General features: G+C 60.6%; 55 protein-coding genes, 6 tRNA genes and 1 pseudogene (1 of these 62 running past the window's edge). 35 read left to right on the top strand and 27 right to left on the bottom strand.

Annotation, left to right across the window (positions count from 1 at the left end):
* Positions 1-227: 227 nt before the first annotated feature.
* Positions 228-497: a hypothetical protein gene (locus EJD88_RS07060; RefSeq protein WP_158877410.1), complete on the bottom strand. Its 270-nt coding sequence runs from the start codon at positions 495-497 to the stop codon at positions 228-230.
* Positions 498-896: 399 nt separating this feature from the next.
* Between EJD88_RS07060 and msuE the strand changes: the two genes are divergently transcribed.
* The 4 genes from msuE to EJD88_RS07040 are packed head-to-tail and all read left to right on the top strand — an operon-like array spanning position 897 to position 4,969.
* Positions 897-1,460: an FMN reductase gene (gene msuE, locus EJD88_RS07055; RefSeq protein ID WP_099584481.1), complete on the top strand. Its 564-nt coding sequence runs from the start codon at positions 897-899 to the stop codon at positions 1,458-1,460.
* 9 nt (positions 1,461-1,469) lie between these two features.
* Entirely contained in the window at positions 1,470-2,609 is a 1,140-nt protein-coding gene (gene ssuD / locus EJD88_RS07050; protein ID WP_112194407.1) for an FMNH2-dependent alkanesulfonate monooxygenase, read from the top strand.
* A 55-nt stretch (positions 2,610-2,664) separates the two neighbouring features.
* The gene (locus EJD88_RS07045) at positions 2,665-3,852 is read left to right on the top strand and encodes an acyl-CoA dehydrogenase family protein (protein ID WP_099584472.1); all 1,188 of its coding nucleotides are present in this window, start codon (positions 2,665-2,667) and stop codon (positions 3,850-3,852) included.
* Positions 3,853-3,865: 13 nt separating this feature from the next.
* Positions 3,866-4,969, top strand: a complete 1,104-nt coding sequence (locus EJD88_RS07040) for a sigma-54-dependent Fis family transcriptional regulator (protein WP_158877408.1) — start codon at positions 3,866-3,868, stop codon at positions 4,967-4,969.
* Here the strand turns inward: EJD88_RS07040 and EJD88_RS07035 are convergent.
* Positions 4,958-5,323, bottom strand: coding sequence for an antibiotic biosynthesis monooxygenase (locus tag EJD88_RS07035; protein ID WP_099584470.1), 366 nt, complete (start codon positions 5,321-5,323; stop codon positions 4,958-4,960). The genes EJD88_RS07040 and EJD88_RS07035 overlap by 12 nt on opposite strands.
* Before the next feature lie 100 nt (positions 5,324-5,423).
* Here EJD88_RS07035 and soxR point away from each other — a divergent pair, with 100 nt between their 5' ends.
* From soxR to EJD88_RS06990, 9 genes are all read left to right on the top strand, one after another.
* Entirely contained in the window at positions 5,424-5,864 is a 441-nt protein-coding gene (gene soxR / locus EJD88_RS07030) for a redox-sensitive transcriptional activator SoxR (RefSeq protein WP_158877406.1), read from the top strand.
* 193 nt (positions 5,865-6,057) lie between these two features.
* Positions 6,058-7,257, top strand: coding sequence for a PepSY domain-containing protein (locus EJD88_RS07025; protein ID WP_099584468.1), 1,200 nt, complete (start codon positions 6,058-6,060; stop codon positions 7,255-7,257).
* Positions 7,257-7,793, top strand: a complete 537-nt coding sequence (locus tag EJD88_RS07020; RefSeq protein WP_099584467.1) for a thiamine pyrophosphate-binding protein — start codon at positions 7,257-7,259, stop codon at positions 7,791-7,793. Before EJD88_RS07025 ends, EJD88_RS07020 begins: the two co-directional genes overlap by 1 nt.
* Entirely contained in the window at positions 7,790-8,113 is a 324-nt protein-coding gene (locus EJD88_RS07015) for a hypothetical protein (RefSeq protein WP_099584466.1), read from the top strand. Before EJD88_RS07020 ends, EJD88_RS07015 begins: the two co-directional genes overlap by 4 nt.
* On the top strand, positions 8,110-8,670 hold the full coding sequence (locus EJD88_RS07010) for a DUF6162 family protein (protein WP_158877404.1): 561 nt from the start codon (positions 8,110-8,112) through the stop codon (positions 8,668-8,670). The genes EJD88_RS07015 and EJD88_RS07010 overlap by 4 nt, the downstream gene beginning before the upstream one ends.
* A gap of 19 nt (positions 8,671-8,689) precedes the next feature.
* On the top strand, positions 8,690-9,610 hold the full coding sequence (locus EJD88_RS07005; protein WP_158877402.1) for a metal ABC transporter substrate-binding protein: 921 nt from the start codon (positions 8,690-8,692) through the stop codon (positions 9,608-9,610).
* Entirely contained in the window at positions 9,607-10,353 is a 747-nt protein-coding gene (locus EJD88_RS07000; protein WP_158877400.1) for a metal ABC transporter ATP-binding protein, read from the top strand. Before EJD88_RS07005 ends, EJD88_RS07000 begins: the two co-directional genes overlap by 4 nt.
* On the top strand, positions 10,350-11,249 hold the full coding sequence (locus tag EJD88_RS06995; protein WP_099584462.1) for a metal ABC transporter permease: 900 nt from the start codon (positions 10,350-10,352) through the stop codon (positions 11,247-11,249). The genes EJD88_RS07000 and EJD88_RS06995 overlap by 4 nt, the downstream gene beginning before the upstream one ends.
* Positions 11,249-12,163, top strand: coding sequence for a metal ABC transporter solute-binding protein, Zn/Mn family (locus EJD88_RS06990; RefSeq protein ID WP_158877398.1), 915 nt, complete (start codon positions 11,249-11,251; stop codon positions 12,161-12,163). The genes EJD88_RS06995 and EJD88_RS06990 overlap by 1 nt, the downstream gene beginning before the upstream one ends.
* On the opposite strand, the gene EJD88_RS06985 is transcribed toward EJD88_RS06990, so the two are convergent.
* A complete protein-coding gene (locus EJD88_RS06985; RefSeq protein ID WP_099584460.1) occupies positions 12,144-12,869 on the bottom strand; it encodes a UTRA domain-containing protein in 726 nt (241 codons plus the stop codon). The two genes, EJD88_RS06990 and EJD88_RS06985, sit on opposite strands and share 20 nt — an antisense overlap.
* A gap of 352 nt (positions 12,870-13,221) precedes the next feature.
* On the opposite strand from EJD88_RS06985, the gene EJD88_RS06980 reads away from it, so the two are divergent.
* The 6 genes from EJD88_RS06980 to EJD88_RS06955 all read left to right on the top strand — a co-directional run bounded on the left by EJD88_RS06980 (position 13,222) and on the right by EJD88_RS06955 (position 18,519).
* A complete protein-coding gene (locus EJD88_RS06980) occupies positions 13,222-14,298 on the top strand; it encodes an ABC transporter substrate-binding protein (protein ID WP_032886007.1) in 1,077 nt (358 codons plus the stop codon).
* Positions 14,299-14,423: 125 nt separating this feature from the next.
* Positions 14,424-15,230, top strand: coding sequence for an alkaline phosphatase family protein (locus EJD88_RS06975; RefSeq protein WP_112194394.1), 807 nt, complete (start codon positions 14,424-14,426; stop codon positions 15,228-15,230).
* Positions 15,227-16,063, top strand: a complete 837-nt coding sequence (locus EJD88_RS06970) for an ABC transporter permease subunit (RefSeq protein WP_099584458.1) — start codon at positions 15,227-15,229, stop codon at positions 16,061-16,063. Before EJD88_RS06975 ends, EJD88_RS06970 begins: the two co-directional genes overlap by 4 nt.
* Positions 16,050-16,850 carry an ABC transporter permease gene (locus EJD88_RS06965; protein WP_158877396.1) on the top strand — a complete coding sequence of 267 codons (801 nt, stop codon included), beginning with the start codon at positions 16,050-16,052 and terminating at the stop codon, positions 16,848-16,850. Before EJD88_RS06970 ends, EJD88_RS06965 begins: the two co-directional genes overlap by 14 nt.
* Entirely contained in the window at positions 16,847-17,836 is a 990-nt protein-coding gene (locus tag EJD88_RS06960; RefSeq protein ID WP_158877394.1) for an ABC transporter ATP-binding protein, read from the top strand. Before EJD88_RS06965 ends, EJD88_RS06960 begins: the two co-directional genes overlap by 4 nt.
* 29 nt (positions 17,837-17,865) lie before the next feature.
* Positions 17,866-18,519 carry an HAD family phosphatase gene (locus EJD88_RS06955; protein WP_158877392.1) on the top strand — a complete coding sequence of 218 codons (654 nt, stop codon included), beginning with the start codon at positions 17,866-17,868 and terminating at the stop codon, positions 18,517-18,519.
* A gap of 128 nt (positions 18,520-18,647) precedes the next feature.
* Here the strand turns inward: EJD88_RS06955 and EJD88_RS06950 are convergent, their stop codons facing one another.
* Positions 18,648-19,610, bottom strand: coding sequence for a zinc-binding dehydrogenase (locus EJD88_RS06950; protein WP_099584454.1), 963 nt, complete (start codon positions 19,608-19,610; stop codon positions 18,648-18,650).
* Between the two features lie 138 nt (positions 19,611-19,748).
* On the opposite strand from EJD88_RS06950, the gene EJD88_RS06945 reads away from it, so the two are divergent.
* Together EJD88_RS06945 and EJD88_RS06940 are read left to right on the top strand one after the other, a co-directional pair.
* Positions 19,749-21,830 (top strand): carboxy terminal-processing peptidase, encoded by a 2,082-nt coding sequence (locus EJD88_RS06945; protein WP_178075349.1) that lies wholly within the window; start codon positions 19,749-19,751, stop codon positions 21,828-21,830.
* 118 nt (positions 21,831-21,948) lie between these two features.
* Positions 21,949-23,718 (top strand): bifunctional diguanylate cyclase/phosphodiesterase, encoded by a 1,770-nt coding sequence (locus EJD88_RS06940; protein ID WP_099584480.1) that lies wholly within the window; start codon positions 21,949-21,951, stop codon positions 23,716-23,718.
* Here EJD88_RS06940 and EJD88_RS06935 read toward each other — a convergent pair.
* The 4 genes from EJD88_RS06935 to EJD88_RS06920 all read right to left on the bottom strand — a co-directional run bounded on the left by EJD88_RS06935 (position 23,715) and on the right by EJD88_RS06920 (position 26,015).
* On the bottom strand, positions 23,715-24,086 hold the full coding sequence (locus EJD88_RS06935) for a hypothetical protein (protein WP_005786715.1): 372 nt from the start codon (positions 24,084-24,086) through the stop codon (positions 23,715-23,717). The genes EJD88_RS06940 and EJD88_RS06935 overlap by 4 nt on opposite strands.
* On the bottom strand, positions 24,083-24,421 hold the full coding sequence (locus EJD88_RS06930) for a helix-turn-helix transcriptional regulator (RefSeq protein ID WP_158877391.1): 339 nt from the start codon (positions 24,419-24,421) through the stop codon (positions 24,083-24,085). Before EJD88_RS06930 ends, EJD88_RS06935 begins: the two co-directional genes overlap by 4 nt.
* Positions 24,422-24,513: 92 nt before the next feature.
* Complete coding sequence (locus EJD88_RS06925) at positions 24,514-24,972, bottom strand: YkvA family protein (RefSeq protein WP_112194383.1); 459 nt, start codon at positions 24,970-24,972, stop codon at positions 24,514-24,516.
* 311 nt (positions 24,973-25,283) lie between these two features.
* Positions 25,284-26,015 (bottom strand): FKBP-type peptidyl-prolyl cis-trans isomerase, encoded by a 732-nt coding sequence (locus EJD88_RS06920; RefSeq protein WP_099584450.1) that lies wholly within the window; start codon positions 26,013-26,015, stop codon positions 25,284-25,286.
* Between the two features lie 247 nt (positions 26,016-26,262).
* Between EJD88_RS06920 and EJD88_RS06915 the strand changes: the two genes are divergently transcribed.
* The 3 genes from EJD88_RS06915 to EJD88_RS27165 all read left to right on the top strand — a co-directional run bounded on the left by EJD88_RS06915 (position 26,263) and on the right by EJD88_RS27165 (position 29,465).
* Entirely contained in the window at positions 26,263-28,071 is a 1,809-nt protein-coding gene (locus EJD88_RS06915; protein ID WP_158877389.1) for a di-heme-cytochrome C peroxidase, read from the top strand.
* The gene (locus tag EJD88_RS06910; RefSeq protein WP_158877387.1) at positions 28,068-29,234 is read left to right on the top strand and encodes a catalase family protein; all 1,167 of its coding nucleotides are present in this window, start codon (positions 28,068-28,070) and stop codon (positions 29,232-29,234) included. Before EJD88_RS06915 ends, EJD88_RS06910 begins: the two co-directional genes overlap by 4 nt.
* 108 nt (positions 29,235-29,342) lie before the next feature.
* Positions 29,343-29,465 (top strand): hypothetical protein, encoded by a 123-nt coding sequence (locus tag EJD88_RS27165; RefSeq protein WP_256592825.1) that lies wholly within the window; start codon positions 29,343-29,345, stop codon positions 29,463-29,465.
* Between the two features lie 79 nt (positions 29,466-29,544).
* On the opposite strand, the gene EJD88_RS06905 is transcribed toward EJD88_RS27165, so the two are convergent.
* A tRNA-Asp gene (locus tag EJD88_RS06905) sits at positions 29,545-29,621 on the bottom strand.
* Between the two features lie 19 nt (positions 29,622-29,640).
* Positions 29,641-29,716, bottom strand: a tRNA-Val gene (locus EJD88_RS06900).
* Positions 29,717-29,875: 159 nt separating this feature from the next.
* Here EJD88_RS06900 and rdgC point away from each other — a divergent pair.
* The 3 genes from rdgC to sugE all read left to right on the top strand — a co-directional run bounded on the left by rdgC (position 29,876) and on the right by sugE (position 32,275).
* Entirely contained in the window at positions 29,876-30,796 is a 921-nt protein-coding gene (rdgC, locus tag EJD88_RS06895) for a recombination-associated protein RdgC (RefSeq protein WP_150675788.1), read from the top strand.
* Positions 30,797-30,889: 93 nt separating this feature from the next.
* Entirely contained in the window at positions 30,890-31,855 is a 966-nt protein-coding gene (locus EJD88_RS06890; RefSeq protein WP_158877385.1) for a bile acid:sodium symporter family protein, read from the top strand.
* A gap of 105 nt (positions 31,856-31,960) precedes the next feature.
* Entirely contained in the window at positions 31,961-32,275 is a 315-nt protein-coding gene (gene sugE, locus EJD88_RS06885) for a quaternary ammonium compound efflux SMR transporter SugE (RefSeq protein WP_016970241.1), read from the top strand.
* A gap of 117 nt (positions 32,276-32,392) precedes the next feature.
* On the opposite strand, the gene EJD88_RS06880 is transcribed toward sugE, so the two are convergent.
* The 3 genes from EJD88_RS06880 to EJD88_RS06870 form a co-directional block, all read right to left on the bottom strand.
* Entirely contained in the window at positions 32,393-34,267 is a 1,875-nt protein-coding gene (locus EJD88_RS06880) for an MFS transporter (protein ID WP_099582813.1), read from the bottom strand.
* A gap of 56 nt (positions 34,268-34,323) precedes the next feature.
* Complete coding sequence (locus tag EJD88_RS06875) at positions 34,324-35,472, bottom strand: TDT family transporter (RefSeq protein WP_158877383.1); 1,149 nt, start codon at positions 35,470-35,472, stop codon at positions 34,324-34,326.
* 77 nt (positions 35,473-35,549) lie between these two features.
* A complete protein-coding gene (locus EJD88_RS06870; protein ID WP_158877381.1) occupies positions 35,550-36,752 on the bottom strand; it encodes an MFS transporter in 1,203 nt (400 codons plus the stop codon).
* A gap of 91 nt (positions 36,753-36,843) precedes the next feature.
* Here EJD88_RS06870 and EJD88_RS06865 point away from each other — a divergent pair, with 91 nt between their 5' ends.
* Positions 36,844-37,383 carry a TetR/AcrR family transcriptional regulator gene (locus EJD88_RS06865; protein ID WP_158877379.1) on the top strand — a complete coding sequence of 180 codons (540 nt, stop codon included), beginning with the start codon at positions 36,844-36,846 and terminating at the stop codon, positions 37,381-37,383.
* 70 nt (positions 37,384-37,453) lie between these two features.
* Here EJD88_RS06865 and EJD88_RS06860 read toward each other — a convergent pair whose 3' ends face one another.
* The 4 genes from EJD88_RS06860 to EJD88_RS06845 form a co-directional block, all read right to left on the bottom strand.
* Entirely contained in the window at positions 37,454-38,233 is a 780-nt protein-coding gene (locus EJD88_RS06860; RefSeq protein ID WP_099582809.1) for an ABC transporter permease, read from the bottom strand.
* Positions 38,230-39,162, bottom strand: coding sequence for an ABC transporter ATP-binding protein (locus tag EJD88_RS06855; protein ID WP_158877377.1), 933 nt, complete (start codon positions 39,160-39,162; stop codon positions 38,230-38,232). Before EJD88_RS06855 ends, EJD88_RS06860 begins: the two co-directional genes overlap by 4 nt.
* Before the next feature lie 134 nt (positions 39,163-39,296).
* Complete coding sequence (locus EJD88_RS06850) at positions 39,297-39,914, bottom strand: glutathione S-transferase family protein (RefSeq protein ID WP_158877375.1); 618 nt, start codon at positions 39,912-39,914, stop codon at positions 39,297-39,299.
* 56 nt (positions 39,915-39,970) lie between these two features.
* Positions 39,971-40,630: a transglutaminase family protein gene (locus tag EJD88_RS06845; RefSeq protein ID WP_158877373.1), complete on the bottom strand. Its 660-nt coding sequence runs from the start codon at positions 40,628-40,630 to the stop codon at positions 39,971-39,973.
* A 158-nt stretch (positions 40,631-40,788) separates the two neighbouring features.
* Between EJD88_RS06845 and EJD88_RS06840 the strand changes: the two genes are divergently transcribed.
* Complete coding sequence (locus EJD88_RS06840; RefSeq protein WP_158877371.1) at positions 40,789-43,236, top strand: acyl-CoA dehydrogenase; 2,448 nt, start codon at positions 40,789-40,791, stop codon at positions 43,234-43,236.
* 75 nt (positions 43,237-43,311) lie between these two features.
* Positions 43,312-43,719 (top strand): PA2817 family protein, encoded by a 408-nt coding sequence (locus EJD88_RS06835; protein WP_078732357.1) that lies wholly within the window; start codon positions 43,312-43,314, stop codon positions 43,717-43,719.
* Here EJD88_RS06835 and EJD88_RS06830 read toward each other — a convergent pair whose 3' ends face one another.
* On the bottom strand, positions 43,720-44,667 hold the full coding sequence (locus EJD88_RS06830; RefSeq protein WP_158877369.1) for a LysR family transcriptional regulator: 948 nt from the start codon (positions 44,665-44,667) through the stop codon (positions 43,720-43,722).
* Between the two features lie 89 nt (positions 44,668-44,756).
* Here EJD88_RS06830 and EJD88_RS06825 point away from each other — a divergent pair, with 89 nt between their 5' ends.
* Together EJD88_RS06825 and EJD88_RS06820 are read left to right on the top strand one after the other, a co-directional pair.
* The gene (locus tag EJD88_RS06825; RefSeq protein WP_158877367.1) at positions 44,757-45,383 is read left to right on the top strand and encodes an alanyl-tRNA editing protein; all 627 of its coding nucleotides are present in this window, start codon (positions 44,757-44,759) and stop codon (positions 45,381-45,383) included.
* A 213-nt stretch (positions 45,384-45,596) separates the two neighbouring features.
* Positions 45,597-47,336 (top strand): dipeptidase, encoded by a 1,740-nt coding sequence (locus EJD88_RS06820; protein WP_158877365.1) that lies wholly within the window; start codon positions 45,597-45,599, stop codon positions 47,334-47,336.
* A gap of 108 nt (positions 47,337-47,444) precedes the next feature.
* Here EJD88_RS06820 and EJD88_RS06815 read toward each other — a convergent pair.
* The 4 genes from EJD88_RS06815 to EJD88_RS06800 form a co-directional block, all read right to left on the bottom strand.
* Positions 47,445-47,520: transfer RNA gene (locus tag EJD88_RS06815), tRNA-Gly, on the bottom strand.
* A gap of 3 nt (positions 47,521-47,523) precedes the next feature.
* Positions 47,524-47,599: transfer RNA gene (locus tag EJD88_RS06810), tRNA-Glu, on the bottom strand.
* A gap of 105 nt (positions 47,600-47,704) precedes the next feature.
* Positions 47,705-47,780, bottom strand: a tRNA-Gly gene (locus EJD88_RS06805).
* 3 nt (positions 47,781-47,783) lie between these two features.
* Positions 47,784-47,859: transfer RNA gene (locus EJD88_RS06800), tRNA-Glu, on the bottom strand.
* Between the two features lie 358 nt (positions 47,860-48,217).
* Between EJD88_RS06800 and EJD88_RS06795 the strand changes: the two genes are divergently transcribed.
* Together EJD88_RS06795 and EJD88_RS06790 are read left to right on the top strand one after the other, a co-directional pair.
* Positions 48,218-48,988 (top strand): hypothetical protein, encoded by a 771-nt coding sequence (locus tag EJD88_RS06795; protein WP_099586714.1) that lies wholly within the window; start codon positions 48,218-48,220, stop codon positions 48,986-48,988.
* Between the two features lie 99 nt (positions 48,989-49,087).
* The gene (locus tag EJD88_RS06790) at positions 49,088-49,900 is read left to right on the top strand and encodes an alpha/beta fold hydrolase (protein WP_158877363.1); all 813 of its coding nucleotides are present in this window, start codon (positions 49,088-49,090) and stop codon (positions 49,898-49,900) included.
* Between the two features lie 36 nt (positions 49,901-49,936).
* On the opposite strand, the gene EJD88_RS27500 is transcribed toward EJD88_RS06790, so the two are convergent.
* From EJD88_RS27500 to EJD88_RS06775, 4 genes and pseudogenes are all read right to left on the bottom strand, one after another.
* On the bottom strand, positions 49,937-50,779 hold the full coding sequence (locus tag EJD88_RS27500; RefSeq protein ID WP_371926548.1) for a methyl-accepting chemotaxis protein: 843 nt from the start codon (positions 50,777-50,779) through the stop codon (positions 49,937-49,939).
* A gap of 15 nt (positions 50,780-50,794) precedes the next feature.
* Positions 50,795-51,022, bottom strand: a pseudogene (locus tag EJD88_RS27495) (HAMP domain-containing protein); the annotation flags it as partial.
* Between the two features lie 997 nt (positions 51,023-52,019).
* Positions 52,020-53,432 (bottom strand): PLP-dependent aminotransferase family protein, encoded by a 1,413-nt coding sequence (locus tag EJD88_RS06780; RefSeq protein WP_158877358.1) that lies wholly within the window; start codon positions 53,430-53,432, stop codon positions 52,020-52,022.
* Between the two features lie 201 nt (positions 53,433-53,633).
* Positions 53,634-54,395 carry an SDR family oxidoreductase gene (locus EJD88_RS06775; protein ID WP_158877356.1) on the bottom strand — a complete coding sequence of 254 codons (762 nt, stop codon included), beginning with the start codon at positions 54,393-54,395 and terminating at the stop codon, positions 53,634-53,636.
* 228 nt (positions 54,396-54,623) lie between these two features.
* Between EJD88_RS06775 and EJD88_RS06770 the strand changes: the two genes are divergently transcribed.
* On the top strand, positions 54,624-55,631 hold the full coding sequence (locus tag EJD88_RS06770) for an NADP-dependent oxidoreductase (protein WP_158877354.1): 1,008 nt from the start codon (positions 54,624-54,626) through the stop codon (positions 55,629-55,631).
* A gap of 97 nt (positions 55,632-55,728) precedes the next feature.
* Here EJD88_RS06770 and pyrF read toward each other — a convergent pair whose 3' ends face one another.
* Positions 55,729-56,052, bottom strand: partial view of an orotidine-5'-phosphate decarboxylase gene (gene pyrF / locus EJD88_RS06765; RefSeq protein WP_099586720.1) — the 3' end only. 375 nt of this gene lie beyond the right edge of the window; 324 of the gene's 699 nt are visible here — the last part of the coding sequence; its start codon lies beyond the right edge, outside the window; the stop codon is at positions 55,729-55,731.

Here is a 56,052-nt window from a genome sequence, read left to right as displayed (position 1 = left end):
TAAGACTCGCAGAGCAGGTTCCCGAGAGCAGCGTCTCAGGGGCATCGACCGGAACAGAGGTCGTCAGGTTTACCGGATTGGATGCCATTAAAGAAGGACGACTTTAAGTAAATGTGCGTAGGAACGCTCCTGAAATTCAGCTTAACAGGCTGAAGTCGCACCATGGCAAACAAAAAGCCCGAGGTTCCTTAAGGGGAGCCTCGGGCTTTTTGCTGCGCAGGACGCGATCAACTGGGACGACCATGAAGTACCACATTGCGCTCGGCATTCATTTCACCCTCGCGATCAAAGCCGAAGGGCTTCTGTGGCTGGCCGGTCAGCGCGGCACGCTGCTGTTGATATTCATCGAACGACAAGCCGCGACGACTCAGCGCTTCCAGGGCCAGCTGCTTGGTCTCTTCAGCCGAGTAGGGGCGCAATTCTGGCGATGGATGGCTTGCACAGCCGGCGAGTACGGAGCTGACAATCAGTAAACAAACGGCGAGAAATCGGTTCATGGCGGCGGCTCTGCGAAGGTGGTTTCGAGTCAATGAACACAGGCTACTCCTCGCCTTGCGCAGCGAAAAATCACCGTCCGTGATAGTTGCTATCAACCGCCCAGGCACTCTCGATAGGCCCTCCTCATATTTCTTTATGATCTATAAATATGGAAATAGGTTCATTTACGGAATAACCATAACCTTCTATAAATAGCTCCACGCCTGCCGGGCACTGTTCGCCACGCAACTGTTGCCCAGGCAACAGCCATTCAACAAATCACTAGACGGGCAACAGCAACACTTTTCAGCAGTAAAGCCGCAGCCCCCGCCAATCAAGGCCTTCAGCCGTTGGTACAGCTCTTGCTCAACACCTTGCACCTCACTTGCTATGAACCACTGTTGAAAAAGGAACTGTTCATGACCCGTCCCCTGAATGTCGTTGCCCTCTCCGGCGGAACCTGGCGCCCGTCGCGCACCCTGGTGTTGACCCAAGCCCTGCTGGCCGAACTGGCCACCTTGCTGCCGATCCAGACCACCCTGATCGAACTGGGCGACATTGCCCGTCCCCTGGGCGGCGCATTGTCGCGCGATGAATTGCCCGACGACGTCGAAGCCCAACTGTTGGCCATCGAACAGGCCGACCTGCTGATCGTCGCCGCACCGGTCTATCGCGGTTCCTACCCCGGCCTGCTCAAGCACCTGTTCGACCTGGTCGGCCTCAACGCCCTGGTCAACACCCCGGTGCTGCTCGCCGCCACCGGTGGCAGCGAGCGCCACGCGCTGGTCCTCGACCATCAACTGCGCCCGCTGTTTGCCTTCTTCCAGGCCCTGACCCTGCCGATCGGTGTGTACGCCACCGAAGCCGACTTCACCGACTACCAAATAACCAGTGAATTACTAAAAGCACGGATTCAACTGGCAGCAGAACGCGCGGCCCCCTTGTTTGCGGCGCACTCCCCTTCTCTGCTGAAAATCGCTTAAGGATTGGTCATGGATGTTTTCTGGTTTCTGCCGACACATGGCGACGGTCATTACCTGGGTACCACTCAAGGTGCCAGGCCCGTCACCCTCAATTATCTGAAGCAAGTCGCCCAGGCGGCTGACAGCCTGGGTTACTACGGCGTGTTGATTCCTACAGGCCGCTCGTGCGAAGACTCCTGGGTCATCGCCTCGGCGCTGGTACCGCTGACCGAGCGCCTGCGCTATCTGGTAGCGATTCGTCCCGGCATCATTTCGCCCACCGTCTCGGCACGCATGGCCGCCACGCTGGATCGTCTGTCCAATGGCCGCCTGCTGATCAATGTAGTGACCGGCGGCGATCCCGACGAAAACCGTGGCGACGGCAGCTTCCTTGACCACGCCGAGCGTTACGAAGTCTCCGACGAATTCCTGCGGATATGGCGCCGCGTGTTGCAGGGCGAATCGGTAGATTTCGAAGGCAAACACCTGCGTGTGCAGAACGCCAAGGCACTTTACCCACCGGTGCAGAAGCCCTATCCACCGTTGTACTTCGGCGGTTCCTCCGACGCCGCCCACGATCTCGCCGCCGAACAGGTGGACGTGTACCTGACCTGGGGCGAGCCACCCGCAGCCGTCGCGGAAAAACTCGCGGATGTACGTGAGCGCGCCGCGCGCCACGGGCGCACCGTGAAGTTCGGCATTCGCCTGCATGTAATCGTGCGCGAAACCGAAGAAGACGCCTGGAAAGCCGCCGATAAACTGATCGAACACATCAGCGACGACACCATCGCCGCCGCGCAAAAGTCCTTCTCGCGCTTTGATTCCGAAGGCCAACGCCGCATGGCCGCCCTTCACGACGGACGCCGCGACAACCTGGAGATCGCCCCTAACCTGTGGGCCGGTGTCGGCCTGGTGCGCGGCGGTGCCGGTACCGCGCTGGTGGGCAACCCGCAACAAGTGGCTGAACGCATCAAGGAATACGCCGACTTGGGCATCGAGAGCTTCATCTTCTCCGGCTATCCACATTTGGAAGAGGCCTATCGCTTCGCCGAGCTGGTGTTCCCGCTGCTGCCGGAACCCTATGCCAGCCTCGCCGGACGCGGCATCACCAACCTCACCGGCCCGTTCGGCGAAATGATTGCCAACGATGTCCTACCGGCCAAGGCCTGATCGGCGCAGCGGCGGCAACTGCGCTGGCCGCTGCTGCTTATAGAGAGGAAACCCCGTGACAGCCAAACCCCACAGCGTCCTGCCATCCCCCTTGCAGACCGCCAAACTGCTGGCCGCCGAATTCGCCCTCAGCGCGGTCGAGCGCGACGAGCGCGGCGGCACGCCTAAAACCGAGCGTGACGCCCTGCGCCAAAGCGGCCTGCTGGCCCTGAGCATTCCCACCCAATACGGCGGCCTCGGCGCACGCTGGAGCGACACCCTGGGCATCGTGCGCGAATTCGCCAAGGTGGACAGTTCCATTGCTCACGTTTTCGGCTTCCATCACCTGATGCTGGCCACCGTGCGCCTGTTTTCGCGCCCGGATCAATGGCAACCCTGGTTCGAACAGACCGCCCGCAAGAACTGGTTCTGGGGCAATGCCCTCAACCCGTTGGACACGCGCACCGTGGTCAAGGACTTCGGCGGCTGGCGCGAATTCTCTGGCAAGAAAAGCTTCTGCTCCGGCGCCAGCGACTCGCAGATGCTGATCGCCTCGGCCGTGGACGAAAATGCCGGCGGCAAGCTGCTGATAGCCGCCATTCCCAGCGGGCGCAGTGGCATTACGCTGCACAACGACTGGAACAATATCGGCCAACGCCAGACCGACAGCGGCAGCGCCAGCTTCGAGCGGGTGCGCGTCGAAGAGTCGGAGTTGCTACTCGATCCAGGCCCGCTGAGCACCCCCTTCGCCTGCCTGCGCCCACTGATCGCGCAGTTGACCTTCACCCATATGTTTCTCGGCATTGCCGAGGGAGCCTTCGAAGAAGCGCGCACCTACACCCTCACCGAAACGCGTGCCTGGCACAAATCCTCAGCCGAAGACGTGCGCCAGGACCCTTACGTGCTGCACCACTATGGCGAATTCTGGGTGGCCCTCGAAGGCGTGCGTCTGTTAGTGGAACGCGCCGCCGAGCTACTGGACCAGGCCTGGGCCAAAGGACCGAACCTCAGCGAACACGAACGCGGCCAACTGGCGATTGCCATCGCAACGGCCAAGGTCGCTGCCACCCGCCAAGGCCTGGACCTGTGCAGCCGTCTGTTTGAAGTCACCGGGGCACGTTCCACCCACGCGTCCCTGCGCCTGGATCGCCACTGGCGCAACCTGCGTACGCAAACCCTGCACGACCCGGTGGACTACAAGCTCCACGAACTGGGGGACTGGGCGTTGAACCAATCCCTGCCGATTCCTACGTTCTACTCATAAAAAAGAGGTGCCCATGCAGCTTCTAACCCTACCGCCCTCGCCCGCCCTTGCTACCTCGATCCGCGCCACGGCCCAGGTCTTCGAAGACCCGAAATCCCAGGCGCTGCTCGACCACATCCAGCAAGTGGCACCCAGCGAAGCCAGCGTGCTGATCATCGGCGAAACCGGGACCGGTAAAGAGCTGGTGGCGCGCCACATTCATAATCTCAGTGCGCGGCGCAACCGGCCGTTCGTGGCGGTAAACTGCGGCGCGTTCTCTGAATCCCTGGTGGAGGCTGAACTGTTCGGCCATGAAAAAGGTGCCTTTACCGGCGCCCTCAGCGCCAAGGCCGGCTGGTTCGAAGAGGCCGATGGCGGCACGTTGTTCCTCGATGAAATCGGCGATTTGCCGATGGCCATCCAGGTCAAATTGCTACGCGTCCTACAGGAACGCGAAGTCGTGCGCCTGGGTTCGCGCAAGAGCATTCCCATTGATGTGCGCGTACTGGCTGCCACCAACGTGCAGTTGGAGAAAGCCATCAACGCCGGGCATTTTCGCGAAGACCTCTACTACCGGCTCGATGTGGTCAGCCTGGAACTCAGCCCGCTGCGCGAACGCCCCGGCGATATCCTGCCGCTGACCCGACACTTTATCGAGGCGTACAGCCGGCGCCTGGGCTACGGCCCGATCACCATCAGCCGCGAAGCCGAACAAAAGCTCAAGAGTTACGGCTGGCCGGGCAATATCCGCGAGCTGGAAAACGTCATCCACCACACCCTGCTGATTTGCCGTAACGGCGTAATCGAACGGGATGATCTACGCCTGTCGAACATGCGCATCGAGCGCCAGGACGACAGCCAGCACGGCACCGACAACAGTGCCGAAGCCTTGCTCGCGCGCGCTTTCCAGAAGCTCTTCGAAGAACAGGCCGGCGCCCTGCATGAGAAGGTCGAAGACGCCCTGCTGCGGGCCGCTTACCGTTTCAGCCACTACAACCAGGTGCACACCGCCAACCTGCTGGGCCTGAGCCGCAACGTCACGCGCACACGCCTGATCAAGATCGGCGAATTGGCGGTCAACAAACGGCGGCCGGGGGAAAACGTGCAAGGTGAACGGATGCTGCATTTATCCATATAGTCGGCAGTGCAATGCATTGTCGTGACTGCGCTCAAAACTGCGCAGCACCTGGAACGAACCAAAGGTCACCGCCGTGGCCTGATGGGCGCGAAGCAGCGTCCAGAAATCTTCCTCGCCCTGCTCAAAACGCTTGAACGCGGCCTCGCCGTCCTCGCGGGACGCCCATTGCAGGTAATTGAGCACCCGCCGTCCGTCATCGCTGACCTGTACGCTCGCACTGAGGAAACCGTCATGGCCCTCGGCCAAACGCTCACTCTGGACGGACAGGGCCGCCACCAGGGCAACGTGTTGCTGGGGCTCGATATGGAACTCGATCAACTGAGTGAAGCTGCGATTTTTCTCTGATACCTGCATGAACACTCCCCTTTCTCTGTAGGCAGAATCTTGCGATTCAATGCCACGCAGGGTAAAACCTCCAGTTAAGTCAAGGTCAAGCGCTTAATCGGAGTTTTTCATGATTACCAAGGAACTCACCGTCGGCCAACTGGCCACCCGCAGTGGCGTGGCCGTCACGGCCCTGCATTTCTATGAAACCAAGGGGCTGATCCACAGCAATCGTAACGCGGGCAATCAACGGCGTTATCCACGGGATGTATTGCGCCGCGTGGTGGTGATCAAAATCGCTCAGCGCCTGGGCATTCCGCTGGCGACGATTGGCGAAGCGTTACAGACGCTGCCAAATGGCCGCACCCCCACCGCCAAGGACTGGGAGCGTTTGTCAGCACTCTGGCGCGAAGACCTGGATGAGCGCATCAACAAGATGATGCTGCTGCGCGACAAGCTCAACGGCTGCATCGGCTGCGGCTGCTTATCGTTGGAGGCATGCCCGCTGCGCAATCAGGATGACCTGCTCGGTGAGCGCGGGCCCGGCGCGCAGTTGCTCGAACCGACTTAAGGGCACGTGAAGCGCCGTGGGGCGAAGTAAAAACACATTCAATACGCACCCGAAACATTTTCTTTCATTTCCGGGTTAGGGATTTCTCATTCTCATCCGTCTTAACTTAGATACAGCCTGTCGCGTCAGCAAAAGCTACGACTGGCCATTTCCGGGCCTCCCTCGCCCCCCTCCGATCAAGACCCTCATTCACATGTCGAAGAAGTCACGCTCCAAACTCTGGTTTCTCGTACATAGCTGGCTGGCGTTGCCCATCTGGTTCTTTGTACTGATCGTCTGCGTCACCGGCACCCTGGCGGTGGTCAGCCAGGAAATCGTCTGGCTGGCCAACCCGGATATCCGGGCGAGCAAGCCGTCGTCTGATGCCGAAATGCTGAGCTACGATCAACTGCTCGGCGCGATCAAACACTCCGACCCCCAAGTGATCGTCAGCTCCATTACTCGACCGGATGAGTCCCACTTTGCCCTGACCGTCAACCTCAACTACCCCGACGGCCGTTCGGTAGAGGCCTACGTCAACCCCTACACCGGAGCGGTCCAGGGCATCAGCCCTTCCTTTGACTTCCCCCAATTCACCCGAGCCCTGCACGGCTGGTGGCTGGTGCCGTTTACCAACGGATTCAGCTGGGGCTGGTACCTGGTGTCGCTGCTGGGCCTGCCACTGCTGGCGTCGTTGATCACCGGGCTCGTGGTGTACAAGCGTTTCTGGAAAGGTTTTTTCAAGCCGACCCTGCGGTTCCGCCACGGCGCTCGGATTTTCTGGGGCGACTTCCATCGCCTGAGCGGCATCTGGTCAATCTGGTTCATTGCCGTAATCTCCATCACCGGGACCTGGTTCCTGATCCAGGCGATCCTCTTCGATAACCAGATTTCGATTTCGAGCGAGCCGGTGGTGCCGGTGATTGCACGGGAGAAAGTGCCAATGTCCGCTCCCGGCGTGCCAGCGCCCATGATTGCCCTGGACGAAGCGATCGAAATCGCGACCCAACGCATCCCCGGTCTGGATGCCAGCTTCGTGCGACTGCCGCTCAATGCCTACAGCCACTTGCAAATCGGCGGACGCGGCTGGTACCCGCTGATGTACCAGACCGCCCAACTCAACCCCTATAACGGCGAAATCGCGGTCTCGCACCTCCTGTCCGACCGTACCGCGCTTGAGTTCGTCACCGAATCCATGCGCCCGCTGCACACCGGCGACTTTGGCGGGCTGTGGATCAAGCTGATCTGGGCGTTCTTCGGCCTGGTGCTGAGCATGATGGTCTTGAGCGGCTTGCTGATCTGGACCAAGCGCACGGCCCTGGCCACCCTCAATGCCCTCAAGCGCGAGGCCAAGACCCAGCGCAAGTCTGTTTCCACCCCGGCCTTGCAGGCTGAAACCTCGGAGAGCCACTGATGAGCAAGGTCGCAGCGACACCGCCGACACCCCTGCGGGCTTTCTGGCTGAAATGGCGTTTCCATATCAATGTGCTGCTATTGCTGGTGCCCCTGGGCTTCATGCCCAAGTATTTTGCCGACGCCGCGCTGTTTCGCGGTGACACAGGTATCGGCGAGCGGGTGGCCGGCGAGGTGAAGGTCGGCCCCTGGAGCCTGACCCTTGCCGAATTCCGCAATGAAGGCCCCAGACCGGACCCGGCCGGCCCGATGAAATTCTTCAACGCTGCCCTGTGCGACACCTGCGCCGACCAGGTCAAGGCCACTTACCTGCGCATCGGCAAGCCACGCAGCCTGCGGGCGGCCGGGGTGATCTTTTTCGGCACACCGTACCGCATGGGCGCCGCCCTGCCTGTCCCGGAACGCACGCCAGCCGACGCCGAGCTGTGGGTCACCATGGAAGGCTGGGACGGCACGATGCACCAGGGTTCCATCCCGCTGAGCCAGGCCTCGCCTGCCACCATCGCCTGGCTGAACAAGCAAGGAGTCAAACCATGATGATCAAGCACCTGTCCCGCGCTGCGCTGTTGCTGTGCGCGGGTTTCAGTACCGTGGCGCTGGCCCACAACCCGATGTGCGAATGCAAGGAAATCCCCGGCGAGCAGATCCAGTGCAAGGGCGGCTTTTCCGACGGCAGCGGCGCCCCTGGCGTGACCCTGGATGTGATCGGCTACGACGAGACCATTCTGGTACCGGGCAAGCTCGGCCAGGACTCGACCCTGACCTTCAAAAAGCCATCCGCCGAGTTCTACGTGCTGTTTGACGCAGGACCCGGCCATGTCGTCGAAATCGACCAAGCGGATATCCAGCCCCAATGAGTACGACACAGGTTGTACGCCCCGCCGGTGCTGGTCACGAAACCCTCTATGTTCTACTGCTGTGCCTGATCATCCTCGCGGTGGCCGGCACGGTGGTGGCGCTGCACGGCGAATCCCAGGAAGTCGCCGCCGTACCCAGCCACCAACTGGACGCCCGCCGCGACCTGAACGCCGCCGAACAAGGCATCTACGCCGACCTGCGGGTGACCCTGGATGAAATCCACCTGCTGCAGCAGGAACAAAGCACCCTGCCGACGCCTGAGCAATTGGCCGAAGAAGGCTTCGCGCCGTTCGCCCAGGATGCCAGTTCGGTCAGCCGTGGCGATCACCGCTGGCAGTTACTCGCGCCTGCGGCCTACTTCGGCTTGAGCCAGGCGCCGACCACCAGCGGTTCACTGCTGATGCGCGTTCAGAGCACCGAGCCGGACATCTGGCTCAATCGCCGCGTCGACCTGGCCGCCCCCTCCGACCTCACTGACCAGGCGCTGATCGCAGCCGGCTGGCAGCAAGTGGTTGCGCAATTCGACGCCGGCGTTACCCGCCAGCACCGTCACTGAACGAGAAGACCGATTGCCCATGTCTATTTCATCCCCCCTGTTGCGCCTGTTGCTGGTCAGTCTGCTGAGCCTGATGCTCGCCCCGCTGGCCAATGCCGAGGCGGCTAAACGCCTGCGTATCGGCATCACCCTGCATCCTTATTACAGCTACGTGGCCAATATCGTCGGCGACAAGGCCGACGTGGTGCCGCTGATTCCCGCCGGTTTCAACCCCCATGCCTACGAGCCGCGTGCCGAAGACATCAAGCGCATTGGCACCCTGGACGTGATCGTGCTCAATGGCGTCGGTCATGATGACTTCGCCGACCGCATGATCGCCACCAGCGAGCGCCCGGACATTGCGGTGATCGAAGCCAACGCCAACGTGCCATTGCTGGCCGCCACCGGCAATGCCGCGCGCGGTGCGGGCAAGGTGGTCAACCCGCACACCTTCCTGTCGATCAGCGCCTCGATTGCCCAGGTCAACAACATCGCCCGTGAGCTGGGCAAGCTCGACCCGGACAACGCCAAGACCTACACCCAGAACGCCCGTGCCTATGGCAAACGCCTGCGCCAGATGCGCGCCGACGCCCTCGCCAAATTGACCAGCGCGCCCAACCCGGACCTGCGCGTTGCCACGGTGCATGCGGCCTACGACTACCTGCTGCGTGAATTTGGCCTGGAAGTCACCGCCGTGGTCGAGCCCGCCCACGGCATTGAGCCCAGCCCCAGCCAACTGAAGAAGACCATCGACGAACTGCGCGCCCTGGATGTGAAAGTGATCTTCTCGGAGATGGATTTCCCGTCCACCTACGTCGACACCATCCAGCGTGAATCCGGGGTCAAGCTCTACCCGCTTTCACACATTTCCTACGGCGAATACAGCGCCGATAAGTACGAAGTGGAGATGACCGGCAACCTCAACACTGTGGTCCGGGCGATTCAGGAGTCGGGCACATGACGGCGGCAGAACAGCTAAGGGTCGCCAACGTCGGCCCGACACTCGACTTCGACAACGTGTCACTGACCCTGGGCCGCACCGTGATCCTTGACGGCGTGAGTTTTCAGGTACAACCGGGCAGCATCCATGCGCTGGTCGGCCCCAATGGCGGCGGCAAAAGCTCGCTGATCAAGACTCTCCTGGGGCAAACCCCGCACCAAGGGCGCTTGAGTCTGGCCTGGCCGACAACGCCAGGCACCATCGGCTATGTGCCTCAGGCGCTGGAATTCGACCGGGGCTTGCCGATGACCGTGGATGACTTCATGGCCGCCATGTGCCAGCGGCGCCCGGCGTTTCTGGGTTTGTCCAAACATTACGCCGCTGCGATTGGCGAGGCCCTGGAGCGGGTTGGCATGCAGGACAAACGCAAGCGGCGCATGGGCGCGCTGTCCGGCGGTGAACGCCAGCGCGTGCTGCTGGCCCAGGGCCTGATTCCGGCGCCGCAGTTGCTGGTACTGGATGAGCCGATGTCGGCGCTCGATGAAGCCGGTATCCAGGTGTTTGAGCGACTGCTCAATGACTGGCGCATGGCCGGGATCACCGTGCTGTGGATCGAGCACGACCTGGAAGCCGTTGGCCGCCTGGCCGACCGCGTCACCGGCCTGAACCGCCGCGTGCTGTTTGATTCCACCCCCAAAGAGGCACTGACCCCGGACCGCCTGCTGACCCTGTTTTCCACCCACCCTCGGAGCCCGGCGCAATGAGTTATGAAGCGTTTCGCCTGATGGTCCAGGGCTGGGCCTCATCCGGTTATCTACCCGAAGCATTGGCCTATGGTTTTGTGGTCAACGCCCTGCTCGCCGGTTTGCTGATCGGCCCGGTGCTCGGCGGCCTGGGCACGCTGGTGGTGGTCAAGCGCTTTGCGTTTTTCTCCGAAGCAGTCGGCCATGCCGCGTTGACCGGCGTCGCCGTGGGCATCCTGCTCGGCGAACCCTACACCGGTCCCTACGGCAGCCTGTTTGGTTACTGCCTGCTGTTCGGCATCCTGCTCAATTACCTGCGCAACCGCACCGGCCTGGCGCCGGACACCCTGATCGGCGTATTCCTGTCGGTGTCCCTGGCGTTGGGCGCGAGCCTGCTGCTGATCCTGGCGGGCAAGATCAACGTGCACATCCTGGAAAACGTGCTGTTTGGTTCGGTGTTGACGGTCAACGGTAACGACCTGCTGGTGCTGGCGATTGTCGGCTCGCTGGTGATGGCCCTGGCGTTGCCGCTGTACAACCGCATCATGCTCGCCAGTTTCAACCCGCAACTGGCGGCAGTGCGCGGGGTAGCGGTGAAGACCCTGGATTACCTGTTCGTGATCCTGGTAACGCTGATCACCGTCGCGGCAGTCAAAGTCATCGGCGCGATCCTGGTCGGCGCCCTGCTGGTGATTCCCGCCGCCGCCGCACGCCTGTTGAGCCAGTCACTCAAAGGCTTCTTCTGGATCTCGGTAGTGATCGCCACCGTCAGCACCCTGTGCGGGATCCTGTTGCCGATCATCTTCGACCTGCCGATCCCCTCCGGTGCCGCGATCATCCTGATGGCCGGTATCGCCTTCGCCCTTGCCGCCATCGCGCGCGGCACCGTGCCCAGCCTCAAAGGGAACCTTGGATAATGCGCTCTGCTCTTCAACCTCTGGCCTTGGCCATCGCCTGTTTAATCGCCCTGCCGCTGATGGCCGCCGAGGCAGTAAAACCGGCTGCCCATGCCGCCAGACCGGTCAAGGTGCTGGCCTCACTGCCCATCACTTACGGCCTGGCCGAGGTGCTGCTCAAGGGCACCGACGTGCAGCTTGAGCGCGCGGCCCCGGCCAACCTGCCAGGCTCGCGCCAGGTGTCGTACTTCACCGGCCGTGGCGCCCCCGCACTGAGCGCGCTGGCCCAGGACGCCGATGCCGCTATTGGCCTTCGCTCATTGTGGGCCGATGATCCGCTGTACCCCGTGGCACGGCGCAGCAACATCCGGATTGTCGAAGTCGATGCCGCACGCCCGGTGGACGGCGGCTTGCCGGGGATCGCCGTGCAACCTGGCGTAGCCGATGGGCTGAACAGCCAGCCCTGGCAATCGAGCAACAATCTGGGGCGCATGGCCGACGTGCTATCGACCGACCTGAGCCGTCTGGCACCGAGCGCCAAGGCCAGGATCGACGCCAACCTGGCCGCGCTCAAGCAACGCCTGCTCAAGCTCACCGCCGACAGCGAAGCCCGATTGGCCAAGGCGGACAACCTGAGTGTGGTCAGTTTGAGCGATCACTTTGGGTATCTGGTCAGTAGCCTGAACCTGGAACTGGTTCGCACCGATGCACGGCCGGATGCCGATTGGACGCCTGAGGCGTTACAGGCACTCAGTGCCCAATTGAAGGACAACGATGTGGCCGTGGTGCTGCACCATCGCCAGCCGAGTGAGGCGGTGAAAGCCGCCATCACGGCAGGTGGCTCGAAGCTGCTGGTGCTGAATGTCGACGGCGCCGACCCGGTGACTGAGTTGGAAACCAATGTGGATCAGGTGATCAAGACGCTGAGCTCATGACATCCACGCCCACATGAATCGCATCATGCCGCCAGAACTCCAGGTCGCAGTCGATCAACCGCTGGTGCTGGTCATAGTTGACCCGGGCAATCCTCAAGCCCGGGCTACCCACCGACACGCGCAATGCGGCGGCGGCTTCGATCGGCAGTGATGTCGGCACAATCTCGAAGCGCACCCGCCCGTAATGCAAGTCGTACTTGCGCGCATACAACTCGGTCATCGACTGATTCAGGTCACACTCAAGAATCCCCGGAAAATACTGCGGGTTCAGGTAGTGCTCCACGTACAACACCAAACGACCATCGATCCGCCGGTGTCGGCAGATCTGGATCACGCTGGACAAGGCCGGCAGTTGCAACCACGCACACACCGCCGCCGACGCCGGTTGCAGCCGCGCAGAAATCACTTCGGTGGAGGCCACGCGGCCCTGATCGTTGACCATTGCGTGAAAGTGGCTGCGCTGCATCAGGTTGTAGGCCAATCGCGGCGGGGACACGAACCAGCCACGGCGCTCCTCACGATAAATCTGCCCTTGGGCCTCCAGTTGTAACAAGGCTTCCCGCACGGTGATCCGGGTGGTACCAAACAACTCGCTGAGCTTACGCTCGGCGGGCAGTTTGCTGGCGGGCGGCAAAAGTCCATGATCGATCTGCTCTTGCAGCGCCAGGCCGATGGAGGTCACCGCCTTGATTGCCTCATCACGCATCAACGTTACCTTTCTGGACTAGACCAGCACCGTTCAGGTGCATAAAACACTGCGCAATCGGGCCCTTGCGACTGAGTGCCAGCGTAGGCATTGCAGATGACCGACAGATGACAGCTCGCCTGAAGTGCATGCCGCATGTCTTGCAATACATCGGCCAAGTCCCGAGCCTGCGGGCACTTGGGCATCGTCTACGCTCAGTCTGTGCTGAGCGACATCGACAGGTTAAAAACGACATCGACATGAAACTGTCATCCATCGAGCCTAGATTGGCTCAGGTATTGCTCTGACCTAGACCAACACCACCGCAAACGTTCATAAAACGCAGCGTTGAAAACGCCCAAAGGAGCTTCGGATGAAACAGCTTTTCCTGGCATCACTGTTAGGCTCGACCATTGCCATGTGCACCGCCGCCATGGCCGCTGATACCGATCTAAAAACTCTCGAAGCCGCCGCGAAAGCGGAAGGCGCCGTCAACAGCGTCGGCATGCCCGATGACTGGGCCAACTGGAAAGGCACCTGGGAAGACCTGGCCAAGACCTACGGCCTCAAGCACATCGACACCGATATGAGCTCGGCGCAGGAAATCGCCAAGTTCAAGGCCGAAAAAGACAATGCCAGCGCCGATATCGGCGACGTCGGCGCCGCGTTCGGCCCGATTGCGGTGAAGCAGGAAGTGACCCAGCCGTACAAACCGTCCACCTGGGCCTCGGTGCCGGATTGGGCAAAAGACAAGGACGGTCACTGGGCCCTGGCCTATACCGGCACCATCGCGTTTATCGTCAACAAGAAGCTGCTGCACGGTTCCGAAGTCCCCACCAGCTGGGCCGACCTGCAAACCGGCAAATACAAAGTCTCTGTGGGTGACGTCAGCACCGCGGCGCAGGCGTCCAACGCCGTGCTGGCTGCCGCCATTGCCAACAAAGGCGATGAAAAGAACATCGCGCCAGGCCTGCAGTTCTTCACCAAGATCGCCCAGCAAGGCCGACTCGGCCTGTCCAACCCGACCATCGCCACCATGGAAAAAGGCGAAGTCGAAGTGGGCATCGTCTGGGACTTCAACGGCCTGAGCTACAAAGCCAAGATGGCCAACCCGGATGATTACGTGGTGCTGATCCCCTCGGACGGCTCGGTGAAATCCGGCTACACCACCATTATCAACAAATACGCCAAGCACCCGAACGCCGCCAAGCTGACCCGCGAGTACATTTTCAGCGACGCCGGCCAACTCAACCTGGCCAAGGGCAATGCGCGGCCAATCCGTGCGGAAACCGACCTGAAACTGCCGGCCGAGATCGCCAAGAACCTGATCCCGGGCGAACAGTACACCAAGGCCAACCCGCAACCGATCAAGGATGCCGATGCCTGGGAAGCAACTTCCAAGAAGCTGCCGCAACTGTGGAACGAGCAGGTCATCGTAGAGATGAAGTAAGCCGATCACCCACATTAGAGACACTGTGGAGATCCAATGTGGGAGGGGCTTGCCCCCTCCCACAGTTTTGACCCCGTTCCTCCAGGAAATGGAGTCAAGTCTATTGTTGCGGAGCGTCTCCCCCCATGAAGCACAAAGTCATCCTTGTCGTGCTCGATGGCCTCAACTTCGAGGTCGCGAGGCACGCCATGGGGCACTTGCAGGCCTATGTCGGCGCAGGACGCGCAGCCCTCTACACGCTGGAATGTGAACTGCCCTCGCTGTCCCGCCCACTGTATGAATGCATCCTCACCGGCGTGCCACCGATCCAGAGCGGCATCGTGCACAACCAGGTCGCGCGCCTGTCGAACCAGCGCAGCATTTTCCATTACGCCACCGACGCCGGCCTGACCACCGCGGCGGCGGCTTACCATTGGGTCAGCGAGTTGTATAACCGCACGCCCTTTCTCGCGGCCCGTGATCGTCACACCGACGACAAGGCGCTGGCGATCCAGCACGGACATTTCTACTGGAATGACCATTACCCCGATTCCCACCTGTTCGCCGACGCCGAAAGCCTGCGACTCAAGCATTCGCCGGACTTCCTGCTGGTGCACCCGATGAACATCGACGACGCCGGCCACAAGCACGGCCTCGACAGCGCGCAATACCGCAACAGTGCGCGCTCGGCCGACATCATCCTGGCTGATTACCTGCAAGGCTGGATCGACGCCGGCTACCAGGTACTGGTAACCGCCGACCACGGCATGAACAACGACCGCTCCCACAACGGCCTGCTGCCGGAAGAACGGCAAGTGCCGCTGTTCGTCCTTGGCGACGCCTTCAGCCTGGACGCCAACGCTACGCCGAAACAGACCGACCTGTGCGGCACCGTCTGCGAACTGCTGGGCGTGCCCCACGACAAACCTGTATGCCGGGAGCTGTTGAAATGACCCGAGGCAAATGGCTGGCCCTGCTATGCCTGGTGCCCTTCGCACTGTTCTTTATCGTGTTCGAGATCGCCCCGCTGGTGTGGGTACTGATCAACAGTTTGCAGACCGAAGAAGCCGGCTGGGGCCTGGAAAACTTCACCCGCATCTTCAGCTCGAAGTTCTACCGGCAAGCGATCCAGTTCAGCCTGGAGATCAGTTTCTACTCCAGCATTTTCGGCATCGTGATCGCCACCCTCGGCAGTTATTCGCTACGCCGCGTCGACGGGCCACTGCGCAACTTCGTCACCGCCTTTGCCAACATGACCAGCAACTTTGCCGGCGTGCCCCTGGCGTTCGCGTTCATCATTTTGCTCGGGTTCAACGGCAGCATCACGCTCATGCTCAAGCAGGCCGGGATCATTCAGGACTTCAACCTGTATTCCAAGACCGGGCTGATCATCCTCTACACCTACTTCCAGATCCCCCTCGGCGTGCTGTTGCTGTACCCGGCCTTCGATGCGCTGCGTGAAGACTGGCGCGAGTCGGCGGCCTTGCTCGGTGCGAATGGCTGGCAGTTCTGGCGGCATATCGGGTTGCCGGTGCTGACGCCTGCGCTGCTGGGCACCTTCGTGATCCTGCTGGCCAATGCCCTGGGCGCCTACGCCACGGTCTACGCCTTGACTACCGGCAATTTCAACGTGCTGCCGATCCGTATCGCAGGGCTGGTTTCCGGCGATGTGTCCCTGGATCCGAACATGGCCAGCGCCCTGGCCGTGGTGCTGGTGGCGCTGATGACCCTGGTCACGGTGGTCCATCAACTGCTGCTCAAGAGGAGCTACCATGTCTCGCGCTGAAGCCGGCCCGGCCTTCCTCTACCACCGTGTAGTGGTGTACCTGCTGTTTGCGATCCTGGTGTTGCCGCTGGTGGGCACCTTTGTCTACTCCATCGCCAGCAGCTGGTCGGCGACCATCCTGCCGGCTGGCTTCACTGTGAAGTGGTACGTGCAGTTGTGGAGCGACCCTCGCTTTCTGATGGCCTTCGGTCAATCGTTGCTGGTGTGCGTCGGCGCGTTGATCCTGTCGGTGGTGCTGATCCTGCCGTTGCTGTTCGTGGTGCATTACCACTTTCCCAAGCTCGACGCGTTGATGAACATCCTGATCCTGCTGCCCTTCGCGGTGCCGCCGGTGGTGTCATCGGTGGGCCTGCTGCAGCTCTACGGTTCCGGGCCGTTGGCGATGGTCGGCACGCCGTGGATTCTGATCGGCTGCTACTTCACCGTGGCGCTGCCGTTCATGTACCGGGCAATCACCAACAACCTGCAAGCCATCAACCTGCGCGACCTGATGGACGCCTCGCAACTGCTGGGTGCCAGCACTTGGCAGGCGGCAATCTTCGTGGTCCTGCCCAACTTGCGTAAAGGTCTGATGGTGGCGCTGTTGCTGTCGTTCTCGTTCCTGTTCGGTGAGTTCGTGTTCGCCAACATCCTGGTGGGCACCCGCTACGAAACCCTGCAGGTCTACCTCAACAACATGCGCAACAGCAGCGGCCACTTCACCAGTGCCGTCGTGATTTCCTATTTCTTCTTTGTGCTGGTGCTGACCTGGGCCGCCAATACCTTGAACAAGGACAAAAGCCAATGAGCTTCGTCAGCGTCCAACATTTGCAAAAGGGCTACGCCGGCACCCCGGTGTTCAGTGATATCAACTGCGAAATTGCCAAGGGCGAGTTCGTCACCCTGCTCGGCCCGTCCGGCTGCGGCAAGTCGACCCTGTTGCGCTGCATCGCCGGCCTGACCTCGGTGGACAGTGGGAAAATTCTGCTTGATGGCCAGGACATCGTCCCGCTGAGCCCGCAGAAAAGAAACATCGGCATGGTGTTCCAGAGCTATGCGCTGTTCCCCAACATGACCGTGGAACAGAACGTCGCCTTCGGCCTGCGCATGCAAAAGGTCAACGCCGACGACAGCCACAAGCGCGTGCAGGAAGTCCTGCAACTGGTGGAGCTCAAGGACCTGGCCGGGCGTTACCCGCACCAGATGTCGGGCGGCCAGTGCCAGCGCGTGGCCCTTGCCCGTTCGCTGGTCACGCGCCCGCGCCTGTTGCTGCTGGACGAACCGCTGTCGGCGCTGGACGCACGGATTCGCAAGCACCTGCGTGAGCAGATCCGTCAGATCCAGCGCGAGCTGGGGCTGACCACGATTTTCGTGACCCATGACCAGGAAGAAGCCCTGACCATGTCCGACCGCATCTTCCTGATGAACCAGGGCAAGATCGTGCAGAGCGGCGATGCCGAGACCCTCTATACGGCGCCGATCGACGTGTTCGCCGCCGGTTTTATCGGTAACTACAACCTGCTGGATGCCGATAAGGCCAGTCAGTTGCTGCAACGCCCGATCAGCGGGCGCATCGCAATTCGCCCCGAGGCCATCGAGCTGAGCCGCAGCGGCGAGCTGGATGCACTGGTGCGCAGCCACAGCCTGCTGGGCAACGTCATCCGCTACCGCATCGAAGCCCGTGGCGTGGAATTGGTGGTGGACGTGCTCAACCGCTCGGCCGACGATTTGCACCCGGACGGCCAGCGCCTGGCACTTTCCATCGACCCCAATGCGCTGTGTGAAGTAGCCTGATGCAACGATTTACAAAGAGAGCGTGACGGATGGCATTGGTAATTTTTGATCTGGACGACACCTTGATCCACGGCGACTGCGCCACCTTGTGGAGCGAGCAGATGGGCCGCCTGGGCTGGGTCGACCCGGAGTCGTTCATGCGCAAGAACAATGAACTGATGGACGCCTACAGCCAGGGCAAGCTGCGCATGGAGGACTTCATGGACTTCAGCCTGGAGCCGATGATCGGCCGTACCCCGGAAGAGATTGATCACCTGGTCGAGCCGTGGGTGGAGGACGTGATTGAACCGTTGATCTACAGCGACGCCACCAAGACCATCGCCAGGCACCGAGCCAACGGCGACCGGATTCTGGTGATCTCGGCATCGGGCATCCATCTGGTGAAACCGATTGCCGCGCGCATCGGTATCGATGAGGTACTGGGCATTGAGCTGAACGTCAGCCATGGGGTGTACAGCGGCCATACCGTCGGTGTACTGACCTATCGCGAAGGCAAGATCACGCGGTTGCTGGAGTGGTTGAAGCAGGAAGGTGAAACGCTGGAGGGGGCCTATTTTTATTCGGATTCGCGCAATGATCTACCGTTGCTGCTCAAGGTGGACCACCCGCAGGTGGTGAATCCGGACCCGGTGTTGCGCGAGCATGCTGAAAAGGCAGGTTGGCCGATCCACCACTGGATCTGACTCAACCGAGATCCAAATGTGGGAGGGGGCTTGCCCCCGATCGCGGTTCGTCAGATGAAACATTCTTCACTGAAACACCGTCATCGGGGGCAAGCCCCCTCCTACATTGATCCTATTCCAATCCGGGATCAGGCCAGGCTTTCGTCAATTACCAGCACCAGTTTCCCGGCGATCTGGTTAGTCGCCAACTCGGCAAACGCGGCCTCGGCATCCTTGATCGGGTACGTCTTGGCCAATTGCGGGCTCAGTCGCCCGTCACCAAACAGTGGCCACACATGCTGGCTCAGATCACTGAACAGGTCAGCCTTGAACTGATCACTGCGGCTGCGCAAGGTCGATCCGAGCAGTTGCACCCGCTTGCCCAGCACCTGCGCCAAATCGATCTGCGCCTCGCGGCCGCCCATCAAACCGATCAACACCCAGCGTCCATCCAGCGCCAGCAGCTTGAGGTCCAGCGCCGCATAGTTGCCACCCACCGGGTCGAGGATCACATCGAACGGCCCGAAGTCGCGCAGCCCTTCGATCCCGTCGGTACGGACCACGCCGCCCTGGGCGCCCAGCGCCTCGCAATAAGCCAGGCGCTCCGCCGAGCCAACGCTGACCCAGCACGGGCTGCCAAACGCCTTGCACAGCTGGATGGCCGCCGAGCCCACACCGCTGGCACCGGCATGCAGCAGCACTTTCTCGCCGGGCTTGAGGCCTGCCAGCTGGAACAGATTGAGCCAGGCGGTGCTATACACCTCGGGCAAGGCCGCCGCTTCAATCAACGACAAACCTTCCGGCACCGGTAGCACGTGGCGCGCATCCACCACGACTTCTTCGGCCATGCCACCCCCGGCGAGCAGGGCACAGACGCGATCACCCACTTGCCACGAAGAACCTGGCCCCACTTCGCTGATCACGCCGGAACATTCCAGGCCCAGCACAGCGCTGGCGCCAGGCGGCGGCGGATAGAGTCCGGCACGCTGTAATAAATCGGCGCGATTAAGACCCGCAGCCGCCACGCGAATGCGAACTTGGCCTACGTCACATGTAGGACTTGGTTCGTCCAACCACTCCACATGACCTTCAACGCCTTGCAATGCTTTCACAGTGCCTCCATAGTGAGTCTGGACTGAGCCCGTAGCAGTAGCGCCGGGCTTTTTGCATTATGCGACCGGCCCCTATGGAACCGGCAACTTCAAAGACGGCCTAATATGCGTTATCAATTGCCCCCGCGTCGAATCAGCATGAAGCATCTGTTCCCCAGCACCGCCCTCGCTCTTTTCATTGGTCTCGGCTTCACGTCGATGTCGACCAATACGTTCGCAGCCAACAGCTGGGACAACCTTCAACCGGATCGCGACGAGGTGATTGCCAGCCTTAACGTGGTCGAGTTGCTCAAGCGCCATCACTACAGCAAGCCGCCGCTGGACGACGCTCGCTCGGTGATCATCTATGACAGCTACCTCAAGCTGCTGGATCCGTCGCGCAGCTACTTCCTGGCCAGCGATATCGCTGAGTTCGACAAATGGAAGAGCCAGTTCGACGACTTCCTCAAGAGCGGCGACCTGCAGCCCGGCTTCACCATCTACAAGCGTTACCTGGACCGCGTCAAAGCGCGTCTGGACTTCGCCTTGGCTGAGCTGAACAAAGGTACCGACAAACTCGACTTCACCCAGAAGGAAACCCTTCTGGTGGACCGTAAGGACGCGCCTTGGCTGACCAGCACCGCCGCCCTCGACGACCTGTGGCGCAAACGCGTCAAGGACGAAGTGCTGCGCCTGAAGATCGCCGGCAAAGACCCCAAGGCCATTCAAGAGCTGTTGACCAAGCGCTACAAGAATCAACTGGCGCGTCTGGACCAGACCCGTGCCGAAGATATCTTCCAGGCCTACATCAACACCTTCGCAATGTCCTACGACCCGCACACCAATTATCTGTCGCCAGATAACGCGGAAAATTTCGATATCAATATGAGTCTGTCGTTGGAAGGCATCGGCGCCGTCCTGCAAAGCGACAATGACCAAGTGAAGATCGTGCGTCTGGTGCCGGCCGGTCCGGCAGACAAGACCAAGCAGGTCGCTCCGGCGGACAAGATCATCGGTGTGGCCCAGGCCGACAAAGAGATGGTCGATGTGGTCGGCTGGCGCCTGGACGAAGTGGTCAAGCTGATCCGCGGGCCGAAAGGCAGCGTGGTGCGCCTGGAAGTGATTCCGCACACCAATGCGCCAAACGACCAGACCAGCAAGATCGTGTCCATCACCCGTGAAGCGGTGAAACTCGAAGACCAGGCCGTGCAGAAGAAAGTCCTCAACCTCAAGCAGGATGGCAAGGACTACAAACTGGGCGTCATCGAAATCCCGGCCTTCTACCTCGACTTCAAAGCCTTCCGAGCTGGCGATCCGGACTACAAGTCCACCACCCGCGACGTGAAGAAAATCCTCACGGAACTGCAGAAAGAAAAAGTCGACGGCGTGGTCATCGACCTGCGCAACAACGGCGGCGGTTCCCTGCAGGAAGCCACCGAGCTGACCAGTCTGTTCATCGACAAAGGTCCGACTGTGTTGGTGCGCAATGCTGACGGCCGTGTCGACGTGCTCGAAGACGAGAACCCGGGCGCCTTCTACAAAGGTCCGATGGCGTTGCTGGTCAACCGCCTCTCGGCCTCGGCTTCGGAGATTTTCGCCGGCGCCATGCAGGACTATCACCGTGCGCTGATCATCGGCGGCCAGACCTTCGGCAAAGGCACCGTGCAGACGATCCAGCCGCTGAACCATGGCGAACTCAAGCTGACGCTGGCCAAGTTCTACCGGGTTTCCGGGCAGAGCACCCAGCACCAGGGCGTACTGCCGGACATCGATTTCCCGTCGATCATCGACACCAAGGAAATCGGCGAAAGCGCCCTGCCGGAAGCCATGCCGTGGGACACCATCCGTCCTGCGATCAAGCCTGCTTCGGATCCATTCAAGCCGTTCCTGACGCAGTTGAAGGCTGACCACGACACCCGCTCCGCCAAGGATGCCGAGTTCGTGTTTATCCGCGACAAGCTGGCCCTGGCCAAGAAGTTGATGGAAGAAAAAACCGTCAGCCTCAACGAAGTGGACCGTCGCGCGCAGCACAGCGACATCGAAAACAAGCAACTTGTGCTGGAAAACGTCCGCCGCAAGGCCAAGGGCGAAGAACCACTCAAGGAGCTGAAGAAAGAAGACGAAGACGCGCTGCCGACCGAAGCGGATAAAACCAAACCGGAAGACGACGCTTACCTGGCCGAGACAGGCCGGATCCTGCTGGACTACCTGAAAATCACCAAACAGGTGGCCAAGCAGTAAATGATGGCGATTTAATGTGATCGCTCTCCGGAGTGTCATCATATAGACATCATTCTGTCGTGAAATGAAGGACCGCAGGCTCATCGCCTGCGGTCCTTTTTTTTCGATCGAGATCGCCATGACCATGACCGAACAGCTGAATGCATTGGGCTCTATCCTGGCTCAACGCAGTTTGCACAGCCTGTTCCAACCGATCATCTGCCTGTCTGAACGGCGCATCCTCGGCTACGAAGCCCTTAGCCGCGGGCCGTCCAACAGCCCGCTGCACTCCCCCGTCGCCCTGTTCTCGGTGGCCGGCCAGGCCGGGCGCCTCAGCGAATTGGAAATGGCCTGCCGCGAAAGCGCATGCCGCCGCTTCAGTGATCAAAAGCTGCCGGGCAAGCTGTTCCTGAATATCTCGCCAGAATCCTTGATGGAAACGGCGCACCAACCGGGACGCACCCTGCAACTGCTGCGCGACTTCGGTATTGCGCCGAGCCAAGTGGTGATCGAACTCACCGAGCAAACCCCCACCGACGATTTCGACCTACTGCAAACCGCCCTGCACCATTACCGCAACATGGGCTTTTCAATCGCTCTGGATGATCTGGGTGCCGGCTATTCCAGCCTGCGCTTGTGGTCGGAGCTGCGCCCGGACTACGTGAAGATCGACCGGCACTTTATCGACGGTATCCACCAGGATGCGCTCAAGCGCGAGTTTGTCGGCTCGATCCTGCAAATCGCCAGGGCGTCCCGTGCCCAAGTCATCGCCGAAGGTATCGAACTGCCGGAAGAACTGGCGGTGTTAACGGAGATGGGTGTCGATCTGGTCCAGGGTTACCTGCTCTGCCGCCCACAAGAACAACCGCCGCAGGAAGCACGGCTGATGCTGCCCAAACCGGACCAATCCACGGTGGTGCTCAACGATGAAGGCAGCGACCTCAGCGCCCTCCTCAACGAGCAACCAGCGGTGGACCAGGACACCGCCACGGCCAAGGTGCTGGAGGCATTCCGCCGCCAGGCCAACCTTAATTCCCTGGCGGTGCTGGATGAGCGCGGACACCCCGTGGGTATCGTCCACCGGCATTCGCTGTCCGACGCGCTGCTCAAGCCGTTTGCCACCGATCTCTTCGCCCGCAAACCCATCAGCCGCTTGATGAGCACCGATTTTCTGGCGGTTGAGCTGAGCCAGTCACTGCAGCAGGTCAGCCGTTTGCTGACCAGCCGCGCACGGCAACGCATCGAAGAAGACTTCATCATCACGCTCAATGGCGATTACCTGGGCCTGGGTCGGGTGATCGATGTGCTCAAGTTGATCACCGAACTGAAGATCCAGCAGGCCCGCTACGCCAACCCGCTGACCCTGCTGCCCGGCAATGTACCGATCCAGCAGTGCCTCACGCGGCTGTTGCAGCAACAGCGTGAATCAGTGATCTGCTACGTGGATATCGACAGCTTCAAACCGTTCAATGACATCTACGGCTATGGCCGTGGGGACGAAGTGTTGCTGTGCCTGGCGCAGTGCCTGAACGACCGGGTCGACCCGAGCCGCGACTTTGTCGGGCATATCGGCGGCGATGACTTTTTGCTGGTGCTCGGGCCACAGGACTGGCGCAAGCGGCTCAACCAGTTGCTGGATGACTTTCATACCCAATGCCGGCGTTTCTACCGCGCGGAGCATCTGGACGCCGGTTGTTTCGTGGCACTGAACCGTCAGGGCGTGCGCCAGGAGTTTGCGCTGCTGTCGTTGTCGATTGGGGTGGTGCATTTGTATCCACAGGCCTGTGGACAACTCGATGCCAGCCAGTTGGCGGAATTGGCGTCGCAGGCCAAGCACCATGCCAAGGATGTGGCCGGTTACAGCATCCATGTGATCGACAGCATGGACGTGCTGCCCCAGGCGCTCTAAGCCTCGGCAGACTCCGGGTACTCGTATTCAAACACCCGCACCACTTCAGAGGCGTGCCAGGACGCAGCGGCCACGCCATCGGAGGGTCCGCTGAAGCGCCCAAGGCGCTCCACGCACTCAAAGAAACCGGTACGCGGCAGGCGGCTGGCGCCCTGGCTGATCACCAGGGAGCTGCGCAGCGGTTGCTCGGCCTTGGCGTCCAACGCGGCCAGGTGCTCCAGGGCCGCGGCCAGGGTTTGCATCGCCGGCGTCGGAAATTGCAGGCGCTCCAGCAGCGCGCGGTAGGTCAACAGATGGCGCTGGCGGCGCGCCTGGTCCAGTTCGTTAAGCAACCCATCCCAGTGTTGACGACTGATACGTAGGCTCAAGATTCATCCCTCCAACCTGCAACGCCCAATTCCCAAGCCAGGCTGCGGCGGATCGCGGCATCCGGCTGGCGTTCACCACTTTCGATCAATCCGAGATACGACGGGCTGATGCCCACGGTGCGGGCCAGGGTTTCAATGGCCAGCCCCTTGGCTTCACGCAAGCCGCGCAGGTCTGCGAGCACACGCAAGTCCTGGTCAGGTGCGGCTTGGACAGTAGGAGGAGGAGTCGGTGAAGGTTGTTGATGACCGGCAGCTTTTAGCAGCGCCTGGTACTGATCCCATGGCAACACCGCGTATTCCGGTTCGCCATCGCGTGAAATTATCTGAATATCCATGACTGCCCCGTAGGATAACTGCACTTACTGAGTAAGTTCTTTCCTTAGGAGTGTAATCCTAACAGCCACAAAGGTCGCAGGGGATAGCCACCTCATCCGTTTTTTTGCGGGTTTTCCTTGGCCAGCAACGCGGGCGTCGCAGGCAGGCGCTCAACCACCGCAAGTTTTTCCGGGCGCTGCGCGTCACGCCAGGCGCGAAAAGCGCTCAGTTCGCCCTCCAGGGCCTTCATGACCCACGCAAGTACGGCGATGTCATCGAGCATGCCGAACATCGGGATAAAGTCCGGGATCGCGTCAATCGGGCTCAGGAAATACATCAGCCCCGCCACCACCGAGATCAGCGCTTTGGGGCTGATGGCTCGATACTCGCCCCGCCAGTAGGCCAGACACAGAGATTGGAGCAACTTGAAATCGTCCTTGAGCTTGCCCAGGCGATTGCCTTGGCTCGATCCCTTGGCGGCGACCGCGAACAGCAGGGTCGGCAGACGCCCACGGCCCAGCAAGCGTGCAGCCATGGGCAGGAAGCGGGTGAAATTGAAGGGTGGTTTCATCTGTCACTCCAGTTCCATCAAACAGAAAGGTTATCCACACAAATTGTGGATAACCTTGTGAACAGAGCCTGTTTTACTGGCTGAAAGCCACGGTTTACAAGGCTTGCAGTCAGATCGGGCGTTTTTTGCGCACATCAAAAAAACCCAAGATTTCATTGACTTGGCGATTGCGTGCGGCTAGTCCTGCTTAAGTCTTATATCAGACTGTTACCGCCCGGGGACGTTCGTTTGGATTTGCCCGAACCGCAATGTGCAAGCTTCAGATACAACAACGCCCCATCGAGACGGGGCGTTGTGTGTTCAGGCGCCTGTTACTTCTTGGCGGCTGGTGCGTCAGGGGCTTCAGCCTTGGCTGGGTCCTTGATGGCCAGCAGTTCCAGGTCGAAAACCAGCACGGAGTTGGCTGGAATCGCCGGGCTCGGGCTCTGGGCGCCGTAGGCCAGGTCGGATGGGATGTACAACTCGACCTTCTCGCCGACGTGCATCAGTTGCAGGCCTTCGACCCAACCCGGGATCACACCGCTGACAGGCAGGTCAATCGGGCTACCGCGATCCACGGAGCTGTCAAAAGTGGTGCCGTTGGTGAGTTTACCGGTGTAGTGAACAGTCACCACGTCAGTCGGCTTAGGCTGGGCGCCATCGGCTTTCTTGGTGATCTTGTACTGCAGACCGGAAGCGGTGGTAACGACGCCGTCTTTCTTGGCGTTGTCTTCGAGGAATTTCTTGCCGGCGGTAGCCGACTCTTCGCTCATTTTGGTCATGCGTTCTTCAGCACGTTTTTGCAGTGCGGCGAACGCTTCTACCAGTTCGTCGTCTTTGAGCTTCTGCTCTTTCTTGCCGACGGCATCTTCGATGCCCTGGGCTACTGCTTTGGAATCCAGGTCATCCATGCCTTCTTGAGCAAGGCTTTTGCCCATGTTCAGGCCGATGCCGTAGGAAGCTTTCTGCGCCGGGGTTTTCAGCTCTACGCTGGTCTGCGAATCACAACCCGCAAGTACCAGGCTAACCAGGGCCACCGCCGCCGCCAACCGATGCTGTTTCATGCTATTTCCTTGTTCATGCGCCAATAGGGCATTCGAATAAAGTCGCGAGCTTATCAGGCGGCCACGACCAATGGCTACCGGCATGTGAGCAGGAAACTTCCGATAAGTTCACGTGTTTAAAAGCATTTTCATTCATGATGAGCACCCGCGAAGGATCGCGGGACCGCCTGCCAACGGGCTCATGGCCACTTGCCGCACTTGTGCCGTAGTGGCATAACAACGCGACAACTCGACAAGGATAGTTATCTTGCGCATTTTTTCCCGTGTTTTACTCCTGATATTCACCCTTCTGGTCCTGTTGCTGGCCGTGGTGATCTATTACACCGTCAACCCCAAGCTACCGGACTACGTGCCTGTGGAGCAGGTGCACTACCAGGACCAATGGAGTGCCGCCGACCGCCAGACCTATTACTTCACGCCCCAGGGCACCCAGGTAAAAGGCCTGCATTACGACTGGTTCACCGCCCTGGAGCTACCGTTCGCCGAGGGACGCTTTGCCACGCCGCAATACCTGGCGCGCTTCGGCTTCCTGGTGGATCCCAAGCAAGTGCCCACCACACAAAACCCCGGCAACCTGCCCGTAGGGTTTGCCCGCCATAAAAACGCTGGCAGCAACGTTGAGTACCTGGATATCACCTGCGCCGCCTGTCACACCGGCGAATTGCACTTCAAGGGCCAGGCTCTGCGGATCGACGGCGGCTCGGCGCAACATGTGCTGCCATCCAGCGTGCCCACCTTGCGCGGCGGCAGCTTCGGCCAGGCCCTGGTCGCCAGCCTGGCCGCGACCTATTACAACCCGTGGAAATTTGAGCGCTTCGCCCGCCAAGTGCTAGGCGATCGCTACGAGGCCGAGCACAGCCAACTGCGCCAGGACTTCAAGCAGTCGCTGAACCAATTCCTCAAGGTCGCCTGGAACGACACCCACCGTGGCCTCTACCCCACCGAAGAAGGCCCAGGGCGAACCGATGCGTTTGGCCGCATCGCCAACGCCAGCTTTGGCGATGCCATCTCCCCGGAAAATTATCGCGTCGCCAACGCACCGGTGGACTACCCGCAACTGTGGGACATCTGGACCTTCGACTGGGTGCAATGGAACGGCTCGGCCCAGCAGCCTATGGCACGCAATATCGGCGAAGCCCTCGGCGTGGGGGCGACCCTGACGTTTTTCGATGGCGCGGGCCAGCCCCTTCAAGGCGATGCACGTTATCCGTCCAGCGTACGCGTGCGCGACCTCAACCTGATCGAAGAAACCCTGCAACGCCTCAAACCGCCTACCTGGCCCGAGGAGTTGTTCGGCGCCGTCGACAAGCCGCTCGCCGCCCAAGGCCGAGCGCTGTTCGCCGAGAACTGCGCCGGCTGCCACGTGCCCACTGTCAGCCAGGAAGGTGGTCGCCCGGTGCAAACCCTGAAAATGCTGCCGGTGGACTACATCGGCACCGACCCCGGCACTGCCAGCAACATCGCCGACCAGCGCTACGACCTCAGCGCCCTGCAATGGGACCCGGCGGAGTTGGCCAAGCTGAATGTCCAATTGCACCCGACACCGACCGAGCCCCTGGACCCGAAAAGTATGTCTGTGGCCAAGGGCCTGGCCTATGTCACTGCCTTTGTCGAAGACCACGCCTACCGCGCCGCCGGTGTCACCCCGGCCGAGCGCCCGCGCATGGATGGCTACGGCCTGCCGATTGGCGTGCGCGAGCTGCGCGCCTACAAGGCACGCCCACTGGCCGGCGTGTGGGCCACGCCGCCGTTTTTGCATAACGGTTCGGTGCCGACAATCTACCAACTGCTTTCGCCCCAGGACGAGCGCAGCACCACCTTCTATAAAGGCACCTTCAATTACGACCCGCGCCATCTCGGCTTTGAGACCACGGCGTTCAAGAATGCCTTTGTCTTCGATACCAAAATCACCGGCAACCACAACAGCGGCCACGAATTCCGGGCCGGCGCTCGTGGCAACGGCGTCATCGGCCGCGGCCTGCTGCCGCAGGAACGCTGGGCGCTGCTGGAATACCTCAAAGTGCTGGGCGGCCCGCTGGAGCAACAACTGCCATGATGATCCGATCTCGATACGACCAACCGTCCCTGCTCGCCCGCCTGTGGCTGCGCATGGGTAGATTCCTCGGCAAGAGCTTGCTGTGGCTGATGGGCCTGGGCTTGCTCGGCTGGCTGGCCGCTACCGCCTGGTACGCCTGGCAGCACAGCGGACCGGTGTCGCCCAATGAGCAGATCCCGCCGGGTGAAGCGGCAATGACCCAGGGCATCATCCAGACCGCCGTGCGCATCGTCGACCAGCACCGCGAAGGCACGCGCTACCTGCGTGATGCCCACGCCAAGGCCCACGGTTGCGTGAAGGCCGAAGTCAGCGTGCTCGCCGACCTCGGCCCGGCGTTGCGCCAGGGGGTGTTCGCCGAACCGGGCAAGACCTGGCAGGCGCTGATGCGGCTGTCCAACGGCAACGCCTACCCGCAGTTCGACAGCATTCGTGATGCCCGTGGCATGGCGATCAAGCTGCTTGGTGTGCCGGGCAAACAGTTGCTCGCCGACCAGCAAACCCGTGCCGAACAGGACTTCGTGATGTTCAGCCATCCGAACTTCTTCGTTAGCGATGTGGCGGAATACGCGCAGAACATCGGTGCCCAGGCCGATGGCAAGAAAGTCCTGGCGTTCTTCCCAAAGGCCGACCCGCGCAGTTGGCAAGTGCGCCATCTGTTTATCGCCCTGGCAACCCTGGCGCCCGCACCGGCCAGCCCGACGCAGACCACGTACTTTTCCGTATCGCCCTACAAGTTCGGCGCGGCCAACGCCAAGTTCCGCGTCGCGCCCGACCCGCAAAGCTGCCCGGAATACGCGCTGCCCAAACAGAACCAGGACCTGCCGAACTTCCTGCGCAGCGCCCTGAGCCAGCAATTGTCCACCGACCGCATGCCGGCCTGTTTCGTGTTGCAGATCCAGCGGCAGAACCCGCAGAAATTCATGCCGATCGAAGACACCAGCATCGAATGGAAGGAAAGCGACGCGCCGTATGAAAGCGTGGCCAAGGTGCGGATCCCGGCCCAGGATTTCGATACGCCTGAGCTGAACCTGGCCTGTGACAACCAGTCATTCAACCCCTGGTTTGGCGTGGCGGAGCACCGCCCTATCGGCGGCATCAACCGCTTGCGCAAGGCGGTGTATGAGGCCGTCAGCGACTATCGTCACAGCCGGAACGCGCCGTAAAAAGTGCGTAGCAATGGGCCCGACGCCGTAAAGAATGCGTCGGGTCTATTGAGCTGTTTGCGTCCCACCTCTACGGTGAAGGCTTACCCCGTCACGTCGGAAATAACCGTGGAAAGCTCGACCCTTGGCATGCTTTTACTGACCTTGATCGCCGTGTTCGGTACCGCCTCTTTTTTCTTTGATCACATGGCGACGCGCCGCCAGCCACGCAAGAAAAAACCAACGGTATAAATCGCAGGCAAAAAAAAGCCCGCTCATTGAGCGGGCTTCTTGTGGTGACCTGGCGTTCAGTGTTCCAGGTTACCGAATATGGCGCAGCGGACGGGACTCGAACCCGCGACCCCCGGCGTGACAGGCCGGTATTCTAACCGACTGAACTACCGCTGCGCGTAACACATGAAGCGAATGGTGGGTGATGACGGGATCGAACCGCCGACCCTCTGCTTGTAAGGCAGATGCTCTCCCAGCTGAGCTAATCACCCTTCGTCTCGGTGTGGCGCGCATTCTACGGAGCGACCTATGGTCTGGCAAGCACTTTCTTAAATCTTTTTTTTGAGGCCTTCCAATGGCTTAGGCAGGGTTGGCCTGGGGCGCTATCAAGAGAATAATGCCCCCCTTTGTATAAAGGAGAGACTCACCCCATGTGGTTCAAGAACCTGCTTATCTATCGCCTGACCCAAGATCTGCCTGTTGATGCCGAGGCGTTGGAAACTGCAATGGCCACCAAACTGGCGCGCCCTTGTGCAAGCCAGGAGTTGACCACTTACGGTTTCGTCGCGCCTTTTGGTAAAGGTGAAGACGCTCCCCTGGTTCACGTCAGCGGAGATTTCCTGCTGATTGCCGCGCGCAAGGAAGAACGCATCCTGCCGGGCAGCGTAGTGCGTGACGCGCTTAAAGAGAAAGTTGAAGAGATCGAGGCCGAGCAGATGCGCAAGGTCTATAAGAAGGAACGCGATCAGATCAAGGATGAAATCATCCAGGCCTTCCTGCCCCGCGCATTTATCCGTCGCTCGTCGACCTTCGCCGCCATTGCGCCGAAACAAGGCCTGATCCTGGTCAACTCGGCCAGCCCGAAACGCGCCGAAGACCTGCTCTCCACCCTGCGTGAAGTGATCGGCACCTTGCCAGTACGTCCGCTCACCGTGAAAACCGCACCAACCGCGATCATGACCGACTGGGTCACCACCCAGAAACCGGCCGATGACTTTTTCGTCCTCGACGAATGTGAACTGCGTGACACCCACGAAGACGGCGGCATCGTGCGCTGCAAGCGCCAGGACCTGACTGGCGAAGAAATCCAACTGCACCTGACCACCGGCAAAGTCGTGACTCAACTGTCGCTGGCCTGGCAGGACAAGCTGTCCTTCATGCTCGACGACAAGATGACCGTCAAGCGCCTGAAGTTCGAAGACTTGCTGCAAGACCAGGCGGAACAGGACGGCGGCGACGAAGCCCTGGGCCAACTGGATGCGAGCTTTACGTTGATGATGCTGACCTTCGGCGAGTTCCTGCCGGCGTTGGTTGAAGCACTGGGCGGTGAAGAAACTCCACAGGGCATTTAAGCCATGTGAAGATCAAAATGTGGGCGGGGGCCTCCCCCCCTCCCACATTTGATCGCATGTGTACTTCAAGAATCTAACAACAAGGACACTGCCATGCGCGCACTCGCCGCCTTGAGCCGCTTCGTCGGCAATACCTTCGCCTATTGGGTGTTGATTTTTGCCGTGCTGGCCTTCCTCGAACCTAGCTGGTTCATCGGCCTGAAAAGCGCCATCGTCCCGCTGCTGGGGCTGGTGATGTTCGGCATGGGGCTGACCCTCAAACTCGATGACTTCGCCGAAGTCGCTCGCCACCCCTGGCGTGTGGCCCTCGGCGTGGTTGCGCACTTTGTGATCATGCCCGGCGTGGCCTGGCTGCTGTGCCAGGTGTTTCACCTGCCGCCGGAAATTGCCGTCGGCGTGATCCTCGTCGGTTGCTGCCCAAGCGGCACCTCGTCCAACGTGATGACCTGGCTGGCCCGTGGCGACCTGGCGTTGTCGGTGGCCATCGCCGCCGTCACCACCCTCCTCGCCCCGCTGCTCACGCCAGCGCTGATCTGGCTGCTGGCCTCGGCCTGGCTGCCCGTATCGTTCATGGAGTTGTTCTGGTCGATCCTGCAAGTGGTGCTGCTGCCGATAGTGCTTGGTGTGGTCGCCCAGCGCGTACTGGGCGAACGGGTTCGCCATGCGGTGGACGTATTGCCCTTGGTGTCGGTGGTCAGCATCGTGATCATCGTCGCGGCGGTGGTTGCGGCCAGCCAGGCGAAGATCGCCGAATCGGGCCTGTTGATCATGGCCGTGGTGATGCTGCACAACAGCTTCGGCTACCTGCTGGGCTACTTCACCGGGCGCCTGTTCAAGTTGCCATTGGCGCAACGCAAGTCGCTGGCGCTGGAAGTGGGCATGCAGAACTCCGGGCTGGGCGCCGCGCTGGCCAGTGCGCACTTCTCGCCGCTGGCTGCCGTGCCGAGTGCGCTGTTCAGTGTCTGGCACAATATTTCCGGGGCGTTGCTGTCGACGTACTTCCGTCGCATGAGCGAGAAGGAAGACCGTCGTATCCTGGAGACCCCCCCACAAACTTGATCGCCTGATCCGTTTTCGGCACTCTACGGGCTTCGCGGGGACGACCTCGCGACGCCAACGAGCGTTGAATCCGGGGACGACCCCGCCTGAATAAGCGAGGTCATCATGTCCTGGATCATTCTGTTTTTTGCCGGGTTGTTTGAAGTCGGCTGGGCCGTGGGCCTGAAGTACACCGACGGGTTCAGCAAGCCACTGCCCACCGCCCTGACCATTGCGGCGATGGCCATCAGCCTTGGCCTGCTGGGGCTGGCCATGAAGGAGCTGCCACTGGGCACTGCCTATGCCATCTGGACCGGTGTCGGTGCCGTGGGCACTGTGATTGCCGGGATTATCCTGTTTGGGGAATCCATGGCGCTGTTTAGGTTGGCGAGTGTGGCGTTGATTATCTGCGGGCTTGTTGGGCTTAAGATCAGCACTTAGGCCGCTACCGCCATCGGGGGCAAGCCCCCTCCCACACTGGACCGCGCTTGTCAGAACAACTCGGTCAACTGTGGGAGGGGGCTTGCCCCCGATGAGGCCTCAACATCCAGCGCAGAACTACCTTGCACTCCCACGCAGAACACCAACCACAGCCTGTAATTGCGCAGGTGTCGCCTCCTCTACCCGAACAGGCTCACCGGCCACCAACACCACCCGCGACCAGATGCGGTGGAAAATCCCCTTGTTCGGATCGCGACTGAAGAAACTCCCCCACAACCCCTGCAACGCCATCGGAATCACCGGCACTGGCGTCTCCTCCAGAATCCGCGTCACCCCGCCACGGAACTCGTTCATCTCGCCATCAGCGGTCAACTTGCCTTCGGGAAAGATGCATACCAACTCACCTTCCTTCAGATACTGCGCAATTCGCGTGAAGGCCTTTTCGTAAATCTGGATATCTTCATGACGCCCGGCAATCGGAATCGCCCCGGCGGTGCGGAAGATGAAGTTGAGCACCGGCAGGCGGTAGATCTTGTAGTACATGACAAAGCGAATCGGCCGACGCACGGACCCTGCAATCAATAGCGCATCGACAAACGACACGTGGTTGCACACCAGCAAGGCCGCGCCTTCGTCCGGGATCAGGTCGAGTCTTTTATGCTCCACGCGGTACATGGAATGGCTGAGCAGCCAGATCATGAAACGCATGGTGAACTCGGGGACGATCTTGAAGATGTAAGTGTTGACCGCGATGTTGAGCAGCGACACCACCAGGAACAACTCGGGGATCGACAGCTTGGCCACGCTCAGCAGCAGGATCGACACAATGGCCGACACCACCATGAACAACGCGTTGAGGATATTGTTGGCGGCGATCACCCGCGCACGCTCGTTCTCGGCGGTGCGCGACTGGATCAGCGCGTACAGCGGCACGATATAAAAACCGCCGAACACACCGAGGCCGAGGATATCGATCAACACCCACCAGGCTTGGCCGTAACCGAGCACCGCCAGCCAGTCATTGGCCTGCACGTTCTGCGGGAAGCCGCCAGAGTGCCACCACAGCAGCAGGCCGAACACCGTCAGGCCGAATGAACCGAACGGCACCAGGCCGATTTCCACCTTGCGCCCGGAGAGCTTTTCGCAAAGCATCGAGCCGAGGGCGATGCCCACCGAGAACACCGTGAGGATCAGGGTCACCACGGTTTCATCGCCGTACAACCATTCCTTGGCGTAGGCCGGGATCTGGGTCAGGTAGATCGCGCCGACAAACCAGAACCACGAGTTGCCGACAATGGAGCGCGACACCGCCGGCGTCTGCCCCAGGCCCATGCGCAGCGTGGCCCAGGACTGGGTGAAGATATTCCAGTCCAGCCGCAGTTGCGGGGTAGACGCCGCCGCCCGTGGAATGCTGCGGCTGGCCAGGTAACCCAGCACCGCCACGCCGACAATCGCCACCGCCACAATCGGCGCGTAATGGGTAGACGACATCATGATCCCGGCGCCAATGGTGCCGGCCAGGATCGCCAGGAACGTGCCCATTTCCACAAGGCCATTGCCGCCGACCAACTCATCGTCGCGCAGGGCCTGGGGCATGATCGAGTACTTCACCGGGCCAAACAGTGCCGAGTGGGTGCCCATGGCAAACAGCGCCAGTAACATCAATTCGAGGTGGTTAGTCAGGAAGCCCGTGGCGCCAACGGCCATGATCACGATCTCGCCGATCTTGATCGCGCGGATCAATGCATCCTTGTTGAATTTCTCGCCAAACTGCCCGGCCAGCGCCGAGAACAGGAAGAACGGCAGGATAAACAACAAGGCGCACAGGTTGACCCAGATCGAGCGATCACCGTCGATGGTGAGCTTGTAGAGGATCGCCAGGATCAGCGATTGCTTGAAAATGTTGTCGTTGAAGGCGCCCAGCAACTGGGTGATGAAAAACGGCAGAAAGCGCCGCGTGCGCAGCAAGGTGAATTGCGAGGGGTGGCTCATCGTCCGTGTTCCTGCGTGGCCTTTATTTATCAGGCCACGACTTTACCTAATCCCGCTTACTTATTCGCTAGCCCTGCAATACATGGCGAAACAAAAAGCTCACCTTTATAGGCGCCCTGCACGGTGCGCCTGGCGACGATCAGCCACATCAGCGCCAATGCCAGCACCAGCGCACTGCCAAATACGTAGAAAAATGTCAGATGCAGCACATTCGCCAACTTGAGCGTGGCCAGGGCGTACACGCCAAGGGGGAAGGTAAAGCCCCACCAGCCCAGGTTAAACGGAATGCCAGCGCGCAGGTAACGCAGGGTGATCAGCACCGCGATCAGCATCCACCACAAGCCGAAGCCCCACAGGGTTACCCCCGCGATCAGGCCGATGCCGTTGGCGATCTCGCCGACACCCGGCAAGCCATTGGCAGCGAAGATCGCGGGCGCGTCGCCACCGAGCAGCAACATACCGAGGGCGCCGGTGCCAATAGGGCCGAGCGCCAACCAACTCGACGCGGCCATACTGGCGTGGGGCAATTTATGCAGGGCCATGCGCAACATCAGGATGGTCAGGATGCTGAACGCCACCGGCAGGGAAAACGCCCAGAGCACATAGCTGGTCACCAGCATCACCAGTTGCGAATGAGCGTCCGCCAGATGCGGCGCCAGCAAGCCCCCGCTGGCCGCAGCGACTTCGGCGGCGACCACCGGCAACAGCCACACGGCGGTCATCTGGTCGATGCTGTGTTCCTGGCGGGTGAACATCATAAATGGGATCAATACACCGCAGGCCAGGGCCATCGCGACGTCCAACCACCACAGGGCTTCGGCCACCGGGATCACCTCAACGCCCCAGCGCGGCAGGCCGAACAACAGCAAACCGTTGAGAATCGTCGCCAACCCCATGGGAATCGTGCCAAAAAACATCGAAACCGTGGAATGCCCGAAGATCCGCCGCGCCTCGTGGAAAAACATCACCCAGCGCGCGGCATACAAGACGCTGAACAGGATGAACAGCCCAATGGTGAACATCCACAGGCCTTCAGCGATGGTGTGCAATACGGGCAGGTTGACCGGCAATTGCGCCAGTGCCAGAGCCAGCACCCCCGTGCCCATCGTTGCGGCGAACCAGTTGGGGGTGAATTGGCGAATCACTTCCCGGGGACGGGTCAGGTGGCTGAGGGGTTTGTAGCTGATGGTGTTCGAGCAGGTCATGATGAAAATCCTCTTCCTCGCATGAGGTTGAGACCATCATAGAACCTGACCGAATATCTATATAACGGGTAATATCTCTAACTGTTATCTATTTTGCAGATACCCGATTGGCGTGAAGAGTCCTGCACCCTCAACCCCACCAGAGCAGACAGGGCCAGAATGATCAGCGCCGCGCCGTAGCCGTCGGTGGTCACGATCAGGCCGTAACTGCGGATCAGGTTGCCCGCCAGCAACGACGGCAGGCAGAACGCCAGGTAACTGAGCACATAAAACGCCGACATCAACCCGGCTCGCTCATGGGGCAACGCCAGCGGCACCACGCTGCGCAACGCCCCGAGAAAGCCTGCGCCGAAGCCGCTGCCAGCGATCAGAGTGGCGATAAAAAACAACGACAGGCTGGCGCTGTGTACCGCCGTCAGGATCAGCGCCACCCCCACTGCCAGCAATGCCGCGCCAAGGCGCAGCACCTTGTCGGCCGGGCGATTGCGCAAGGTGAAGATCATCAGCGCCCCGCTCAACGTCAGTACCGCGACCAGACCGCCACCGATGAGGTTGGACGTGGACCCCGTCGCCGCCCGCACCAACGAAGGCGCCAGGGACAAATAGAACCCACCCATCGCCCACACCGCCACATCCACCGGCAACGACAACCACAGCGCCCGGCGTGCCTGGGGCGGCACATGCAGGGTTGGCCGCAGCGATGCCCATGCACCCGGAATACGGCTGACGGTTTCCGGCAGGCGCCACACATACAGTGCCTGCACCAACATCAGTGCCAGCAGCGCCGCGTAGATCAACTGCGTCGGCAATGGCGCGAACTCCACCAGCAAACTGCTACCCATCGCCCCGCACGCCATCCCCAGCAACGGTGCCACACTATTGACCAATGGCCCTTGCTGGCGGTCGGTATCCAACAGCGCCGCGCCCAGCACCGCCGTGGCCATGCCGGTGGCAAAGCCCTGTAATGTACGCGCCGCGATCAGCCAGGCCACGCTGTGTTCATTGATAAACAGCAGCATCGCCAACATATTCAGCAGCAGCGCAGCAAAAATCACCGGCTTGCGCCCCAGGTGGTCCGACAGCGAACCCACCGTCAACAGCGCCGCCAGCAGGCTCAGCGCGTATACACCGAAGATCAGCGTGAGCATACCTGCAGAAAAATGCAGGCCTTGCTGATACAGGTGATACAACGGCGTCGGCGCGCTGGACGCGGCCAGGAATGTCAGCAAGGTGATCGCCAGAAACACCAGGCTGGAACGGTGGGAAATAGGACTGGACATCGGCACGCTCCGCTAAAGCTAATATATTGCTTTTGTGGAGTGTGCGACTGGTCAGCGCTTAAAGCAAATTCTTTGTGTTAAGGTCGTAAATATGGCGATTAAAGAAGGCCTCCGCCCGGGGGGCCGTAGTGCCCGGGTACAAGAATCCGTTCATTCGGCCGTGCGTGAGCTGCTCGGAACCCACGAGCGCTCCAGCGTCACCGTGCCGATGATTGCCACTCGCGCAGGCGTCACGCCGTCGACCATCTACCGACGCTGGGGCGACCTCTCCGTTCTCCTGGCCGATGTGGCCCTGGCGCGCATGCAGCCTGATAGCGAGCCGGCCAACACCGGCAGTCTGCGCGGCGACCTGCAAGCCTGGGCCGAGCAGTATCTGGATGAAATGAGTTCAGAACCGGGGCGCAACATGATGCGCGACGTGCAATGCAGCGTGACGCCTGGGTATTGCGTGAGCATCTTGAGTGGGCAGTTTCAGGCGATTGTCGAGCGCTACCCGGATGACAACCCGCCCAGCGTCGACCGCCTGATCAACTTGCTGGCGGCGCCGACGGTGTTTCGGATTCTGTTTTCGACGGCACCGTTGGCGGCTGAAGAACTGCCTGCACTGATTGAACTCGCCTTGAGGAGATAAAAGCCTCACCCATAACCCAATGTGGGAGGAGGCAAGCCCCCTCCCACATTTCCCACAGGTCTTCAGTGAGTTATGTACGCATCCCGCGCCCACTCACCAGCAATTTCGCGCAGCCGATGTACAAGACGATGGTCGCCACAATCATGAAGGTGATCGCCACACTGATCTTGATATCCGACACACCCAGGATGCCGTAACGGAAGGCATTGACCATGTGCAGCACCGGGTTGGCCAGCGACACGGTCTGCCAGAACGGCGGCAGCAAGGTGATGGAGTAGAACACGCCGCCCAGGTAGGTCAGCGGCGTCAGCACAAAGGTCGGGATGATCGAAATATCATCGAAGTTGCGTGCAAACACTGCGTTGATGAACCCCAGCAGCGAGAAGATCGTCGCCGTCAGCACCACCACCAGAATGGTGACCCCGAGGTGATGCACCTGCAGGTGAGTGAAGAACAGCGACAACAGCGTCACGATCACCCCGACCATCAAGCCACGCAACACACCGCCTGCGGTGTAGCCCAGCAGGATGGTGTGCGGTGACACCGGCGAGACCATCAGTTCTTCAATCGAGCGCTGGAACTTGCTGCCGAAGAAACTTGAAACCACGTTGCCGTAGGAGTTGGTGATCACCGACATCATGATCAGGCCCGGCACGATGTACTCCATATAGGTGAAACCACCCATGTCACCGATCTGCCGGCCGATCAGGTTACCGAAGATCACGAAGTACAGGACCATGGTGATCGCTGGCGGTAGCAGGGTCTGCGGCCAGATCCGGGTAAAGCGCTTCACTTCACGGTAAACGATGGTTTGCAGCGCGACGAGGTTGGGTTGCAGTTCGGAACTCATACCGCCACCTTCGTCAGATTTTTCTCCACCAGGGACACGAACAACTCCTCAAGGCGATTGGTTTTGTTACGTAGGCTCAGCACTTCGATGTTCTGGGTCGCCAGCTGCGTGAACAGCGCGGTGATGCCCATGGCCTTGTCGACCTGGACCTCCAGAGTGTGGCTGTCCAACAGCCGGCTCGGGTAGCCCAGCAGTTGCGGCGGCGCCGACAGATTGTTCTTCAGGTCGAGCAGAAAAGTTTCCACATGCAACTGGCCCAACAGGTTACGCATGCTGGTGTTCTCGACGATGGTGCCGTGGTCAATGATGCCGATGTTGCGGCACAACTGCTCAGCCTCTTCCAGGTAATGGGTGGTGAGGATGATGGTGATGCCCTTCTCGTTCAGCTCGGTGAGAAAGGTCCACATCGAACGGCGCAACTCGATATCCACGCCAGCGGTGGGCTCATCGAGGATCAGCAGGCGTGGCTCATGCACCAGGGCGCGAGCGATCATCAGACGACGTTTCATACCGCCGGACAATGAACGGGACGGCACGTCGCGCTTGTCCCACAGGCCGAGCTGGGTCAGGTACTGCTCGGCGCGTTCCTTGGCGATTTTCGACGGGATGCCGTAGTAACCGGCCTGGGTCACAACGATATCGAAGGTCTTTTCGAACTGGTTGAAGTTGAATTCCTGAGGCACCACGCCGATGGAGCGCTTGAGCGCCGCCGGGGATTTATCCAGGTCATGGCCGAAGATATTCACCGTGCCGCTGGTCTTGTTGACCAGGGTGGAGAGGATGCCAATGGTGGTGGATTTGCCGGCACCGTTGGGGCCGAGCAAGGCGAAGAAGTCACCTTCGGCAACATCCAGATCGATACCACTCAGGGCCTGGAAACCGTTGCCGTAGGTTTTGGTTAGCTGCCGGATGGACAGAGCGGAACTCATATCGGAATACGCACCAAAGAAGGGAATGAAAAGAGTAGATGAGCGCGCAGCCCACGTAGTTCAACGGCGGCGCATGACAAGCATGGTGCTTGCCCGCGCCGCACAAGTACAGTCACCTGTATTAATAGTCAGTATTAAGTCAACGCGGTCATGACCGCTTTGCGATAGGCCGGGCGTTGTTGCAGGCGCTGGTACCAGGCTTCCAGATGGGGCATTGCCGGGCGCTCGATGGGCATTTCAAACCAGGCGTAGGCAAAGCAACCCAAGGGGATATCGCCCATGCCGAAGGCACTGCCGGACAGGTAAGGCTGCTCGGCGAGGGCCTGGTCGACTGTTTTGAGCGCATCGATACACGCTTGGCGCCCGGCATTGATGCTGTCCCAGTTCTGTTTTTCCGCCGGGGTACGCACGACACCCCAGAACACCGCCTTGAACGGCTCGGCCAGGGTCGAGGTGGTCCAGTCCATCCACTTCTCCGCGCTGGCTCGGGCTTGCAGATCGGTCGGATAAAATTCCGACGCGTGCTTGGCACATAGATAACGCACGATGGTGTTGGATTCCCACAACACAAAGTCATCGTCCTGAATCATCGGCACCCGGCCATTGGGGTTCAACGCCCGGTATTGCGGGGTGTCGACCACACCAAAAGCCCCGCCCGCATCAATCGCCTCATAGTCCAGGCCGAGTTCCTCGGCGCACCACAGTGCTTTCCTGACGTTTGATGAATTTTTACGACCCCAGATCTTCAGCATGACCGCGCCTTATTGTTGATGAACATGGCTTGATGGACGCAGCAGCATACGCCGGTTCACCCGCGGCTTAAATCACTCTGCAGGTCGCCCAACAGGTTTGGCTTATCGTCGCCAAACAGGTGCGGGTAACATTTCCGAATATGGGTGAAGAACAATTCCTCGGGCACATCTGCAAATTGCCCGTGGTCCACCACGTACTCCATCGACCGCTGGCCCTGGCGATTGAACGCGTGAAACACACTGTCGTTGCGCCCGTCGAAGTCCAGCGGCGGAACATCGAATACTTCGCACAATTGCTGATTGAATGCCGGCGTGGCTTTGACCCAGCGGCCGTTCAAGTACAGCTCGGTGTAGCCGTGCATGGCGAACACATCACTCTTGAGCAACGCAAGCAGGCGCGGGGTCGACAGGTGATTGCGCACATCCGCCAGGCCAATGCGCGCCGGGATCCCACAGTGGCGCGCGCAGGCAGCAAGCAAGGTGGCCTTGGGCACGCAGTAGCTCTCACGGGTGGCCAACGCAGAGCTGGCATTCAAGGTGTCTGGATCGCGGCTGAAGGTGTAGGGGTTGTAGCGCACGGCATCACGCACGGCGTAATAGAGACTGACTGCCTGGTCAGTTAAATCCGCACGGGTTCCGCGATGTTTTTCGGCGAACTCCACCACCGCAGGGTGGTCACTATCGATGAAGCGGCTGGGACTCAGGTACGTTTCCATGAGCGCTGTCTCCGAGGGAAGCCTGGAGTCTAACGACAGGTCGGCCGTGGAGATAACGACGAATCGGCCAAATCTCGTAACACCCTGATCACCGCGCTTTCTCGGATGCCGACTAAGCTCCTTGGTGGTTTCGCCCCTGGTTTCACGGAGGATTGAATATGCTGTTGTTGTGGATACTGGTTCTGGTGGTCGGCGTTGCCTACCTGGCACATCGCCGCACCGCGCCCCTGCCCGCCTTGGGCGTGGTCGCCGTCTACCTGCTGGCGATGGGCGCCTGGAGCCATGCACCGGGTTGGCTGTTGCTGATCTTCTGGGTGTTGATCGCTGTCGTGGCCGCGCCCTTGCTGCTGCCGGACCTGCGCCGCCAATATTTCACCAAGCCACTGTTCAGCTGGTTCCAGAAAGTCCTTCCGCCCATGTCCGAAACCGAGCGCGATGCCATCGACGCCGGCACCGTTTGGTGGGACGGCGAGCTGTTCAGCGGCCGCCCCGATTGGGACAAGTTGCTGGCCTACCCCAAGGTGCAACTGACCGAAGAGGAACAAGCCTTCATCGACGGCCCCACCGAAGAACTCTGCGCCATGGTCAGCGACTGGGAAATCGGCCAGGCCATGGACTTGCCGCCGGCTGCATGGGAGCACATCAAGACCCACGGTTTCTTCGCACTTATCATTCCCAAGGAGTACGGCGGCAAGGGTTTCTCCGCCTACGCTCACTCCCAGGTGGCGATGAAACTCGCCACCCGCAGCGGCGACCTCGCCTCCACCGTGATGGTGCCAAACTCCCTCGGCCCGGCCGAACTGCTGCTGCACTACGGCACCGATGAACAACGCAACCACTACCTGCCACGCCTGGCCCGCGGCGATGATATTCCGTGCTTCGCCCTAACCGGGCCACTGGCTGGCTCCGATGCGGGCGCCATGCCTGACACCGGCGTGATCTGCAAAGGTGAATGGGAAGGCAAGGAAACCCTCGGCCTGCGCCTGAACTGGGAAAAACGCTACATCACCCTCGGCCCGGTCGCGACCCTGCTCGGGCTGGCCTTCAAAGCCCATGACCCGGACCATCTGTTGGGCGAAGAGGAAGATCTGGGTATCAGCCTGGCGCTGATTCCCACAGACACCCCCGGTGTGGAAATCGGCCGTCGTCACCTGCCGCTCGGCGCCGCCTTCATGAACGGCCCCAACTCCGGCAAGGACGTGTTCATCCCCCTGGAATTCCTCATCGGCGGCCAGGAAATGCTCGGCAAGGGCTGGATGATGCTGATGAATTGCCTGTCGGTGGGCCGTTCGATTTCCCTGCCGGCAGTCGGCACCGGCGCGGCCAAGTTCACCAGCCTGGTGACCGGCCAGTACGCCCAGGTGCGCGAACAATTCAACGTGCCACTCTCCGCCTTCGAAGGTATCCAGGAAGCCCTGGCCCGTATCGGCGGCAACGCCTGGCTGATGGACAGTGCGCGCATGCTCACCGCCAATGCCGTTGACCTCGGGGAAAAACCTTCAGTGCTGTCGGCAATCCTCAAGTACCACCTCACCGAGCGCGGCCGTGAATGCATCAGCCACGCGATGGACGTACACGGCGGCAAGGGCATCATCATGGGCCCCAACAATTACCTGGGCCGTAGCTGGCAAGGTGCGCCGATCTTCATCACTGTCGAGGGCGCGAATATCCTCTCGCGCAACCTGATGATCTTTGGCCAGGGCGCCATCCGCTGCCATCCGTTCGTGCTCAAGGAAATGGCCCTGGCCGGTCGCGAAGACCATGACCAGGCGCTGAAGGAATTTGACGGCCTGCTGATGCAACACATCGGTTTTGCCGTGAGCAACGCCGCGAGCACCCTGGTACTGAACTTGGGCTTTGGCCGCTTTGAGAAAGCGCCGGGTAACCGCTTGAGCCAGGGTTATTTCCGTGCACTCAATCGCCAGGCTGCGGCCTTCGCCCTGCTTGCGGACTTGAGCATGATGCTGCTGGGCGGCGAGCTGAAACGCCGCGAACGCCTGTCGGCACGCCTGGGGGATGTACTGAGCCATATGTACCTGGCTTCAGCGGCGCTCAAGCGCTATCACGATCTGGATTCGCCGGACCACCTGGAACCGCTGTTCGCCTGGGCCATGGAAGAAAGCCTCGGCGAGTCGGAACGTGCGCTGGATGAGTTGCTGGGCAACTTCCCGAACAAGGTGCTCGGCTGCCTGCTGCGGGTGATTGTGTTCCCGTTCGGCCGTCGCCATACCGGGCCGTCCGATGCACTGGATGCCGAGGTGGCCGCCGTCATCGGCCGCGCCAAAGGCGACCCGACACTGGAAGAATTGCTGGCCGGCTGCTACCGCCCACAATCGGCGGACGATCCGGTCGGCGCCCTGCAACACGCCTACGACCTATTGGGTGCCAGCCATCCGCTGCAGAAAAAACTCCACACCGCGCTCAAAAGCGGCCAGGTCAAACCGACGGCCGGCGAGCATGCCATCGACGCCGCGCTGCATGCCAACGTGCTGCAACCGGGCGAGGCGCAGACGTTGCGCGACGCTGAAGCAGCGCGGCGCAAGGTGATCGACGTGGATGATTTCAGCAAGGAAGAACTGACCCAGGCTGAGGGTACAGTCCGCTGATCCCAGCGGTCATATAAAAACGGGCGCGAGGGCTATATACTCTCGCGCCCGTTTTTGCTTTAGAGGACTTATCTCGTGTCCAACGTCGTTGCCGATCATCTCGTCTTGCTCGACCACCTGCGCAGCATCCTGGTTGCCGTCGGCGAAGCCGAACAGGTGCCCGAGGAAAGCCACACCCTGTTCCTGGAGCGCTTCGACGAACTGCGCGCCCTACTGCCGATTGACCCGATCGAAAGCCAATACCTGGGCCAGGACCTGATGAGCCAAGTCATTCTGCGCTACCCGCAAATTGCCCACCTGGTGCCACGCGATCTGCTGTGGTTCTTCGGCGGCGATTGCCTGCACTTTATGCCCGACGAAGAGCTGGACCTGTACCAGGCCCTGGAAGAACGTCGTTATGAGGCCGAACAGAACGACGAGCCGTTCGACTGGAACCAGGAAAAGCAACTGCTGGCCATGCCCCAGGATCAGAGCAAGCACTGATCAGCCAGCCGTACCAGAGGGCCGACGCAATGTCGGCTCCTTCGCCATACACTCCACCAGATAATCAATAAACACCCGCAGCTTCGGCGGCAGGTAGCGCGTGGGCGAATGCAGCAACCACGCCTCGCCATGGTAGGACGCAATAAAATCCCACCCTGGCAACACCTGTACCAAACGCCCCTCCTCCAGCGCATGGCGCGCCGTAAAGAACGGCAGGCTGCCAATCCCCACATGTTGCAACACCGCATCCAGCCGCACGCCGGTGTGATTCGCTGCATAACGCCCGTGCACGCCGACGGTCACTGTCTTACCGTCCTGTCGGAATTTCCAACGCGAGTCGCCGGGGGTTTCGCCAAGGTAGATGCAGCTGTGTTCCAGCAAATCGTGGGGATGCTCCGGCATACCGTGATCGGCCAGGTACTGCGGCGTCGCACACAGCAAATGCTCAATCGGCAATAGCTGACGCCCCACCAGCCCCGGCGGCGGGCTGTCGGTGATGCGAATGCTCAGATCAACATTGTCATCGATCATGTCTACCTGCCGGTCCTCTAGGATCAACTGCACATCCACCTTGGGATACCGCCGCAGAAACTCCGGCATATGTGGGTGCACCACGAACCGCCCCACCGCCTTAGGCACACTGACCCGCACCAGCCCCTCGGCCTCATGGGTGAATTGGCCACTTATTTCCATCACCGAACGCGCCGCGCTGACCATCTCCTGGCAGCGCTTGAACACCTCTTCACCGCCTTCGCTCAAGCGCAGTTTGCGCGTGGTGCGTTGCAGCAACCGGGTAGCCAGGGCCTTTTCCAGGCGCGAAATACTGCGACTCACCGCCGAGGGCGAAACGCTCAATTGCCGTGCCGCTCCGGAGAAGCTGCCGGTCTCTACCACCTTGACGAAAATCGCCATTTCCCCCAGCAGCGGTAACGGAAGATTGATGCTCATGACGCACAGGTCCATTGATATTTGAGCGGATTATCACCTATCCAAGCACTATTTATACTGCCCGCAGAACCCTGATGCGGATGTAGAAGATGACCGAGCGCCTGTTTTTCACCCACGATCACCTCAGTGCCGAGCTTGAAGTACTGAGCTGCACGCACTGCGACGACCAGTTTGCGGTCATTTTACAGTCGACGATTTTCCATCCCCAGGGCGGTGGCCAGCCGTTCGACACGGGCTGGCTCGGTGATGGTCAGGTCCTGCGCGTCACTCAGGAAGCTGATCGCGTAGTGCACTATGTCAACCAACCTGTAGCTGTGGGTCCCATCACCGCGCGGGTCGATGAACCACGCCGTACCCTGCACACACGCCTGCATTCCGCCGGACATTTGATCGGCAACGCCGGCGAAACCCTGGGCTGGATGCCGATCAAGGCGCACCACTGGCCGGGCGAAGGCAAGATCACTTTTATCCGTGGCGAAAGCGCGCAAGCCATTGACGCCGAGACCCTTCAGCAGCAGATCAACCAATGGATCGCCGCAGATTATCCGCGCCATATGGCCCTGGATGACGGCACCCGCGAGGTGGGCTTCGGCGAGCTGCCCACCTACGCTTGCGGCGGTACCCATGTGCAAACACTTGGCGAGCTGGGTGAGGTAACTATCCTGGCCCTGTCGGAAAAAAAGGGCGCGCTGTCGGTGCGGTACAGCCTGGACTAAACCGCGACGATTCTTCGAGCACTGCGCCCAGAGACGCCTCTAAACCGCAGGTTACAGCGTTGCAACATGCGCATTCGAGGGTGCTATCGAGTTTTTAGATAAGCCTCTTTTTGGTCTCCCTGGCACACCTTTGCAGTGTTAGTGTGTGGAAATGTTTCTGACACATTGATCAGAAACCCCCTACTCTCCCTTTGCAAAGGAATGCCTCTAACCATGCACTTTCCCCTCAAGCAATTGGCGGCTGCGACCTTGCTCGCGGCGAGCCTTTCGGTGATGAGCACCGCCGTTTTTGCCAACATTACGCCGGAGCAAAGCACGGCAATTCTGAAGGGTTTCAACGAAACGTCAGTTACCGATTTTCGTGGTTTCCTCAGCACCCTGGCCAAGGGCGACCTGGGTAAAACCGCTGACGTGGGCCCGGCTATCAGCGCCTTCCTCGACAACCAGACCCTGACCGCCGACCAGCAGAACGACATCCATCGCTTGCTGGGCATTTACACCCGAGCGAAGTACGGCAAAGCCGCCCTCGACACCCTGCGCGAACTGGTGGAAATCCCGACCTTCAACGTGGACGGTGTGCCGCAATACAAGAACCCGGAATTCATTCGGATTGCCGACAAGATCCAGGCCCTGGCCGAGAGCTTTGACCTGAATTTCCGTAACGTCGACAACCGCGTGTATGAAATCTCCCTGGCAGGCAGCGGCGACGAGGTAGTGGGTATCCACGCTCACGCCGACGTGGTGCCGGTGACACCGGAAAACTGGGTATTGAAGGACGGCACCCACCTCGATCCCTTCAAGGTCACGCTGATCGGCGACCGCATGTATGGCCGGGGCACCGAGGATGATAAAAACGGCATTGTGGTAGCGATGTATGCCATGAAGGTGATCAAGGAAGAAAAGCTGCCGTTGGCGCGTAATTTCAAGCTGCTGGTGGACACCACTGAAGAAACCTCCGGCGACGCAATCCCTTACTACTTCGAACGCAACCCGACGCCGCAATACAACCTGGCGCTGGACGGCGGCTACCCGGTGGTGATTGCCGAAAAAGGTTATGGCACCGTCATGGCCACTTTCCCGCGCCGTAAAGGGGAAGGCAAAGGTGCAGAAATCATCGCAATGACCGGCGGCATGGCCACCAACCAGATTCCGTCGGCGTCGGTGGCCACGTTCGTCAGCGAAAAACCTGCCGAATTGGCAGCCAGCCTGCAAAACGCCGGCACGGCATACGCCAAGCGCAACGGTGGTGATTTTGAGGTGAGCGCCAAGGTCGTGGGCAAGGATGTCAAACTGACCGTCTCCGGGGTGTCGGCGCACTCCTCCGAGCCAGAGGCCGGTATCAACCCGGTGGCGCGCATGCTGGAGCTGATCCACAGCGTCGACGGCAAGATTGCCCTCAAGCACAACCACATCACCGACGCAGCACGGTATGCGTCCGACAATTGGGGCCTGGATTACCTGGGTGGCAAATTGGGCGTGGGCTTCTCCGATGACTTCATGGGGCCGCTGACCACGTCGCTGACCTTTGTCGGGCTGGACGACAACGCCTTCAAGCTGGCGGTCAACCTGCGGGTGCCGAAGGGCAAATCCCCGGAGAAACTCAAGGCTGAGATCGCCGAGAAACTGAGCGCCTGGGACAAGAAGACCAAGGTCAACGTGGACTTAACCTACTCGGTGGCCGAGCCGATGTTCCGCAACCCGGAAGGTGAATGGGTGAAGGCCTTGCTCGCGGTCGCCAGCGAAAACCTGGGCATGGAACATAAATTCGGTACTTCGGCCGGCGCCACCTCGGTCCACGACCTGCCGAACGGTGTACAGTTTGGCCTCGCGCGCCCGGAAGTGAAATACACCGGGCATACCGACAACGAGTTCAAGACGGTCGACCAGTTCTTGCTGGACTTGCAAATCGTCACCGAAATGATGGGCCGCATCGGCCAACTGCCCACGCTCTGACCCGCGTTCGCGCCCGCCACCAGGCGGGCGTTGGCGCCTCACTTCAGGGTGTTGCTCAAATCCCAGGCAAAGAAAAGCCACTCGATTGAGTGGCTTTTTTCTTGAATATGGAGCGGGAAACGAGACTCGAACTCGCGACCCCGACCTTGGCAAGGTCGTGCTCTACCAACTGAGCTATTCCCGCAAATGGCGTCCCCTAGGGGACTCGAACCCCTGTTACCGCCGTGAAAGGGCGGTGTCCTAGGCCACTAGACGAAGGGGACACGCTACTGAAACACATGGTGTGTGCTTCAGTGCCCAGAGGCCGCATCCGAGGATGTGGTCCTGGTTTCACTCAGTGCCGCCCTAAAGCCACACTGTTTGTAAATTGGAGCGGGAAACGAGACTCGAACTCGCGACCCCGACCTTGGCAAGGTCGTGCTCTACCAACTGAGCTATTCCCGCATATGGCGTCCCCTAGGGGACTCGAACCCCTGTTACCGCCGTGAAAGGGCGGTGTCCTAGGCCACTAGACGAAGGGGACACACGTACAACATTCACTACTCATCGCGTTTCGCTGTGTGCTTTACGCTTTAAGTGGCGCGCATTCTATGGATGGATTGGGAGGTCGTCAACCCCCAAGGATAAATTTATTAAAATCAATGACTTCGCCCGCGTTTACCGGCGCTTGCGGGCATTCTGCCGGTCCGCACCTTGACGCCTATATTCTGGCACCCGACAAGACGCTATAGTTCACCCTGGCAAATGATGGCAATGTGCATTCACGCAGGGAGCGCGTATCTATATAGAAGAAACTACCTGGGCAACTGGTCGATCAGACCTATCCGATAGCCGGCTCAGTCACTACACTCCACTGCAAACCCTATAAAGAGGTCACACCGGTGACACCACTCATGATCACCCTGCTGGTAATAGCCGGGATCGCAATACTGATCGCCATTGGCTACATGAACCACGTGGTGGAAAACAACAAGCTGGAAAAGCAGCGCACCCAGATCGAGCTTAACGATCGCCTGCGCCGTTGCGGTGAGATCACCGAAACATTCCCAGGCCAACTGATGACGCCGGCGCTCAAACTGTTGTTGACCCGCCTGGAGCTCAACGTCAACCAGCGGTTGTTGAATCTCAACAAGACCAGTGCACCGATCAAGGCGCGCATCACCGAGCTGAACACCTTGGTGGCCCAGGGCGAATCCATCCCGGTAAACAACCCGCCGGCACCTATCCAGACCGAAGCCAAGGCCAAGGACGTGCGTTTCCTGCTCGAAGCCCTGCACGGCCAGGTAACGCGCGCGGCCCAGGATGGCTTCCTGCCCTCCAACGAAGCCAAGCACTGGATCAAGGAAATCCGCCATATCCTGGTGCTGCTGCACATCGAATTCTTCAACAATCTCGGACAGCACGCGCTGCAGCAAGGCCAACCAGGCCAGGCACGACTGGCTTTCGAACGTGGCGTGCAGTACCTGCGCAAGCAGCCGGAGCCGGTGCTCTACAGCGCCCAGTTGCAACAACTGGAAGGCCAACTGGCCCGCGCCAACTCCACGGTGCTGGCTAACAGCCAACAGGCCGTAGAAGAGGTCAGCGAATTGACCGAAGGCATGAAAGAAGTCGAAGCCGACGCCGAGTGGAAGAAGAAAGTCATCTACGACTGATGCTCGCGAAACAATAGGTGCCATCACCCTGGCACCTATCCTCCACCCGCCGACTAGCGTAAAAAAGTGCCCCTCACTCCGTGAAGTCAGAGGCCTGCTATGCCTATCGCCGTCATTGATGGACAACCACTGCATTATCTCGACCAGGGCACCGGCCCGGCCGTCCTGCTCGGCTCCAGCTACCTGTGGGACCGCGACATGTGGGCGCCGCAGATCGAAGCCCTGTCGCAACAGTACCGTGTGATCGTGCCCGAACTCTGGGGCCACGGTGAATCGGGCCGACTACCCACGCAGACTCACTCCCTCGACGACCTCGCGCGCCAGAACCTGGCCCTGCTGGATCACTTGGATATTGCGCAGATCAACCTGGTGGGCCTCTCGGTAGGCGGAATGTGGGGGGCGCGCCTGGCGTTGCAGGCGCCCGAGCGCATCAATAGCCTGGTGCTGCTGGACACCTACCTCGGCGCAGAGCCCGAGGCTACGCGCCAGTATTACTTCTCGCTGTTCAAGATGATTGAAGACGCCGGCGCGATTCCCGAGCCGTTGCTGGATGTGATCGCGCCGATCTTCTTCCGCCCGGAGATCGACCGCAAATCAGCGCTCTACCAGGACTTTCGCGCGTCGCTGCAAGCTTTTTCCCGAGACCGCCTGCTGCAGAGCATCGTGCCCTTGGGTCGGTTGATCTTCAGCCGCGACGACGTGCTGGAACAGCTGTCGGACCTGGACGCTGACACCACCCTGGTGATGTGCGGCGAGCAGGACAAACCCCGCCCACCCGCCGAATCCAAGGAAATGGCCGAACTGATTGGCTGCGCCCTGACGTTGATTCCAGACGCCGGGCATATCTCCAGCCGCGAAAACCCGGACTTCGTCAACGAAGCGCTGCTGACCTTTCTCGCCAACCACGCCTGATCGCCCTCCCCTTTGATCGCAGCCTCTGCACTGCGGTCAAAGGCGGAAATGCCCCACCATCCCCTTGAGCTCCGCCCCCAACTGCGCCAGCTGGATGCTCGACGCCGCGTTGCCCTGCATGCTCAACGCCGACTGATCGGCACTCGCCCGGATACTGGTGACGCTGCGGTTGATCTCTTCGGCCACCGAGCTTTGCTCCTCGGCCGCAGCGGCGATCTGCTGGTTCATCTGCTGGATCAACGACACCGCGCCCGCGATACTGCCCAGGGCACTTTCGGTTTCCAGGGCATCGCTGACCGCCAGTTTGACCAGCTCGCCGCTTTGCTGGATCTGCTGCACCGAGGATTGCGCCGCGCTGCGCAAAGTGCTGACCAACCGCTCGATTTCTTCGGTTGATTGCTGGGTACGCTTGGCGAGCGCCCGCACCTCATCGGCCACTACCGCAAAGCCACGGCCCTGTTCACCTGCGCGGGCGGCTTCGATCGCCGCGTTCAGGGCCAGCAGGTTGGTCTGTTCCGCCACGCTTTTGATCACGCCCAGCACGGTGCCGATGTTCTGGATTTCGGCACTGAGGCTCTCGATGCTCGCACTGGCACTGGTGCTGGAAGTGGCCAGCAACTCGATGCGCTGCAGACTCTGGCGCACCACTTGCTGCCCACTGTCGACCTTGTCATCCGCCGTCTGCGCGGCTTGCGCGGCCTCTTCGGCGTTGCGCGCCACGTCGTGCACCGTGGCGGTCATCTGGTTCATCGCGGTGGCCACCTGCTCGGTTTCTTCCTTCTGGCTGCTGACCTCGACATTGGTTTGCTCGGTGACGCTGGAGAGCGTCTGCGCCGAGCTGGCCAATTGCTCGATTCCGGCCTGCAGGCCGCTGACCATCTGGCTCAGGCCGTTGCCCATCTGTTGCATGGCCTGCATCAACTGGCCGATCTCATCACGACGACTGACCTCCATGCGCCCGCTCAGATCCCCAGCGGCAATCTGCTGCGCCACCGCAATCACACTGCGCAGCGGCGCGACGATCAAACGGGTAATCACCCATGCGGCAATCAGCCCCACCAGCAAGGCCAGGGCCGACGAGCCGATGATCAACAGTGCGTTTTTTTTCAGTTGCGCCTGCATCGACAGGTCTTCGGCGTCATAGGCCTGATTGACCCGGCTGACCACCAGGGCCGCCCGGTCATGCAGTTGTTTGTAGACCACTTTTTCCTGCGCCAGCAGGCCGGTGTACTCACCCAGTTTCTCGCTGAACGCAGCAATATGCCCGGAGACTTCATTGAGCACTGTCTGATATCCGGAGTCCTTGACCGAGGTTTTCAGTTGTTCGACCTGAGCCAAGGCCTGGTCGGCCTGCTCGATCTTGCCTTGCTCGGCGTCCTCGGCGTCCACTTTGCGGCTCTGGTCCAGGCGCACATGGGCTTCGTTCATGGCTTGCAACATCAAGCGCGATACCTGACTGACCTGTCCGGCCTGCTCGATAAACTCGGCGCCCTCCTTGCCCTGGCTTTGCTTGAGGCCATAAGCCCCATCGTCCGCAAGGCCGGCCTGCAACACATCAAGGTTATTCGCCACGCTGGACACCGACCAGCTGGCCATTTCCAGCGCCAGATCCTTGGTCTGGGTCAGTTCGACAAACTCATCGAACGCTTTGCGGTAAGCGGCCAGTGCCTGCTCGACATCGGTCATCACCGGCACGTTCGCCGCAGACTGGGCCTTGAGGGCGGCGGCCTGGGCTGCCAAGGCGTCGACGCTTTCATGCAGCGCGTCGACCGCCTTGGGGTCGGCGTGCAGCGCGTAGTCCTGCTCGATCAGACGCACCTTGAGCAAGCCGCTATTGAGCGACGACATGGCCTTGAGCCCTTCGAAACGCTGGCCAACGGTCTGCAGGGACCACACGCCAATGGCCGCCACCAACGCGGTCAGCAGCAGCACCAGCATAAAGCCCAAGCCCAGTTTTTTCGCCATACCGAGGTTGGCGAAACGTCGTTGCACGCCTGAAATCATTGCACTTGAATCCTCTTGCAATGGCAGATGCCATCAAGCCCGATTGACATGCAGCGAGATTCGCAACCACAAGGCACTGAACACAAGACGCTGGCGCCACAATAATGGCAAAAAGCTACACGCTCGTCGTTTTCAGAATGGTCGAGGTCGATCTGGCGGGCCCCATGGCACTGAACAACGCCAAGGCCCGCGGATCAGTTGCATAGGCCACATTGATGCGCAGCCACTCGCTGGCCTGCGCCGTCGGGCTGAACAACGCCCCAGGAGACAACAACACCCCTAGCCGCCGGGCACACATCTGTAACAGCGAAGGCTGCACCTCTCCCGGTCGCGTCCACAGGAACATGCCCCCGGCGGGCACCGCGAACACCTCCCATTCTTCGTCTTCCAGCACTTGCAGGGTGGCCTTCATTTCGGTACCCAGTCGCTTGCGCAGGCGCTGTACCCATTTACGATAGGTGCCATTGGCCAGCAGCGTGGCCACCACTGCCTCGGCGAACCGCGAGGTGCCGAACCCGGTCAAGGTCTTGAGGCTGGCCAGTTGCGCGATGATCGCCGAACTGGCACTCAGATACCCCACGCGCAACGCACTGCTCAAGGTCTTGGAGAAACTCGCGACGTAGATCACCCGATCATCATGGGGCAACGCCGCAAGCCGCACGCAACTGGCATGTTGCAGGTCACCGTAGACGTCTTCCTCAATGATCAGGAAGTTTTCGCGGTGAGCCAGCTCCAGCAGGCGCTCGGCCACCTCGCGGCACAAACTCGTACCCGTAGGGTTGTGATGAACGCTGTGGATGAACAGGCACTTGGGCCGATGTTGCTGCAGCAAGGCTTCCAGGACCGAGAGATCGGGACCGCCCTGTATACGCGGCACCTCCAGCAGTTGCACGCCCTGGAACACCAGTTGCTGATAGAGGTTGCCGTACCCCGGTGTTTCCACCACCACGTAATCGCCTGCCTTGAGCAGCGTGCGTATCAGCAAGTCCTGGGCATGGCCCGCGCCTGCGGTCGTGAGGATGCGGTCCACGCTGGAAGCGATATGAATCTGCGTCAGGCGCTTGAGCAGTTGCTCACGCAACGCGGGCAGCCCCAACGGCGTGCTGTAGTTGAACAGGCCTGCAGTGTCGGTACGGGCGACTTCACGAATCGCATAACTGATGTCATCGCTCTCGCGCCAGGCATCGGGTAACCAGCCGCAGCCCAGTTTCAACTCGCCCAGCGGGTTGTCGGCAAAGCTGCCCCATTCGCGCTCCGCCCCCTCATACCAATTGCCTTCGTGGGAATCCCCCGGCTGGGCCACCACAAATCCCGAGCCCTGCCGGGGCGCCAGCACCCCCTGCGCGACCATCCGTTCGAGTGCTTCGATCACGCTGGATTGGCTGAGCAGGTTATCCAGGGCCAACTGGCGGATGGACGGCAAGCGCGTGCCGGGGCTGATCCCGTCCTTGCGAATCCATTGCGCCACTGCACTGACGATTTGCTGCACCACCGGTACAAGGGCTTGTCGATCGATCCCTAAATCCATGAGCCACTCACTTCAACTGTCTGTTATCAACCCAAAGAGTTAAGCACAGAAGCGGTTGATTGCCGGGCGCATAAATTTATTAAAGTATTGATTTTATTGGGTTATTTACCTAATGACACATATTCGGTCGCGGCGTTGTGCCAGCTCTGGAAACGCCCCACAGCGCCCCAGCCTATTTCGAATGGGGGCCGACGCAAGGTCCTAGATCGCCGTCGCGCCACCGTCCACGGCCAAGGCGTGGCCGGTGGTGAACGCCGCTCCGTCGCTGCACAGGTAAAGCACGGCGCTGGCGATTTCCTCGACCTTGCCGATACGTCCGACCGGGTGCATGGCGGCGGCGAATTCGGCCTTGCGGGGGTCGGCTTCATAGGCACGGCGGAACATGTCGGTGTCGATCACTGCGGGGCAGACGGCGTTGACGCGGATTTTCTTCTTGGCGTACTCGATGGCCGCCGATTTGGTCAGGCCGATCACCGCATGCTTGGAGGCCGCGTAGATGCTCATCTTCGGCGCCGCGCCAAGCCCCGCGACCGACGCGGTGTTGACGATAGCGCCGCCACCCTGTGCCAGCAGCAGCGGCAACTGGTACTTCATGCACAGCCATACGCCTTTGACGTTGACGCCCATGATGGCGTCGAACTCATCCAGGCTGCCGTCAGCCAGCTTGCCCTTCTCAATCTCGATGCCGGCGTTATTAAAGGCATAGTCCAGGCGGCCATAAGCGCTGACGGTCTGCGCCATCAACTGCTGAACATCCGTCTCCTGCGTGACGTTGCAGCGCACAAACAGTGCCTCGCCACCGGCCTGGTGGATCAGCGCGACGGTGCCCTCGCCGCCCGCCACATCCAGGTCGGCAACCACAACCTTCAAGCCTTCGGCGGCGAACGCCAGCGCGGTAGCGCGACCAATACCGGCGGCGGCGCCGGTCACCAGGGCGACCTGGCCAGAAAACGTCATGCTCATGGGGGATGTCCTATGGGAGAAATAGCCGTGGGACGAGTCTAGCCAACAGCACGCCGGACGCGTCAGCACTATCAAAAGCCCGGTTAGGGCAGCATGCGCACCAGTGATAACGAGACCGGGCGCACTATCAACGCAGCCTATCGAGCAGCATTCGCACCCAAAGCCAGCCTTGCCCCCAAGCCGTTCAAGGTCTATCACTCATGCTCCACTTTTTAAAGAGTCCCTGCCATGACCGCCCAGACCAACCGCCAATTCCTGCTCGCCAAACGCCCGGTCGGCGCGGCGACGCGGGACACCTTCACCTATCAGGAAGTGCCGGTGGGCACGCCCCAGGACGGGCAAGTGCTGGTACGCAATGAATACTTGTCCCTCGACCCAGCCATGCGCGGCTGGATGAATGAGGGCAAGTCCTACATTCCGCCCGTCGGCATCGGCGAGGTGATGCGCGCACTCGGCGTGGGCAAGGTGATTGCTTCGAACAACCCGAAATTCGCGGTCGGAGACTACGTAAACGGTGCCTTGGGGGTGCAGGATTATTTCCTCGGCGAGCCCCGCGGCTTCTACACCGTCGACCCTAAGCTTGCCCCGCTGCCCCGCTACCTTTCTGCACTGGGCATGACCGGCATGACGGCCTACTTCGCGCTGCTGGACACCGGCGCGCCCAAGTCGGGTGACACCGTAGTGATCTCAGGCGCAGCCGGCGCCGTAGGCAGTATTGCCGGGCAGATCGCCAAGCTTAAAGGGTGCCGCGTGGTCGGCATCGCCGGTGGCGCCGACAAGTGCAGGTTCCTGGTGGACGAATTGGGTTTTGACGCGGCCATCGATTACAAGAACGAAGACGTACCCGCCGCTCTCAAGCGCGAATGCCCGAAGGGCGTGGATGTGTATTTCGATAACGTCGGCGGCGACATCCTCGACGCAGTACTCAGCCGCCTGGCGTTGAAGGCTCGCGTGGTGATCTGTGGCGCCATCAGCCAGTACAACAATAAGGAAGCGGTCAAAGGCCCGGCGAACTACCTGTCACTGCTGGTCAATCGCGCGCGAATGGAAGGCTTTGTGGTGATGGATCACGCGGCGAATTTTGCCGCCGCCGGGCAGGAAATGGCCGGCTGGATGGCTCAGGGCAAGCTCAAGAGCAAGGAAGATATTGTCGAGGGGCTGGAGACGTTCCCGGAGACGTTGATGAAGCTGTTCAACGGCGAGAACTTTGGGAAGTTGGTTCTGAAGGTCAGCTGATACAGCGCAAAACCAATGTGGGAGCTGGCTTGCCTGCGATGCGCAGGGCCATCGGGGGCAAGCTCCCTCCCACATGGGGTTCTCACAGCGTCAGGGATCAGGCGATCTCGGCAACAACCGCCGCCAACGCCTTGGCCGGATCTGCCGCCTGGCTGATCGGACGGCCGATTACCAGGTAATCGGAACCCGCATCCAGTGCCTGGCGCGGCGTCAGGATACGGCGCTGGTCATCCTGGGCACTGCCCGCCGGGCGGATCCCTGGGGTCACCAATTGCAGCGACGGGTGGGCGGTTTTCAGCGCCTGGGCTTCCAGGGCCGAACACACCAGGCCGTCGAGACCGGCTTTCTGGGCCAACGCGGCCAGACGCAGCACCTGCTCCTGAGGCTCGATGTCCAGGCCGATACCGGCCAGGTCTTCGCG

It is taken from the genome of Pseudomonas sp. PB105, assembly GCF_009764655.1.
Classification (GTDB): domain Bacteria; phylum Pseudomonadota; class Gammaproteobacteria; order Pseudomonadales; family Pseudomonadaceae; genus Aquipseudomonas; species Aquipseudomonas cyclaminis.
Note: the sequence above shows the minus strand (reverse complement) of the source record. Positions and strands in the feature narration are given on the sequence as shown.

Coding starts and splice junctions, on each gene's coding strand:
- EJD88_RS07010 (WP_158877404.1), top strand. CDS start 8,110: ATGAGTACGACACAGGTTGTACGCCCCGCCGGTGCTGGTCACGAAACC.
- EJD88_RS07000 (WP_158877400.1), top strand. CDS start 9,607: ATGACGGCGGCAGAACAGCTAAGGGTCGCCAACGTCGGCCCGACACTC.
- EJD88_RS06910 (WP_158877387.1), top strand. CDS start 28,068: ATGATGATCCGATCTCGATACGACCAACCGTCCCTGCTCGCCCGCCTG.
- EJD88_RS06860 (WP_099582809.1), bottom strand. CDS start 38,233: ATGAGTTCCGAACTGCAACCCAACCTCGTCGCGCTGCAAACCATCGTT.
- EJD88_RS06840 (WP_158877371.1), top strand. CDS start 40,789: ATGCTGTTGTTGTGGATACTGGTTCTGGTGGTCGGCGTTGCCTACCTG.
- EJD88_RS06845 (WP_158877373.1), bottom strand. CDS start 40,630: ATGGAAACGTACCTGAGTCCCAGCCGCTTCATCGATAGTGACCACCCT.
- EJD88_RS06830 (WP_158877369.1), bottom strand. CDS start 44,667: ATGAGCATCAATCTTCCGTTACCGCTGCTGGGGGAAATGGCGATTTTC.
- EJD88_RS06880 (WP_099582813.1), bottom strand. CDS start 34,267: ATGAGCCACCCCTCGCAATTCACCTTGCTGCGCACGCGGCGCTTTCTG.
- sugE (WP_016970241.1), top strand. CDS start 31,961: ATGTCCTGGATCATTCTGTTTTTTGCCGGGTTGTTTGAAGTCGGCTGG.
- rdgC (WP_150675788.1), top strand. CDS start 29,876: ATGTGGTTCAAGAACCTGCTTATCTATCGCCTGACCCAAGATCTGCCT.
- EJD88_RS06850 (WP_158877375.1), bottom strand. CDS start 39,914: ATGCTGAAGATCTGGGGTCGTAAAAATTCATCAAACGTCAGGAAAGCA.
- EJD88_RS06855 (WP_158877377.1), bottom strand. CDS start 39,162: ATGAGTTCCGCTCTGTCCATCCGGCAGCTAACCAAAACCTACGGCAAC.
- EJD88_RS06875 (WP_158877383.1), bottom strand. CDS start 35,472: ATGACCTGCTCGAACACCATCAGCTACAAACCCCTCAGCCACCTGACC.
- EJD88_RS06780 (WP_158877358.1), bottom strand. CDS start 53,432: ATGGATTTAGGGATCGATCGACAAGCCCTTGTACCGGTGGTGCAGCAA.
- EJD88_RS06770 (WP_158877354.1), top strand. CDS start 54,624: ATGACCGCCCAGACCAACCGCCAATTCCTGCTCGCCAAACGCCCGGTC.
- EJD88_RS06865 (WP_158877379.1), top strand. CDS start 36,844: ATGGCGATTAAAGAAGGCCTCCGCCCGGGGGGCCGTAGTGCCCGGGTA.
- EJD88_RS07035 (WP_099584470.1), bottom strand. CDS start 5,323: ATGCAGGTATCAGAGAAAAATCGCAGCTTCACTCAGTTGATCGAGTTC.
- EJD88_RS07020 (WP_099584467.1), top strand. CDS start 7,257: ATGAGCAAGGTCGCAGCGACACCGCCGACACCCCTGCGGGCTTTCTGG.
- EJD88_RS06940 (WP_099584480.1), top strand. CDS start 21,949: ATGACCATGACCGAACAGCTGAATGCATTGGGCTCTATCCTGGCTCAA.
- EJD88_RS06820 (WP_158877365.1), top strand. CDS start 45,597: ATGCACTTTCCCCTCAAGCAATTGGCGGCTGCGACCTTGCTCGCGGCG.
- soxR (WP_158877406.1), top strand. CDS start 5,424: ATGATTACCAAGGAACTCACCGTCGGCCAACTGGCCACCCGCAGTGGC.
- EJD88_RS06945 (WP_178075349.1), top strand. CDS start 19,749: ATGAAGCATCTGTTCCCCAGCACCGCCCTCGCTCTTTTCATTGGTCTC.
- EJD88_RS06790 (WP_158877363.1), top strand. CDS start 49,088: ATGCCTATCGCCGTCATTGATGGACAACCACTGCATTATCTCGACCAG.
- EJD88_RS06920 (WP_099584450.1), bottom strand. CDS start 26,015: ATGAAACAGCATCGGTTGGCGGCGGCGGTGGCCCTGGTTAGCCTGGTA.
- EJD88_RS06965 (WP_158877396.1), top strand. CDS start 16,050: ATGTCTCGCGCTGAAGCCGGCCCGGCCTTCCTCTACCACCGTGTAGTG.
- EJD88_RS07005 (WP_158877402.1), top strand. CDS start 8,690: ATGTCTATTTCATCCCCCCTGTTGCGCCTGTTGCTGGTCAGTCTGCTG.
- EJD88_RS06970 (WP_099584458.1), top strand. CDS start 15,227: ATGACCCGAGGCAAATGGCTGGCCCTGCTATGCCTGGTGCCCTTCGCA.
- EJD88_RS07060 (WP_158877410.1), bottom strand. CDS start 497: ATGAACCGATTTCTCGCCGTTTGTTTACTGATTGTCAGCTCCGTACTC.
- EJD88_RS06890 (WP_158877385.1), top strand. CDS start 30,890: ATGCGCGCACTCGCCGCCTTGAGCCGCTTCGTCGGCAATACCTTCGCC.
- EJD88_RS06985 (WP_099584460.1), bottom strand. CDS start 12,869: ATGCGTGATGAGGCAATCAAGGCGGTGACCTCCATCGGCCTGGCGCTG.
- ssuD (WP_112194407.1), top strand. CDS start 1,470: ATGGATGTTTTCTGGTTTCTGCCGACACATGGCGACGGTCATTACCTG.
- EJD88_RS06995 (WP_099584462.1), top strand. CDS start 10,350: ATGAGTTATGAAGCGTTTCGCCTGATGGTCCAGGGCTGGGCCTCATCC.
- EJD88_RS06960 (WP_158877394.1), top strand. CDS start 16,847: ATGAGCTTCGTCAGCGTCCAACATTTGCAAAAGGGCTACGCCGGCACC.
- msuE (WP_099584481.1), top strand. CDS start 897: ATGACCCGTCCCCTGAATGTCGTTGCCCTCTCCGGCGGAACCTGGCGC.
- EJD88_RS06975 (WP_112194394.1), top strand. CDS start 14,424: ATGAAGCACAAAGTCATCCTTGTCGTGCTCGATGGCCTCAACTTCGAG.
- EJD88_RS06990 (WP_158877398.1), top strand. CDS start 11,249: ATGCGCTCTGCTCTTCAACCTCTGGCCTTGGCCATCGCCTGTTTAATC.
- EJD88_RS07040 (WP_158877408.1), top strand. CDS start 3,866: ATGCAGCTTCTAACCCTACCGCCCTCGCCCGCCCTTGCTACCTCGATC.
- EJD88_RS06980 (WP_032886007.1), top strand. CDS start 13,222: ATGAAACAGCTTTTCCTGGCATCACTGTTAGGCTCGACCATTGCCATG.
- EJD88_RS06955 (WP_158877392.1), top strand. CDS start 17,866: ATGGCATTGGTAATTTTTGATCTGGACGACACCTTGATCCACGGCGAC.
- EJD88_RS06930 (WP_158877391.1), bottom strand. CDS start 24,421: ATGGATATTCAGATAATTTCACGCGATGGCGAACCGGAATACGCGGTG.
- EJD88_RS06870 (WP_158877381.1), bottom strand. CDS start 36,752: ATGTCCAGTCCTATTTCCCACCGTTCCAGCCTGGTGTTTCTGGCGATC.
- EJD88_RS27500 (WP_371926548.1), bottom strand. CDS start 50,779: ATGGTCAGCGGCCTGCAGGCCGGAATCGAGCAATTGGCCAGCTCGGCG.
- EJD88_RS06925 (WP_112194383.1), bottom strand. CDS start 24,972: ATGAAACCACCCTTCAATTTCACCCGCTTCCTGCCCATGGCTGCACGC.
- EJD88_RS07025 (WP_099584468.1), top strand. CDS start 6,058: ATGTCGAAGAAGTCACGCTCCAAACTCTGGTTTCTCGTACATAGCTGG.
- EJD88_RS06825 (WP_158877367.1), top strand. CDS start 44,757: ATGACCGAGCGCCTGTTTTTCACCCACGATCACCTCAGTGCCGAGCTT.
- EJD88_RS06775 (WP_158877356.1), bottom strand. CDS start 54,395: ATGAGCATGACGTTTTCTGGCCAGGTCGCCCTGGTGACCGGCGCCGCC.
- EJD88_RS07015 (WP_099584466.1), top strand. CDS start 7,790: ATGATGATCAAGCACCTGTCCCGCGCTGCGCTGTTGCTGTGCGCGGGT.